This window comes from Umezawaea sp., from assembly GCF_036375055.1.
In the GTDB taxonomy this organism is placed as follows: domain Bacteria; phylum Actinomycetota; class Actinomycetes; order Mycobacteriales; family Pseudonocardiaceae; genus Umezawaea.
The window spans coordinates 1-57,671 of record NZ_DASUSQ010000123.1 but is presented as its reverse complement, the minus strand read 5'-3'; the positions used below and the strand labels follow the sequence as shown (position 1 = coordinate 57,671).

Here is a 57,671-nt window from a genome sequence, read left to right as displayed (position 1 = left end):
GGCGTTGTCGTCGGTCAGCCAGGACGAGGTGATGTCCGTGCCGGGGCCGAAGATGTCCAGGCAGGTGCCGATGTTGGAGTACGACGCGCGGGCGTCGGTCCGCTCGGTGGCGCCCACCGTGATGCCGTTGGGCGTGCGCGCGGGCGAGGTGTTGCACGCGTTCGCGCCGAAGCTGTTGCCCGCGGCGAGGCCGTAGGTCACGCCCGAGGCGATGGAGTTCGTGACGGCCAGGTCGACGGTGTCGTTGGCGCCGCCGCCGAGGCTCATGTTCGCGACCGCCGGGCCGGGGTTGGCGATGTGGTGCTGGGTGACCCAGTCGATGCCCGCGATGACGCCCTCGAACGTGCCGGAGCCCGCGCAGTTGAGGACTCGGACGCCCACCAGCTTGGCGGCCTTCGCGACGCCGTACTTCGTGCCGCCGACGGTGCCCGCGACGTGCGTGCCGTGGCCCGCGCAGTCGGTGGAGTCGTCGTCGTTGTCGACGGTGTCCCGGCCGGACACGGCCCGACCACCGGCGAACTCGCTGTGGGTGAAGCGGATGCCGGTGTCGATGATGTACGCCGTGACCCCTTCACCGCTGTTCGGGTAGGTGTAGGAGTTGTCCAGCGGGAGTGCGTGCTGGTCGATCCGGTCGATGCCCCACGACGGTGTGGGCGTCTGCGTCTCCGAGAGGCTGACCTCGGCGTCCTGCTCCACGTAGGCGACCGACGGGTCCGCGGCGAGCTTGCGGGCCTGCGCCTCGGTCATCGTCGCGGAGAAGCCGCGGACCGCGCTCTGGTAGGTGTGCTTGACCTTCGCGTCGTACTTCGCGCTCAGGCTCGCGGTCGTCGCGCTGACACCGGCGGAACCGGTGTCCTTCAGGACCACGATGTAGCTGTCCTTCAACGCCTTCGCGGCTCCGAAGCCGCGAATCTCGCCCTCCGGGGCCGCGCCGGCCGTGGCTCCGGTCAACGCCGCGGTGATCGCCACCGCGGCGCCGGTGGCCAGCCCGACGACGGCCACCCTCCTGGCCCAAGATGCCCGAACATCTCCCATATCTGGGTTCTCCCTCATCGCAGGGGTGCACGCAGCGTGTCCTGCCCGATCCGCTCCGTGCCCTACGGATGTGATAGTTCTTTCGCTACCCACAGCGCAAGAATTTCGCGGGATATGACTGCGGACAAATTGTCAACAGATTTGCCGCGCCTGTTAACGAATTGGTTCCCGAAGTCGATCGACACGGACATAAAATTGTGCCCCGGTCCTAATTGGTCCGGGGCACAAGTCTTTCCGAAGAATGGGAACGTCAGTCGCCTCGGCGCACGGCTCCCAGGATCTGGGTCTCGCCCGGCGTGGTCACCAGGCGCAGCGGACGCCACAGGTTCTGGCCCAGCGCGATCACCTGGTCGTCCTTCAGCGTCGTCAGCTGGTGCGCCATCTGCGGCGGCAGCCGCCAGATCTGGCTCGCCAGCTGCGCCTGGCCGACCGGCAGCCGCTGGACCAGCACCAGGTCCGCCGAGGACGCGGTGCTCGTCGCCTGCGGGTGCAGGTAGGGGAGCACGTACATGGTCGTCTGCCACGGCGACCGCGGCGGGAACAGCTCCTGCGGCACGTGGCCGCCGTCGTGCACGACCAGCAGCGGCGCGTCCTCCGACGGCCTCGGCAGCTCGACGGGGCTGAGCCTGCGCAACTGCGCCAGCGGTGACGGCCTGCCGTCCTGGCCGGTGCCCGCGGCCCGCATGACCGCCTGCCACGCGGCGGGCCTGCCGGTCGCGATGGTGATCCACGCGCCGGTCGCCATCGCCCTCAGGGCCACCTGGCGGGCCAGGTAGAGGCCACCGACGACGACCATCCTGGTCGGCGCCGACCGCAGCACGGAGATCGTGAGCGGCTCGCCGTTCATGCCGGAGCCGAGCACCATGCCGCCGCGGTCGCCGCTGGGGCTGACCACGTCCAGCATCCCCGGCGAGACCAGGAACTCCGGCGCGATGCCCTTGCCGCGGCTCTGCGCGTCCAACAGCCGTGAACTGCTCATGCCACGCCTCCCAGCGGGAGCGTCGCCGCGAGGCCCGCGACCTGGAGGCCGCGCAACGGGGTGAGGGTGATGTCCAGCTTGTCGCTCAACGTCTTCAGGCGGTCGTCGGCCTTGTCCAGCTCGGTGGGCGTCCTGGCGCTCACGCGCACCAGCCCGCGCAGCCCGACCTGGCCGTCCTCGCTGCTCGGCGAGATCGACATGGACAGCGTCGACGACAGCGCGCGGACACCGGTCAGCGAGTTCAGGTTGTCCCGCATGCCCTTCGAGGGCCAGCCGGTGATCGCGTAGCTGGCGTGACCAACGCCACCCACCGTCACGCCGGACCACTTCTCCCGCAGCGTCACGGGGTTCGTGCCCGCAGCGGCGGCCGACAGCTCGGCGGCCGAGATGCCCGCGCGGATCAGCTCGTCCGGGTCGAGCGGGCGGATCGTCACACCGGCCGACTCCAGGGCGTTGCGGACGCGGGACAGCGCACCGATCAGCGCGCGGTGCGCACCGACCACGCCGCCGCCGCGCTCCCGGATCGCCGCGGCGCAGCGGCGGGGGTCGAGGCGGACCGCGATCCACGTGGTGCGCCGGGCCACGGCGGGCAGCGGGCCGAGCACCTCCAGGTACGACGCCAGCGCCGGTGAACCGGGCGGCAGCGCCGCGCTGCCGGGGTAGCAGTGCCAGATCACCGAGATGGCGTCGAGCACCACACCGCGGTCTTCGAGGCACGGGGCGAGCGCGCCGAGCGGCAGGCTGGGCGCGCTGCCCACCGGCGAGATCAGGCCGGGCGCCGGGTCGACCAGCAGCACGGCCGTCCACGCGCCCTGGTGCCACGCGAGGCCCAGCGGCCTGCGCTCGTGGTCCTGGCCGTGCGCGACGACCAGGTCCGGCACGGCCAGGCGCAGCAGCGCGACGCGCGGGTCCTCCGGGCCGATGACCGAGGTCTCCTCCTCCGACGGGGGTTTCATCTCCGTCGGGGTGTCCCGCTTGGCGGTGCGGCTGTGCGAGCGGAACTTGTAGCGGGCCGTCAGGCCGATCCACTGGGTCAGCCAGCGCCCGCGCCTGCGCGCGAACGCGAGGACCAGCGCGACGAAGGCGATGCCGCCCGCGACGTACACCAGGCCGAGGTCGATCGCCAGCAGCACGAGACCGATCGCGATGCCGACCTCCAGCACCACCAGGTTGGCGACCGGCAGCGCGCCGAGGCTCGCGCCCGTCGCGCGGCGCCGTGCCCGACCGGCGGGACGGGCGGCGGCCGGAGGCCCAGCGGGCTTGCCCTGCTGCGGCGGTGGCGGCCCCGACGGGCGAGCCGTGCCGGGATTGGGCGGGCCCGGATGTGGAGTGGTCACGGACATCCGTTCTGGTCTCTTTCGCCTCGGTGTTCGGTGCGCCTCGGACTGCGAGGAAGATGTCCTCGGGAGGTGTTCGGGTCAGGTCTTGTCAACCGGCCCACGGAGCAACCCCCATCGGGATATCCTGCCGAACCGTACCGCGACTGGGAGAGCAGCGAGCCGAGAATGGCATCAACACCCACCACCAAGTCACAGGTCCAGGCATATCGCTTCGTGCTGCGCCGGATGCAGTCGGCCCTGGTGCGCAGAGACGCCGTCATGCTCCACGACCCGATGCGGAACCACTCCCGCGCCACGCTGGTGGGCGTGGTCCTCGCCGCCGTCGGCATGATCGGGTTCCTGATCTGGGGCCTGTTCTCGCCCGACCCCAAGCTCGACGACCAGACGCAGATCGTCATGAGCAAGGAGAGCGGCCAGATCTACGTGGTCCGCCAGGCGCCGCAGAAGCAGCTCATCCCGGTCTTCAACCTCGCGTCGGCGCGACTGCTCCTGCTCGGTGAGTCCAACCCGGACAAGGGGCAGATGGGGCAGGGCGGCGGGGACGCCGCCGCGACCCCGGCGTCGGTCGCGGGCGGCGAACTCAAGATCGTCAGCGAGAAGGCGCTCGCCAAGTACCCCAAGGGCAGGCTGACCGGGATCGTCGACGCCCCGGACATGCTGCCCGGCAGCACGGACCAGCGGATCGGCGCCGAGTGGTCGGTCTGCGACCAGACGACCCTCGACCGCTCCCAGAACGACCCCGAGGCCAACACCAAGTTCACGACCACCGTCCTCGCGGGGATCTCGGGCGGCGGCAAGAAGCTCGACGGCAACCGCGCGGTGCTGGTGACGACGGACAAGACCAGCAAGAAGGCGTTCCTGGTCTACAAGCGGCCCGACAACAGCAGCCTCACGTCGACCAGCACGGTGCGCGCCCCCGTCGACCTCTCGGACGTGAAGCTCGTCAACGCGCTGAACCTCCAGGGCAAGACGCCCCGCCCGATCAGCGCGGGTGTGCTCAACGCCATCCCGCAGGTCGGCGACCTCAAGGCCCCCGACATCCCCGACCAGGGCACGCCCGTGGAGTACGTCCAGGGCGGCGTCGTGGTGGGCGACATCCTCGCGGCGCACCGCACCGGCGAGAAGGACGTCTTCTACGTGGCCCTGAAGGAGGGCATGCAGGAGGTCCCGGTCGCCGTGGCCGACATGATCCGGTTCGCCATCCGGGGCGGTGACTCCAAGCCGAAGGAGATCGTCCTCTCCCAGGTGAACAAGGTCGTCTCGATCCTGAACCTGGAGAACTACCCGACCGAGATCCCGCAGGTCGTCGACCTGAACGAGGACAACGTCGTGATGTGCCTCGGCTGGCGCGCGGACAACGTGACCGCGGACAACAAGTCCGAGCACACCGAGGTCACCCTCGCCCCCACGCTGCCGGGCAACAGCAACCTGGTCCCGGTGCGGATCAACCAGGTCGGCGCCACCGGCGAGGTCGTCAGCCAGTTCGTCATGGCCGAGGGCAAGGTGGGTGTGGTGCGCAGCACGACGTCCATCGAGAACTTCGGCAGCGGCCCGATCCAGCTGATCACCGGTCGCGGGGTGAAGTACGGCATCCCGGACACCACCACCAGCGGCGGACTCGGTCTCGGCAAGGACGGCTTCATGCCCGCTCCCGCCAACATCGTCGGCCTGCTCCCGGACGGTCCTCAGCTCAACCGCAACGACGCCGCCCGCAGCTACGACTCCGTGCCCGCGCCGAAGGGCGTGCTGCCGGAGGACACGACCAAGCAGAACACCGAGGGCGGCTGACCCGGCGGGAACCGCGACGAGCCCGGCGGCGTCCGAGCGGGTGGTGCACGCTGGTCGCCGGGGAGGCACGCGATGAGTGACGTGGTACGACGGCTGGGCAGCGGCGGAGGCGCTCCGCCGAGCTCGGGCGGCATCTCGGTCGACGCGCGGTGGCTGGAGCTGTACGCCGAGCGCGTCGACGACGCCGCCGAGGAGCTGGCGAACGCCCGTGCGGAGCTGCGGGCCGATCCGCTGCGCCCGCAGAGCTTCGGCGAGATCGGCAGGACCCTGCGCAGCGCGGAGGCCTACGGCCGGGCGGCCGGGCTGCTCCAGCAGCAGCTCGACCGCGCCTGCGAGGTGCTGGCGGCCGCGGGCAAGGGCCTCCACGAGGTCGCGGGCCACTACGGCGGTGCCCAGGACGAAGCCGTGCAGCAGATCAAGAAGGCCGACCGCCGGTAGGGGAAGCACATGCGAGGCAAGGACGGACGGCAGATCGAGTCGGAGGTCGGGGCCGAACTCGACTACCTGTCGCAGATCAGCCGCCGCCTCGGCGTCGCGGACCTGGTCGAGGACTACTTCGCGCCCGTCGTCGGCGACTGGAACGACCTCCACGACGAGGCCGAGCGCTGGCGCGCGGCGGGCAAGGCCGCGGAGGCCGTGACGAAGGACCTGCTGAAACCGTTGGGGCGCTTGGATTCCGCGTGGCAGGGCGCGTCGGCGGACTCCTTCGTGGAGCACATGCGGAAGGTCGGGCTCGCCGGTCACGACATGACCGACGTGATGACCGCGATGGGCGACGCGCTCGACGAGACCGCCGAGGGCATCCGCGGGATCGTGCAGGACATGTCCCACGTGTTCCAGGACACCGCCGACGTGGTGTCCGGCGCGGCCGGGCTGCCGCTGGACGGCGACGCGCGGATCATCGGGCACCTGGACGAGCTGCGTGAACCGGCGAAGGAGATGTACGAGTCGGTCCGCGACGTCCTGGAGGCGTTCGGCAGGCTGTGCGAGGGCTTGAGCGGTGCCGACGCCGAGTTCGCCGGGCCGACGATGGACCACCGGTACCCGGAGGAGAACTGGGCGTTCGCCGAGCCGACGAGGCCCGTCGACACCCCGAGGACGACACCCGCGCCGTCCGGCGGTGGAGCCGAGGCGCCCGCTCCCGCAGCGGCCGGTGGCGGTTCGCTGAGCGGCACCCTGCCGACCGGTGGTGGCTCCGTGGGCGGCGGTTCGGTCGGTGGTGGCTCGGTGGGCGGTGGTTCGGTGGGCGGCGGCGTGGGGAGCGCCCCCGCTGCGGCCCAGCAGGGCCCCACGGAGTCCGGCGGGTACACGGCGGTGCAGGAACCCCGCCCCGTGGACTCCGGCGCCACCCGGCCCGCCGCGGCCGTCGCGGGAGGCGGGGGCGGTGCGGCCTCCGGCGGCCAGCCGGTGGGCGGCGCCATGATGGGCGGCGCCCCGATGGGCGCGGGCGGGCAGCAGGGCGGCGACAAGGAGCACAGGTCCAAGGTCCGGCTCGCCGGTTCCGCGGAGGACGTGCTCGGCAAGCCGAAGAAGACCGCGCCGCCCGTGCTGGGCACGGACTAGTCCACCTGGGACCGCTGCGGGACCGGACGGTGCTCGGGAGGCCGAGGAGGACCGTGCCGCGCGTGCTGGGGACGGACCAGTCCACCTGGGACCGCTGCGGGTGGGGGTGTCGGTGCTCGGCAGGCCGAGGAAGACCGCGCCGCCCGTGCTGGGGACGGACCAGTCCACCTGGGACCGGCGCGGGACCGGACGTCGGAAGGGGCGGTGCCCGGCGGGTCGAACCGCCGGGCACCGCCCCTTCACCGTCCTGGTGGGATCAGCCGCGGCGGACCGCGGACCGCGCCCGGTTCCGGCCCGTGGTGTGCACCACGAACAGGGTCAGCAGCAGCAGCCCGACGCCGATCCCCGTGCCGGACAGCGCGACCACGAGCCGCGTGTTGTCCTTGTGCAGCCCCGGACCGAGGTCGGTGATCAGCGGTGCGCTCTGCGGGACCACCGCGCCCTCCTTCTCGGCGGGCAGCTCCGACGTCAGCGCGGCGATCGGGTTGATCATCCCGGCGCCGACCTTGTGGTCGCGGCCGGTCGGGTTGCCGGGGTGCTGGGCGGTGGACGTGAGGCGGTCCATCACCTGCCGCGCGGTCAGGTTCGGGAACTTCTCGCGGACCAGCGCCGCGACGCCCGCCACGTACGGCGAGGCGAACGAGGTGCCCTGGATCGTCGTGAGCTTCCCCTGCTCGTCGGCGTTCGCGTTGGTCAGGCCGGTGCCCTTGGGGTCGATGGTGGTGATGTCCTCGCCGGGAGCGGCGATGCTCACCCACGGGCCCCACACGCTGAACGCCGAGGACTCGCCGTCCTTGTTGATCGACGCCACCGACAGCACGTCCTCGCTGTACCAGGGCGGGGACGCGATCACCTTCACGGTGTCCGGGTTCTGGTTGTCGTTCTGGTCCTTGCAGCCCGTCCCGTCGGTGCCGATGTTGCCCGCGGCGGTGACGATGACGACGTCCATCTGGTTCACGGCCCAGTCGATGGCCGCCTGGAGCTTCCGCTCGCCCGCGCTCGGGGCCTTGGGGGAGTCGCACGAGGTCAGCGAGATGTTGATGACCTTCGCGCCCTTGTCGACGGCCCGCACGATCGCCTGCGCCAGCGTCGTCACCTTGCCCGCGGACTTCCGCACGTCGGCACCGGTCGGGTCCTTGAACTCGTACCGGTCGCTGGTCTGCCGGATCGCCAGGACCTGCGCGTCGGGAGCGGCGCCGACGAAGCCGGTGTCCGGGTCCTTGCTGGCCGCCGCGACCCCGGCGACCTCGGTGCCGTGGCCGTCGCAGTCGGTCGTGCCGTTCTCCGCCGTCACGACGTAGTCGCCGCCCGCCTCCACGCGACCCTTCAGCCGGGGGTGCTCCTCGACCCCGGTGTCGATGATCGCGATCTTCACGCCCTTGCCGGTGGCGAACTCGTGCGCCTCCTCCAGCCGCAGCAGCATCTGCGCGCGCGGCTTGGGGATGACCGAGCGGTTGCCGGTGTTGGAGGCGATGCAGGCCTTGTTCGTCCGCGTGTAGGTCACGTCGGCCTTGGGCTCGGTCGGCCGGTCGAGCAGGCTCTTGTCGACCGGTGGCGGCACCGAGTTCGGTTCGGTCTGCGCGACCGCCGCTGGACCGGGCGCGAGCGGCCCGGTGGCGAGCAGCAACGCGACGGCCGTGGCGGCGGCTGCCTTCTTGACGGTCCGGGAAACACGCATGGTGTCGGCGTCCTCGCGGGTCAGGGCGCGATGAGTTGGCGCATCACGATGTAGAGGTCCATCACGGCGAGCGCGAGCGGCAGCACGGAGGCGATGAGGATCCCCTCCAGCACGTCCACCGTGCGGCGGAGCACCGGCGAGAACTTCTGGTTGGGGAAGATCACGCCGAGCACCAGCGCGCTCGCCGCGACGACGACCAGCGCGCCGAACACGTACAGCAGCCGGGTCGTCGGGGTGGCGTCCATCATCCAGCCGAGCAGCACGCCCGCGCCCGCGACCATGCCGCTGGCGAGCAGGGCGACGGCCTGGGCGCCGTTGGCGTAGGCCCGGCCGCGCAGCAGCAGCACGAGGGTCACGACGCCCGCGAGCAGCGGGCCCCAGACCGTGCCGTCGGAGGCGGCGATCACGGCGGCGACGGCCGTGACCACGCCGCTGCCGATGATCATGCCGGTCATGTACTCGTGCGCCGTGGCCGTGCGCCGCTCGATGACGGCGTACTCCGGGAAGCCGGTGTCCTCCTTGAGGTCCTCCGCGCTGCCCGGCACGACCGGCAGCGGCAGCTTCGCCAGCTGGATCGTGATCCTGGGCAGCACCGACAGCGCCGCGAGCGACACCGCGGCGGTCGCGGCGGCGATGCCCGGCGACGGGTGCGCGATCAGCGACGCGAAGAGGAAGGCGATGGCCCCGAGGCCCGCGGCCGTCGCGGCGGCCACGAACACCGTGATGCCCTGCCCGATGAGCAGGATCGCGGCCGACGCGAAGATCAGCACCAGCACGCTGCCCAGCAGCAGGTTCGGCCTGCCGAGCGCGCCCGGCACGATGTAGAGGCCGGACACGAACGACATCGGCAGCGCGCCCGCGGCGGCGATCAGCACGCCCGTGTCGACCGCGCTGTAGGAGCGGGCCACGACCGCGCCCGCGGCGAGCGCCGCGATGGCCGTGACACCGGCGGTGATGGCGACGGGGAGGCTGCTGCCGCCCGCCATGCTGCCCGCCATCAGCAGCGCCACCGCGGCGGCGATCATCGCGAGCGCGCCCGCGATGTGGCCGTAGCGGCGGGCGGTGTCCTTCGTCCACGGCCGGAAGCTGTCCGGGTTGGACTCCGCGATGGCGTCCACCACGTCGTCGAACAGCGGCGGCGGCGGGTTCTCGTTCCGCCTGCGCAGTTGGAGCAGGTCACCGTCGACGACGCCGAGCGAGGCCAGCGTGCGGCCGGGGTCGAGGGGGCTGTCGCCCAACCTCGCCAGGCACCAGCCGCCGTGCCGCACACCGCCGTCCGGAGTCGCCTCCTTGGCCATGTCCAGCAGCATCGGCAGCAGGTCGGCCACCGCCACGTCGGCAGGCAGCGCGACGTCGATGCGCGTTCGCGGCGCAACCACCGTCACCCGGCTGAACACCGTCGTACCGGTTGCCACCAGTACCTCCTGAGTTTCTGTTTCGCTCGTTGCGCCGAACGGACACACCGGTCCGGCGAGCGACCCTAGTATGGCCGCACCGGTCACGTGCGCACCGGCGGTTCGGGGGAACACGCGCGACCGGGTTTTCCGTCGACCCGATTCGGCTTCCCCGAGTGGTGCGCCATAGTGTCGGTCACGTGCTGGTGGCGCCCCCGTCGAGCGGAGCGGGAACGCGTCGAGGGGTTGTTCGACACACGACTTGAAGAGGTGCCTGTCCGGTGAGCACGCTGCAGTTCAAGCGAACGCCACGCCTCGCTGCCCCACGCCCGCCCGGCGGTGAGGTGCACCTCGAACCACCGCCCGAGGTGCCGAGGATCATCCCCGGCAACATCATGATGAAGGCGCTGCCGGCCGTCATGATCGTGTCGTCGCTCGGGATGATGGCGCTGATGTTCAGCACCGGGTCGAGGGCGCCCGCCGCCATGATCATGCCCGGCATGATGATGATCTCGACCATCGGCATGATGGCCGGCGGCATGGGCAGCGGCAAGGGCCAGAAGAAGGCCGAGATGAACGAGGACCGCAAGGACTACCTGCGGTACCTCGGCCAGATGCGGGACCGCGCCCGCGAGGCGGCCGACGAGCAGCGCGCGGAGCGCGAGTGGGTCCACCCCGACCCGCAGATGCTGTGGTCCCTCGCCACCACCCGCCGCATGTGGGAGCGCCGCCAGAACGACCCCGACTTCTGCCACCTGCGCGCGGGCCGCGGCTCGCAGCGGCTGGCCACCCGGCTCGTGCCGCCGCAGACCGGCCCCGTCGAGGAGCTGGAGCCGATCGCCACGCTGGCGCTGCGCCGCTTCGTGCGCGCCCACTCGCTCGTGCCCGAGCTGCCGATCTCCATCGCGCTGCGCGGGTTCGCCGCGGTCGGCCTGATCGGCGACACCGAGGTCAAGCGCGGCCTGGCCCGCGCGCTGCTGGCCCAGCTCGCCACGTTCCACTGCCCGGACGACCTGCTGATCGCCGTCGTCACCACCGGCCGCACCAAGGCCCAGTGGGAGTGGGCGAAGTGGCTGCCGCACGTGCAGCACCCGACGATCGTCGACGGCATCGGCCAGATGCGGATGATGGCGGGCTCGCTCGCCGAGGTCGAGCAGATGCTGGACGAGCAGCTCCGCGACCGCCAGCGGTTCACCCGCAACGCGCCGCCGCCCGCCGACCAGCCGCACGTCGTGATCGTGATCGACGACGGCGACGTGACCCGCGAGGAGCAGATCCTCCTCGAGGAGGGCCTCGTCGGCGTGACGCTGCTCGACCTGTCGGAGTCGCTGGGCAACCTGACCGCCCGCCGCGGCCTGCGCCTGGTGATCGAGGACGACAAGCTCGGCGCCCGCAGCGCCAGCGGCGTCGAGTGGTTCGGCCGCCCGGACTGGCTGTCCGTGGTCGAGGCCGAGGCGCTGGCCCGCCGCCTCTCGCCGTACCGGGTCGGCGGCGTCGACACCGGTGGCAGCGAGGAGGACCCGCTGTCGATGAGCAACAACCCGCCGCTGCTGGAGTTCCTCAACATCCCCGGCGACCCGATGACGTTCGACGTGCAGCAGGCGTGGCGGCCCCGGCCGGTGCGCGACCGCTACCGGGTGCCGTTCGGCATCGGCGAGTTCGGGCAGCAGGTCGAGCTGGACATCAAGGAATCCGCGATGGAGGGCATGGGTCCGCACGGCCTGTGCATCGGCGCGACCGGTTCCGGCAAGTCGGAGTTCCTGCGCACGCTCGTGCTGGGCATGCTGGCCACGCACTCGTCGACCTCGCTCAACATGATCCTCGTCGACTTCAAGGGTGGCGCGACCTTCCTCGGCCTGGACAAGGCGCCGCACGTCGCCGCGACCATCACCAACCTCGCGGGCGACCTGACGCTGGTCGACCGCATGAAGGACGCCATCGCGGGCGAGGTGTCCCGCCGCCAGGAGGTGCTGGCGAAGGGCAACTACAAGAACGTCTGGGACTACGAGAAGGCCCGTGAGAACGGCGCCGACCTCGACCCGCTGCCCGCGCTGTTCATCTGCATCGACGAGTTCTCCGAGATGCTGACGGCGAAGCCGGACTTCATCGACATCTTCCTCCAGATCGGGCGGGTCGGCCGCTCGCTCCAGATCCACATGCTGCTCGCCTCGCAGCGCCTCGAAGAGGGCAAGCTGCGCGGCCTGGACACGTTCCTGTCCTACCGGATCGGTCTGAAGACGTTCTCCGCGGCGGAGTCGCGCGCGGCGATCGGCGTGCCCGACGCGTACGAGCTGCCGCCCATCCCCGGCTCCGGCTACCTGGGCATCCAGGGGTCGCCGCTGGTCCGCTTCAAGGCCCTCTACGTGTCCGGCCCGTACCGGCCCGCCGGTCTCCAGGCCGCGGGCCCGACCTCCGCGGTCAGCGGTGACAAGCGCCCCCGCTACTTCGTGCCGGACTACATCGAGATCCCCAAGGAGCCGATCCGGCCCGTGCAGCCGGTCGTCGAGGAGAAGAAGGAGGACAGCAACGAGCCGAGCCAGCTCGAGGTCATCGTCAACAAGCTCGTCGGCCAGGGTCCTCCCGCGCACGAGGTGTGGCTGCCCCCGCTGAACGAGCCGCCGTCGCTGGACACGATGCTGCCCCCGTTGCAGCCCACCGAGGACCGCGGGCTCACCGCGCCCGGCTTCGTCACCAACGGCAAGCTCCAGGTCGCCATCGGCGTCGTGGACAAGCCGTTCGAACAGCGCCGCGACCTGCTGTGGGCGGACTTCTCCGGTGCCGCGGGCCACGGCGCGATCGTCGGCGGTCCGCAGTCGGGCAAGTCGATGATGCTGCGCACGTTCATCACGTCGATGGCGCTCACGCACACCCCGCAGGAGGTGCAGTTCTACTGCCTCGACCTCGGTGGTGGCACGCTCGCCGCGCTGGAGCGGATGCCGCACGTCGGTGGCTTCGCCAGCAGGCTCGACGTGGACAAGGCTCGCCGCATGGTCGCCGAGCTGTCCGGTCTGATCTCCGAGCGCGAGCAGCGGTTCCGCGCGCAGGGCATCGACTCCATGGTCGAGTTCCGCAACCGCAAGCGGCGCGGCGAGATCAAGGACGACGCCTTCGGCGACGCGTTCCTCGTCGTGGACGGCTGGATGAACTTCCGCCAGGAGTTCGAGACCCTCGAACCGCTGGTGCAGCAGCTCGCGGCGCAGGGCCTGTCCTACGGCGTGCACGTCGTCATCGCCGCCAACCGCTGGGCCGAGATCCGGCCCGCCATGAAGGACCTCCTCGGCACCAGGTTCGAGCTGCGGCTCGGTGACCCGTCGGAGTCCGACGTGGACCGCAAGGTCGCCGTGAACGTCCCGCCCGGCAGGCCCGGTCGTGGCCTGTCGCCGCAGAAGCTGCACTTCCTCACCGCGCTGCCCCGCATCGACGCCTCGTCGGACCCGACGAACGTCGCCGCGGGCATCGCGGACCTGATCGGCAAGGTCACGCAGGCCTGGCGCGGCCCGCACGCCCCTGCCGTCCGCCTGCTGCCCGACCTGCTGCCGTACCCGCAGCTCATCGCCCAGGCCGACCAGGTGAGGCCGAACCGCGGCCACATGGTCCCGATCGGCGTGGACGAGGACGAGCTGGCCCCGGTCTACCTCGACTTCGACAACGACCCGCACTTCATGTCGCTGGCCGACGGCGAGTCCGGCAAGACCGGCATGCTCCGCGCGATCGTGCGCGGCATCATGACGCAGTACACGTCGTCCGAGGCCCTGATCCTGCTGGTCGACTACCGCCGCACGATGCTCGGCTTCATCGACACCGACCACCTGCTCAGCTACGCCGTCTCGTCGGCGCAGCTGGTCGACCTGGTCAAGGACGTCCGCGGGTCGATGGTCGGCAGGCTCCCCGGCCCCGACGTCACGCAGGACCAGCTCCGCAACCGGTCGTGGTGGAAGGGCCCCGAGCTGTTCGTCGTGGTCGACGACTACGACCTCGTGGCCCCCCAGGGCGGCCAGAACCCGCTCCAGCCGCTCGCGGAGTTCATCCCCCAGGCCAAGGACGTCGGTCTCCACATCGTCGTCGTCCGCCGCATGGGTGGCGCCTCGCGCGCCATGTTCGACCCGATCATCGGCAAGCTGAAGGAGATCGCCTCGCCGTTCATGATCGGTAGCGGCTCCAAGGAGGAGGGCAACCTCGTGGGCAACCTCAAGGCCTCCCCCCAGCCCCCCGGCCGCGGCACGCTGGTCACCCGCAAGAACGGCCAGCAGCGCATCCAGTTCGCCTGGGTGGACCCGGAGTAGCCCGTCCCGCGCACGTCGGAGGGCCCGCGGCGCACGCCGCGGGCCCTCCGCCTTCGCCGACCGGTCGGACCCCGGCTTCCGGTGACCGGCGTTTCCGCCGGTGGCATCGCCGCCGAGGTGGGCGACCCCGTCCCCGCCAGGCCGCTCGCACCGCGGTCACGCGCCCCGCGGGGTGCGCATATGCTGGATTTTCGCGACCCCCGGAGGTGGCCCCGCGGTGTCGGGGAGGCCGTGGACCGTCCGGTCGCCGGGGCCGAACGACGGGTGCCACCGCGGTCGTGCGTTTCCGCGGGGGAGGTGCCGTGTTCGTCGGGTTCGAGGTCGTCCGCCGCGCCGGGCACCCCCTGAACGGCCGGGTTGTGCCACGTCGTCCGGCCGCATCGGGTATGCATGTGTCGCCCGGCTGTCCTGCCGGATGAGGGGATTCGGATGAGCTTGCACGTCGCGGTCGACTTCGGCACGTCCAGCACCTGCGTCGCGCTCTCGGTGCACGGGCGGGAGCCGCAGGTCGTCGTGTTCGACGGCCAGCCGCTGGTGCCGTCCGCCGTGTTCGCCGCCGCCGACGGGACGCTGTTCGTGGGGCACGAGGCGGAGCGGCAGGCCGCCGTGGACCCGTCTCGGTACGAGCCGAACCCGAAGCGGCGGATCGACGACGGCGAACTGCTGCTGGGCACGAGCGTGCTGCGGGTGTCCGACGTCGTTCGGGCCGTGCTGACCCGCGCGGTGGGCGAGGCGCGGCGGGTGGCGGGCGGGATGCCGGTCGACCTGCTCGTGCTCACCCACCCGGCCGACTGGGGGGCGGTGCGGACCCGCGTGCTGCTCCAGGCGGCGAACGGGCTCGCGGGCGAGGTGCGGCTGGTGCCCGAGCCGGTGGCCGCCGCGGTCTTCCACTCCGCGGGCCACGCCATGGCCGAGGGCTCGACGCTGGCCGTGCTCGACCTCGGGGCGGGCACGGTCGACGCGACGGTCATCAGCCGCCAGGGCGGCGCGTTCCGGGTGCTGGCCACCAAGGGCGACCAGAGCTTCGGCGGCGCGGACGTCGACCAGATGCTGCTCGAACACCTCGGCTCCCAGGTGCCGCCCGCCGACCGCGACGGGTGGCGGCAGCTCGTGGAGGGCCAGGCGCTGGCCGACCGGCGCCGCCGCCGGGTGCTCCGGCAGGACGTGCGCGGCGCCAAGGAGACGCTGTCCCGCCACGCCTACACCGACGTGCCCATGCCGCCGCCGTTCCCCGACGCTCACGTCACGCGCGGTGACCTGGAACGGCTGATCAGCGCGCCGCTCAACCGGGCCGTCGCGCTGGTGCTCGGCGCCGTGCGCAACACCGGCCTGAACCCCCGTCAGCTGGCCGGGATCTTCCTGGTGGGCGGGTCCAGCCGCATCCCGATGGTGGCCAGGCTGGTCATGGAGCAGTCCGGCGTGGTGCCGACGAGCATCGACCAGCCGGAGACCGTGGTCGCCCGCGGCGCGCTGCGGGCGGTGCACGTGGAGCAGGCCAAGCAGCAGGCGCCCGCGCCGCCGGAGGACAGCACCCGCAAGATCACCCGGCGGATCGGGGCGGCCGAGACGTACCGGGGCGCGTTTCCCCCGACGCCTGCTCCGGGATTTCCCCAACAACCGCAGTTCCCCGTGGTGAAGGTTCCGGCAAAACGCCGGTCGCGCGTTCCGCTGTTCATCGGATCGGCCGTTCTGCTCGTCGTGGCAATAGGCGCGTCCGTCGCATATGCGATCAACAGCGGTGGTACGCCGAATGCCGGGAATCCGAGCACCTCGTCGAGCGCACCCGCAGGCAAGCAGATAGCGATGTACGACTACAGCTTCACCGCCCCCGCGGAATGGGAGCAGAGCGGTGGCGATTCCACGGCGCGAAAGGTGCAGTTGCGCCCGGTCGGTGGTGATTCCACGAAGGAGGTCATCGCCGTTCAGGAGCAAAAACTCACCTACGACGCCTCGGCCGACCGCGACCGGGCCGTCGGTGAACTGCGGACCCAGTACGACAGCGCCAAGAACCTCGCCGATTTCACCCCGTCGACCCGCTTCGCCGACAAGGATGTCGTTTACTACCGGGAACGGCCGCAGGGCCTGACCATCGACTGGTACATCGTGCTGAAGGGTGACGCGCAGGTCAGCGTCGGCTGCCAGTACACGCCCTCGGGCGAGGAACGGGTGCGCGCGGCGTGCGAGCAGGTGGTCAGGACGATGGACGTGACCAGTTGACCCAGCAGGAGGGCTCGGCATGACCTCGGAAGCGTTTGCCAGGTTCCGCGCGGACCTCGCGGCGGCGGTCACGAGAGGTCGTCGGGCCGCGTCCGAGGCCGGGGTGCGCAACGGAGCCGCTCGCGGCCGCAACCGCGAACTGGCTGATCAGGCGAAGGCGAAGCAGGCGGCACCGGGCCAGCGGGCGACGTCCCCGGACGTGCGCCGGGTCGCGAACGGGTTCCGCGAGGAGCGCGGGCTGCCGGTCGAGCGGCTCCCGGACGAGGCCGAGCTGTTTGCTCCTGAAAAGACCGCGAACGCTAATGCAAATGTTTCCCCGATCACTCCGGGGCCCCGTCCGGCACCCGGTCCGAGGGGGCAACTTCCCCGTTCAGGTGACGATGACGAGGACTTTTCGCAAGGGCAAATCCTCTACTGACCGCGGCGGGTTCCCCCTGCGACCGTTCACTAGAGCAACTGTTTCCGGCGAAGTCGCGACAGGACGGAACCGGCATGGCACTGTGTCCGTCGTAGGGGCAGTACAAGCCGAGAACGTACAGCCCGGCACCATCTATCAAGGGGGCTTTTCCCAATGGCAGGTTTCTCTACTGGCAGCGAAGAACTCCTGACCGCGGGTCGGGACATCGTCAGCACTGGCGAAGAGATCGACGGCATTCTGAAGAACCTCAACGGCATCATCGACGCGATTGGTGGCACCTGGAAGGGTGCGGCCAAGGACGCCTTCGACATGCTGAACCAGCGGTTCGACGAGGACGCCATCAAGCTGAACCAGGCTCTGAAGGAGATCGCCGAGCAGGTGACCGGAACGGCCACCGCGTACCTCCAGTCGCAGGAGGACCAGGCGCAGGCGATCAGCCAGGTCACGTCGCGCCTCGGCGGCTGACGCTGCTTTCCGGCTCGCTTTCTTCTCGCTCGGTTCAGCTCGCTTCAGAATAGAATTTGGGGAAAACAGTGGACATCAAGATCGATTTCGGCAGCATGGACGCACTCGCCAGTGACATCGGGAACCAGGCGAGCACCCTCCAGAGCACCCTCGAGAACCTGAAGTCGCGCATCGACCCGGTCATCGCCCAGTGGGAGGGTTCCACCAGTGGCGCGTACCAGGCGTCGCAGAACAAGTGGAACCAGGCGGCCGAGGACCTCCAGCAGGTGCTCGCGCAGATCGGCACCGCCGTCCGCGCCGCGGGCGAGGCCTTCCAGCAGGGTGAGCAGCAGAACACGGCCCGCTGGGGCTAGGAACACCTGTCACCCAGCGTGACCTCGCGGGCCCCGGAACCCATGGGTTCCGGGGCCCGCGCACGTTCAGACCGCCGGTTGGCGGGGGCCGTTTTGACCCGGCCACGACCCAACCGGTATCTTCCTACGTTGTTGTGCGGTATCCGGTGCGACATTGCGCGCCGCGTGTGTTCTGGTCCACTTGCCCAGCTCGTTCTCGAGGGGCAATCCGGCCTGGAGCAGCCGCCGCAATGTCCACCAGACGCAAGTGACGACGAGGTAGATCCGTGCGCACGTACAGCCCGAAGGCCGGCGAGGTGACCCGCGCCTGGCATGTGATCGACGCCCAGGACGTGGTGCTCGGTCGGCTCGCCACCCAGGCCGCGACGCTGCTGCGCGGCAAGCACAAGCCGACTTACGCCCCGCATGTCGACACTGGCGACTTCGTCGTCATCATCAATGCTGACAAGGTTGCCCTCACCGGCAACAAGCGGGACCAGGAGTTCGTCTACCGCCACAGCGGTCACCCGGGCGGTCTGCGCAAGCAGTCGTTCGGTGAGGTGCTTGACACCCGCGCTGACCGGCTCGTCGAGAAGGCCATCAAGGGCATGCTGCCCAAGAACCGCCTCGGCAGCGTGATCGGCAGCAAGCTGAAGGTCTACAGCGGCCCTGAGCACCCCCACGCAGCGCAGCAGCCGCAGCCCTTCGAGATCACCAAGATCGCCCAGTGACCGGCGACGAGCACACCGAGGAAGTCACTGTGACCACCCCTGAGAACGAAGTCGAGGCCGTCGAGACCGACGCCGTCGACGCCGTTGAGGCCGACGACGCCACCGAGGTCGACGCCGTCGACACCGAGGTCGAGGCTGTCGAGACCGACGTCGACGAGGACGAGGACGAGGCCGCCGCGCCCGTCGTCAAGCACTCGCTGAACGGTGCCCACCACCTCGCGCAGACCGTTGGTCGGCGCAAGGAGGCCATCGTCCGCGTGCGGCTCGTGCCCGGCACCGGCAAGTTCACGCTCAACGGCAAGAGCCTGGAGCAGTACTTCCCCAACAAGGTGCACCAGCAGCTCATCCGTGAGCCCCTGGTCACCACGGAGAAGCCCGAGACGTTCGACGTGCTCGCCACCCTGCGCGGCGGCGGCACCACCGGCCAGGCCGGTGCGCTCCGCCTCGCCATCGCGCGTGCGCTGATCGCGATCGACATCGAGGACCGCCCGGTCCTCAAGAAGGCCGGCTTCCTCACCCGTGACCCGCGGGTCAAGGAGCGCAAGAAGTACGGTCTGAAGAAGGCCCGCAAGGCGCCCCAGTACAGCAAGCGCTGATCGAGCCTTCACCCAGCTTTACCCTGCGGGAGCAGCCAGTTCTTCACCGAACTGCTGCTCCCGCAGTGCTTTCCGGCCCCTTTTGCTGTGCGGTTGATCACGGAGGACCCTCGGATCATGGCTCGCCTGTTCGGCACCGACGGAGTACGCGGTCTCGCCAATGCGGACCTCACCCCCGAACTGGCACTGTCCGTGGCCGCGGCCGCGGCGCGGGTGCTCGCCGAGCACGATCGGAGCCACCGCCCGGTGGCCCTGGTCGGTCGTGATCCACGGGCGAGCGGCGAGATGCTGGAGGCCGCGGTCGTCGCTGGCCTCAGCTCCGCGGGCGCGGACGTGCTCCGCGTCGGCGTGCTGCCGACGCCCGCCGTCGCGTTCCTGGTCGCCGCGCTCGGCGCGGACGTCGGCGTGATGATCTCCGCGTCGCACAACGCCATGCCGGACAACGGGATCAAGCTGTTCGCCGCGGGCGGCCACAAGCTCCCGGACTCGGTCGAGGACGAGATCGAGCAGAAGATGCTCACCCACGACGGCCGCCCCACGGGTGCCGCCATCGGTCGGGTCCGCGACGTCGAGGACGCCGAGGTCCAGTACGTCGAGCACCTGCTCAAGATCACCCCGCACCGCCTCGAAGGCATCAAGGTCGTCGTGGACTGCGCGAACGGGGCCGCCTCGATCGCCGCGCCGGACGCCTACCGCCGCGCGGGGGCCGAGGTCGTGGAGATCAACTCCACTCCGGACGGTCTGAACATCAACGACAACTGCGGTTCGACGCACCTCGACGTGGTGCGCGCCGCGGTCCTCGAACACGGTGCCGACCTGGGCATCGCCCACGACGGCGACGCCGACCGCTGCCTCGCCGTGGACGCCCAGGGCAACGAGGTCGACGGCGACCAGATCATGGCCGTCATCGCCGTCGCGATGCGCGACGCGGGCGAGCTGACCGACAACACGCTGGTGGCGACGGTGATGAGCAACCTCGGGCTGCACATCGCCATGCGGGAGCAGGGCATCGCGCTCCGCACGACCGGGGTGGGCGACCGGTACGTGCTGGAGGAGCTGCGGGCCGGTGGCTTCGCCCTCGGCGGCGAGCAGTCCGGCCACGTCGTGCTCCCGGCGCACGCCACCACCGGCGACGGCCTGCTGACCGCGCTGCGCCTGATGGCGCGGATGGCGGAGACCGGCAGGTCGCTGGCCGAGCTGGCGGGCGTGATGAGCAGGCTCCCGCAGGTGCTGATCAACGTCCGGGTGTCGGACAAGGCCGTGGTGGCGAAGGACACGTCGGTCAACGACGCCGTCGCCGAGGTGACCGCCGAACTGGGCGACGCGGGCCGCGTGCTGCTGCGCCCGTCGGGCACCGAGCAGCTCGTCCGGGTGATGGTCGAGGCCACCAGCCACGAAGCCGCCGAGTCCGCTGCGCGCAGGCTCGCCGGTGTGGTTTCCTCGGTCCACTGATCCGGAGTCGGGGGCGCGGGCATGGTCAATCTGGTCTTGGGTTTCATCGTCGGTCTCGCCGTGGGTGGGGGTGGCGTCTTCGCCATCACCAAGGCCAAGGCCAAGCAGGGGTTCACCCCGAACCAGGGCTACCCGCCCCCCACCCAGGGCTACCCGCCGAACCAGGGCTTCCCGCAGGGCCCGCCTCCTCCCGCGGGCCAGTTCCCGCCCCAGCAGCAACAGCAGCAGCGGCCGCCCCAGCAGTGGTGACCCGCTGCGCACCGCGCGTGGCGGCTGTTTACTAAGGCAACCGACTGGTCCAACCGGCCTCTCCCGGGCTGGTGGCCTGGGAGTCTTGTGCGGAACCCGGAGGGGCATGGCCGCGTCTCACCGGGGACTTCAGGGGAGGCAGGAGCACATGGCGGGTTTTCAGGCCAACGCGGGCGAGATGATGTCGTCGGCGACCACGATCCAGGGTGTGGCGTCCGACGTCGAGGAGTACAAGGCGAAGGTCACGGCCAGTGCGGTCGGGCCCAGCGACTTCGGCAGGGCGCACACGGCGGGCGGGTCCCGCTACCTCGCCGGGCTGCCCAAGGTCGCCGAGGCCGTCGCCGCCCACTCCGCCGCCCTGAAGGGCCTCGCCGACAAGCTCCGCAACTCCGCCAACGGCTACGACTGGTCCGACACGGCGAACGCGCAGAACCTCGCCAACACCGGGGGCAAGTGATGGCCACCCCGTCCTGGGACGACGTCAAGTCCGTCGTCGACAACCCCGCGGTGTCCTACGAGGACAAGAAGGCGCTCCTCGAGGCCTACTACGCGAACGACGTCAAGACCGACATCACCGGCACCCACAACGACGAGCTCGAGGAGTACCTCGACGACTACGACATCTCGTGGGGCGACGGGCAGTGGCAGGCCACCAAGGACTCCATGCCGTGGGCGGACAGCTCGGAAGACCGGCTGAACAACGCCTACGACAAGGGCAAGAAGGCCGCCGACGCGGGTGACGCGCGCAACGCCCAGCACGAGAAGGACAAGAAGGCCGGGCAGGACGCGCTGGACGCGTCGAACCAGCGCGCGTCCGACGGCGGTGCCGGTGTCGCCAACTCGAACGAGCTGCTGGACGCGGGCGCGCCGGGCCTCAAGTACTTCGAGAACTTCCTGCCGGTCTACGAGTACGCGAAGAAGATCATCGACGGCGGCAAGGTCAACACCGACGTCGGCAAGATGCGCGAGCGCTACGACGAGCAGCGCGACATCAACTTCCACAAGATCGACATCGACATCGTCGAGCTGCGCCAGGTCGCCCAGGACTCCCGCGACCGCCAGGGCGACGCCGAGAAGTCGATGAGCAAGCTCTGGTCCGGTTGGGACGGCAAGGCCGCCGACGCCTCCCGCGCGTTCGTGACGGGCATGTCGCAGAAGGCCGCCACCCACGCCGACGCCATCGACCACATCTCCGAGGTCACCAGGGCCGCGTGCCACACCGTGTCCGGTCTGGTGAACGCCAAGGCCAGGACGGTCCTCGAAGGCGTGCGCAACGTCAACGACATCGCGGGCCTGAGCCCCGACCAGATCAAGGAGGTCGTGGACGGCTGCACCGCCGAGGACGAGGCGAAGCTGCGCCGCGTCGCCGGGTTCGTGAACTACACGATCGACGACAGCTGCGGCGACGGCGACGAGTGGAAGCGACTCGTCCGCGACGAGGCGAACAAGTGGATCCGCAGCACGTTCAAGGCCGATGTGGACGGCAAGTGGCAGGTGTTCGACACCATCTGCACGACCACGAAGGACTCCGTCGACAAGGCCTGGGAAGAGCTGGGCAAGCAGATCGACGCGTTCAACACCAAGCCGTTCGACCCGCCGAAGCAGGAGACCCCGGCGGAGAAGCCGGGCGAGAACGGCAACGGCAACAACGGGAACTCGGGCAACACCGGGAACACCGGCACGGGCAGCACGGGCAGCGGCAGCACCGGCACGGGAAGCAGTGGCACGGGCGGCAGCGGGACCGGCGGCAGCGGCACCGGGTCGCCCCCGCCGACGCCCGCCGTCCCGGAGATGCCGAAGCCGGAGAACCCGCTCGACAAGGACGGCGACGGCAAGCCCGACGACGCCAACGGCGACGGGAAGCCGGACGACGCGAACGGTGACGGGAAGCCGGACGACGCGAACGGTGACGGCAAGCCGGACACCCCGGGGGGCGAGGGCGGCAAGCCGGGCGAGGAGAAGAACCCGGAGAGCGTCACGATCACCAGTGGCGCCAACGAGATCAAGGTCACCGAGCCGGACGCCCGCGGGCACGTGAAGGTGACCGTCGACACGCCGAACGCGCCGCCGAAGACCTACGACCTCGACTTCAGCAAGAACCCGGACGCCGCCAAGGCCCTGATGGGCCAGAACGGCGCCGCGGGCCTCGCGCAGGCCCTCTCGGGCCAGGGCGGCGGCACGGGCCAGGCCGGTGCGGGCCCCGTGCCCGGCTCGGGCCTGACGCCCGGCAGCGCACCCGCTCCTGGCGGTGGGGCGATCCCGATCGAGGCGGGTGCCGACGGCAAGGCCGTGATCGAGGCGGACGGCCTGTCCATCACCGCCGAGGTCGACCCGCTGACCGGTGAGATCAGCCTCACCGTCGACGACGGCGAGGGCGAGCCGCAGCAGTACGGCGTCGAGTTCGGCGAGGACGAGCCCGAGGGCGGCGGCCTCGCGGGTGGCGGACCGGCCGACGGGGGCAGGCCCGACGTCAGCGCGATGCCCGCCTTCACCGACGGCGAGCAGGGCTTCAGCACCATGCCCGCGTTCGCCGACGGCGGCCAGGGCGGGGGCACCGACGCGGCGTTCGGCCGGGACCTCGGTGGCCAGGGCTTCGCGGAGCCCGCGTTCGCGGACGCGGGTGGCCAGGGCCTCGGCGGGCAGGGGTTCACGGAGCCGGGGTTCGCGCCTGCTCCCGGTGAGCCGGGCCTCGGTGGGCAGGGCTTCACCGAGCCGGGGTTCGCGCCGGGTCTCGGTGACCAGGGCTTCAGCGGGCAGGGCTTCACGGAGCCGGGGCTCGCGCAGGGCTTCTCCGGGCAGGGCTTCACCGAGCCCAGCTTCAGCGACCAGGGCTTCGCCCAGCAGGGTTTCGCGCAGCAGGGCTTCACCGAACCGCAGGCGGCGCAGCCCGCCGGGTTCTCCGCGCCCGGCTTCGCCCAGCCGGGAGCCGACCCGGTGTTCCGGGAGCCGTCCCAGGACGGCACCACGTCCACGTCGGGTGCCTCGGCCCTGGGCGGTGGCGGTTTCGACCGCGCCGACTCGGTGCTCGGTCCGCAGGCCCCGACGTCCACGCCGGACCCCGCGATCGGCCCGCAGATCCCCGGCGCCTCGGCCGACCCCATGTGGGGTCCGCCCGCGCCGACCGGTGAGGCGGGTCTCGCCGACACGAGGGCGTCCCAGGCGGGCGAGCCCGGTTCGGCCTCCCTGCCGTCCATGCAGGACGGTGCGCACCCCGGCCAGACCGGCGGCGGCATGATGGGCGGCGGGATGATGGGCGGCGCACCCATGGGCGGTGGCGGCCAGCAGCAGGGCGGCGGCGACACGGAACGGGGTGCGAGCCAGTGGCGCACGACCGGTTCGCTGTTCGACGACGACGCCACCCTCGGCCGCGTGCAGGGCGCGCTCGGGGAGGAGAACGCACGATGACCGGGGTGAGGGCCGATGGCTGAGTTCGAGTCGTTGGAGAGCGTCAAGCGGAAGTTCGAGGGGATCAGGTCCGAGCACTCGGCGCGGATGGAGCTGGCGAGCCGCAAGTTCGAGGAGACGGACAAGGCCACCGCCCAGAGCCACAAGGAGTTCGTCGACAAGTCGAAGCGACTCGTCGACCGCTTGCGCGAGATGGCGAAGGCCCAGCGGGAGAACGCGGCCAAGAAGAAGCCGAGCGAACTCGCCTTCGGCATCGAGGACGACGAGCAGGGGCCGGACGAGTTCGCCGACCAGCTCGCCGCCGCGGAGCGCGCCAGGCTGGCCGCCGCGTCCCAGACGGCGGAGGGCTCGTTCCTCCAGGGCGCGCCGCCCGCGGCCCCGAGCCGGTGGGGCAGGGAGCAGCAGCCCGCCCCCGAACCGGTCGCCCAGGCCCCGGTGCGGCCACCGCTGCCGCCGCCGACCCGGCGGCCCGCGCAGCGTCCCGCCTCCGACGACGATGACGACTTCGGCAACGCGAGCTACCTCACGTGACGAGAAGGCCTCCCCGCCGCGGCGGGGAGGCCTTCTCCGTGCTCAGCGGTGCGGAGGTCCGGGAGGCGGACCGTAGCCGGGCGCCGGGGGTCCGTGACCGGTGGGCGGCTGTCCCGGTCCCTGCTGCTGTCCCGGTCCCTGCGGCGGACCCCACGCCCCCTGGCCCTGCTGCCCGTAGCCCTGGGGCGGTCCGTAGCCGGGCTGCTGGGGGCCGGGCGGCCCGTACCCCGGCGCTCCGGCGGGGCGGGGCGCACCCCGCAGCGCGCCCATCGCGGGCGGCAGCACGGTCAGGAGCGAGGCGAGGACGCCGAGGACGACGGCGGTCAGCTGGGAGCCGTCCACGCTGACCCCGGTGAAGCCGAAGTAGTTCTTGTAGACGATCTCCAGCACCAGCGGCGCGACGGCGAGGAGCGCACCCGCCCAGATCAGCGGCACGGCCGCCACCTTGCGCGCCACCAGCAGCACGGCGGCGAAGCCGAAGAGCAGCACGGGCAGGAACTGGGTCCACTCGGCGGCGGTGCTGAGCAGCGCCAGCGTGTCGGGGTCGCCGCCGGTGGCCTTCATCTGCACGTCGACGAGCTGGGGGTTGGTGTCGACCTCGTCGGCGTGCAGCACGCTGATCAGACCGAGCACGGCCCACAGGAGCGCCACTCCGGCCGCGGCGACCGCGCCGATCACGACGAAGGCCATGTTCCCGGCGCGCGGCGGTGGTCCGTGGCCCGGTGGGGGTTGTTGCTGTCCTGGCATCACGGCTCGACGGTAGCGGGTCGTCCGACCGACCACCCCCGGCTTCGCGCAGGTCTACCTGGTCAGTGCCGGGCGCGGGCCAGCGCGGCGCGCTGGTAGGTCAGGGCGGCGCCCTTGACGTCGTTGTCCAGCAGCGCGTCGTAGGTCTTGTCGCCGGTCAGCGTCCGCAGCAGGAACGCGGTGGTGAACGCCTTCGCGAGCTTGTTCGCGGCGCGTTCCCCCTTGCCGTCCAGCATGAGCTCGCTCCAGTGCCTGCCCTCGGCGAACCCGAGGTGGCCCACCTTCGGCAGGGTGCGCACCTGCACCGGCCCGAGCCAGGCCTCCGCGATGGCCTCGGAGTGGCCGACGGGCGGGGCGATGCGGTCCTCGCCCGCGGCGAGGTGCAGCCCCGGCACGGTGACGCGGCGCGCGGCGTCCAGGGCGGACGGTCGGGTCTCGGTGGCGGCCAACGTGATCACCGCGCGGACGCGCTCGTCGTCGGCGGCGGCCAGCACGGCGGCGCCACCGCCGAGCGAGTGGCCCGCGACGGCGAGCTTGGCCGGGTCGACGCTGATGTCGCCGTCGCCGAGCCGGACGCCCGAGCAGATGTCCAGGGTCGTGCGGAGGTTCGCGGCGTGCAGCCGCGCGGACAGCAGAGGGCCGCGCTGGGTGTTCGGCGCGGCGGCGACGATGCCCCACGACGCGAGGTGGCGGAGCAGGCCGACGTAGCGGCCGACGGGTTGGAGCCAGCCGTGGCCGAACGCCACGGCGGGCAGCCCGAGGCCGGACGCGGGCGTGAACACCGCCCCTGGCAGCCCGACGAGTGCCAGCTCGCCCCGCAGCACCTCGTGCTTTCCGGGCTTGCTGAGCTGGTCCAACGCCTGCTTCGCCGAGTAGCCGCTCACCCCTGGAACCGTAGTGGATGGCGGTCGTTCCCGAGACTCGCGCCACACGGCCGGATTGGTCTACACCAAATTGACCTGTGACCTGCGCAAACCCCGACCGGTGACACTTTCGGGTTACGGCCGTGGTCTAGCTACTCTGTCCGGGTGTGCGGAATCGTGGGATACGTGGGTCACCGGGCGGCGCTCGACGTCGTGCTCGACGGACTGAGGCGGATGGAGTACCGGGGGTACGACTCCGCGGGCGTCGCAGTCCTGGACGGGGAGGGCGGTCTGACCGTCGAACGCAAGGCGGGCAGGCTGGCCAACCTGGAGGCTCGGCTCGACGAGGTCGGGCGCGGGTCCTTCGGCGGGACGGCGGGCATGGGCCACACCCGGTGGGCGACGCACGGCGCGCCCGTCGACCGGAACTCGCACCCGCACCGGGACTCGACCGGGCGGGTCGCGGTCGTCCACAACGGCATCATCGAGAACTTCATCGCGCTGCGGACCGAGCTGGAGTCGGCAGGCGTCGAGATGACCAGCGACACCGACTCCGAGACCGCCGCGCACCTCGTCGCGCGGGCGTACGCCGAGGGCGAGACCGCGGGTGACCTGACCGAGAGCGTCCGCTCCGTGGTCCGCCGCCTGGAGGGCGCGTTCACGCTGGTCGTGACGCACGCCGACGTGCCGGACCAGGTCGTCGCGGCCCGCCGCTCCTCGCCGCTCGTGGTCGGCGTCGGCGACGGCGAGCACTTCGTCGCCTCGGACGTGTCGGCGTTCATCGAGCACACCCGCCAGGCCGTCGAACTGGGCCAGGACCAGGTCGTCGTGATCACCGCGGGCGGCTACGAGGTCACCGACTTCCACGGCGAGCCCGCCACCGCGAAGCCGTTCACCGTGGACTGGGACCTGTCGGCCGCCGAGAAGGGCGGCCACGACTACTTCATGCTCAAGGAGATCGAGGAGCAGCCGGAAGCCCTCGCGAACACGCTGCGCGGGCACTTCGACGGCGGCCGGATCGTCCTGGACGAGCAGCGCCTGTCCGACCAGGACCTGCGCGACGTCGACAAGGTGTTCGTCGTGGCCTGCGGCTCGGCCTACCACTCCGGCCTGGTCGCGAAGTACGCCATCGAGCACTGGACCCGCCTCCCCGTGGAGGTCGAGCTGGCCAGCGAGTTCCGCTACCGCGACCCGGTGCTCGACCGCGACACGCTCGTCGTCGCCGTCTCGCAGTCCGGTGAGACGGCGGACACCCTGGAGGCCGTGCGGCACGCCCGCGAGCAGAAGGCCCGCGTGCTGGCCGTGTGCAACACCAACGGCGCCCAGATCCCGCGCGAGTCCGACGCGGTGCTCTACACCCACGCGGGCCCGGAGATCGGGGTCGCGTCCACCAAGGCGTTCCTCGCCCAGATCGCGGCGAACTACCTGGTCGGCCTGGCCCTGGCGCAGGCCCGCGGCACCAAGTACCCGGACGAGGTCGCCCGCGAGTTCCGCGAGCTGGAGGCCATGCCCGACGCGGTGGCCAAGGTGCTCGGCACGACCGAGCAGGTCCGCGCGCTCGGCCGCGAGCTGGCCGACTCGAAGGCGGTGCTGTTCCTGGGTCGCCACGTCGGCTACCCGGTGGCCCTCGAAGGCGCGCTCAAGCTCAAGGAACTGGCGTACATGCACGCCGAGGGCTTCGCGGCCGGTGAGCTGAAGCACGGTCCGATCGCGCTGATCGAGGAGGGCCTGCCGGTCGTCGTGGTCATGCCGTCGCCGAAGGGCCGCGCGGTGCTGCACTCGAAGATGGTGTCCAACATCAGCGAGATCCAGGCCCGCGGCGCGCGCACGATCGTGATCGCCGAGGAGGGCGACGAGACGGTCCGGCCGTTCGCCGACCACCTCATCGAGATCCCGGCCGTGCCGACGCTGCTCCAGCCGCTCATCTCGACGGTGCCGCTCCAGGTGCTGGCCGCCGAGATCGCCCGCAGCCGCGGCTACGACGTCGACAAGCCCCGCAACCTCGCCAAGTCCGTCACGGTCGAGTAGGTCGCCCTAGGCTTGATCCATGCGCGGTTTCTGGAACACCGAACACGTCAAGGCGGCCGAGGACCGGCTGCTGGCCAGGACCCCGGACGGCGCGCTGATGCGGCGCGCCGCCTTCGGCGTGGCCGTGGTCGCCCTGGAGCTGCTGGCGGGGCGCAGGCGGGTTGGCCTGCTCGTCGGGGCGGGCGGCAACGGCGGCGACGCCCTGTGGGCCGGGTACTTCCTCCGGCGCCGGGGCGTGGCCGTGACCGCGGTCCTGCTCACCCCCGACCGCGCGCACCCGGCGGGCCTGGCCGCGTTCCGCAGGGCGGGCGGCCGGGTCGCCACCGAGCTGCCCGAGGTGGACCTGGTCGTCGACGGGATCGTGGGCCTCTCGGCCCGCGGCCCGCTCCGGCCGGACGCCGCCGAGCACGTCGCCAAGGTCACCGCGCCGATCCTCGCCGTGGACCTGCCCAGCGGAGTCGACCCCGACACCGGCGTGACCAGCGGTCCGTTCGTCGAGGCGCACACCACCGCCACGTTCGGCTGCCACAAGCCGGTGCACGCGCTGGCCGACTGCGGCGACGTGCGGCTGGTCGACATCGGCCTCGGGCCCGAGCTGCACGGCCCGGACCTGATGGAGCTGGAGCACGCCGACGTGGCGCTGGCCTGGCCCGTGCCCGGCATCGGCGACGACAAGTACACCCAGGGCGTCACGGGCATCGCCGCCGGATCGGCCACCTACCCCGGCGCCGCCGTGCTCTCCACCGGCGCCTCGGTCCTGGCCACGTCGGGCATGGTCCGCTACGCGGGTCAGGCGGCCGACGCCGTCCGAGCCCGCTGGCCCGAGTCGATCTGCACCGGCTCCATCACCGACGCGGGCCGCGTCCAGGCGTGGTCCGTCGGACCGGGCCTCGGCACCGGGCTGAGCGCCGAGAACGTCCTCCGCCACGTGCTGGAGGCCGGTGTCCCGGTCTGCGCGGACGCCGACGCCATCACGATGTTCGCCAACAACCCGGACCTGTGGGACGCCCGCGACCCGGACACCACCGTCGTCCTCACCCCGCACGACCGCGAGTACGCGCGGCTGATGGGGGAGGAGGTCGGCACCGACCGGGTGGCCGCGGCGAAGCGGGCCGCCGAGCGGTTCAACGCCGTGCTGCTGCTCAAGGGGAACACCACGATCATCGCCGACCCCGGCGGCGCGGTCGCCGTGAACCGGTCCCGGTCGGCCTGGCCCGCGACGGCCGGTTCCGGTGACGTGCTGTCCGGCGTGCTCGGCTCGCTGCTCGCCGCGGGCGTCCACCCGCCGCTCGCGGCGGCCTGCGCCGCGCACGTGCACTCCCTCGCGGGCGAGATCGCCGCCGACGGCGCCCCGATCCCGGCGTCGTCGCTGATGGCCGCCATCCCGGACGCGATTCGTTCCGTGCGGGCTGTGACACCATGATTGGCGTCATGGCTGCCTCCACCCCCCGCGCCGAGGTCGTGGTCGACCTCGCCGCCTTCCGCCGCAACGTCGCCGTGCTGTCCGGCCTGGCCGACCGCACCGGCGCGGCGACCATGGTCGTGGTCAAGGCCGACGGCTACGGCCACGGTGCCGTGGACGTGGCCCGTGCCGCCCTCACCGCGGGCGCGACGTGGCTGGGCTCCTGCTCGCTGGCCGAGGCGCTGGCCCTGCGCGCGGCGGGCATCACCGCGCGCGTGCTGTCCTGGCTCGACCTGCCCGGCGAGGACTTCGCCGCGGGCGTGGCGGCCGACGTGGACATCTCGGTGGCGTCGACCCGGATGCTGCGCACCGTCGCGGAGGCCGCTCGGGCCGCGGGCGGGCGGGCCCGGATCCACCTCAAGATCGACACCGGTCTCTCCCGCAACGGCTGCCAGCCCGCGGACTGGCCCGCGCTGGTGGCGGAGGCCGCGGCCACCCCGGCCGTCGAGGTCGTGGCCGTCTGGTCCCACCTGGCCTGCGCGGACGAGATCGGCCACCCGTCGATCAGCCTCCAGGCCGAGCGCTTCGACACCGCCTACCGGCAGGCGCTGGCCGCCGGGCTCCGGCCGCTGCGCCACCTCGCCAACTCGGCGGCCCTGATCACCCGCCCCGACCTGCACTTCGACCTGGTCCGGCCGGGTATCGCCGCGTACGGCCTGAACCCGGTCCGCGTGCCGGTGGACCTGCGTCCGGTGATGACGTTCCGCGCGGGCGTGGCCCTCACCAAGCGCGTCCCGGCCGGGGAGTCGGTGTCGTACGGCCTCACCTGGACGACCCCGAGGGACACCACCCTCGCGCTGGTGCCCGCGGGCTACGCCGACGGCGTCCCCCGCAGCCTGTCCGGACGGATGGAGGTCCTGCTGGGGGGCCGACGGCTCCCGGTCGTGGGCCGCGTCTGCATGGACCAGGTCGTGGTGGACTGCGGCGCCCTCGACGTGGCCGAGGGCGACGAGGTCGTCCTCTTCGGCCCCGGCGACCGCGGTGAACCCACCGCGCGGGAGTGGGCGGACGCGATCGGCACGATCGACTACGAGATCGTCACCGGTATGCACCGCCCGAGGCTGCGCCGCACCTACGTGGGCGTCCCGGAGCTGGTCGAGACGTGAACTCCCTCTGGAAAACCCTGGGCCTGGCCACCGGTGTCCTCGGCGCCGCCGCGACCGGCGCGGTCGTGGGCGCGGCGGCCCACCGCAAGAAGGTCTCCGAGGAGCGCAAGGCCAGGGACCCGCTGGCCGACGAGCCGCTGGGCGAGCTGCCCGCGGACCGGGAGTCGACCGTCGCGGCGGACGACGGCGTCCCGCTGTCCGTGGAGGAGGTCCTCCCGGCCGACGGCGGCGACCCCGAGCTGAACGTGGTCCTCGTGCACGGTTTCGCGCTCGACCGCCGCTGCTGGCACTTCCAGCGCCGCGACCTGGCGGCGCTGGTCGAGCCGCGGGTCCGCCAGGTCCTCTACGACCAGCGCAGCCACGGCCGGTCGGGCCGGTCCACGCCCGAGGGCAGCACCATCGAGCAGCTGGCCCACGACCTGGACGCGGTGATCCGCGCGGTCGTCCCGGACGGTCCGCTGGTGCTCGTCGGCCACTCGATGGGCGGCATGACGATCATGGCGCTGGCCGAGCAGCGGCCGGAGCTGTTCGCCGACCGCGTGCGCGGCGTGGCCCTGGTCGGCACGGCGGCCGGGGCCGTCGGCGGCGCGGGCCTGTCGAAGTCGGTGCTGTCCCGCTACAACCCCGTCACCCTCGGCGTCGGCAGGCTGGCGGGCATCCAGCCGGGGTTCGTCGAGTGGGCGCGGCGGCGGGCGGACAAGGTCACCTGGGGCGGCATCAGGGTCCTGGCGTTCGGCGACCGCAAGGTCAGCCCGCTGCTGGTGGACCTGATGGAGAAGATGATCAACCAGACCAGCGTCAAGGTCCTCACGGAGTTCCTGGAGACCCTGGGAACCCACAACCGCTACCGCGCCCTGGCCGGACTCCGCCACTGCGAGGTCCTGGTCGTCAGCGGTGACGCGGACCGGCTCACGCCGTTCTCCCACGCGGAGCGCATGGCGGAGGAGATGCCGGACGGCGAACTGGTGCGCGCGCCCGGCGCGGGCCACATGGTCATGCTGGAACAACCGGAACTGGTCACCGGGCACCTGATCGGTTTGATTCGGCGGTCCGCCGTCGAGCAGGACGAAAGTCGACGGCGATGGTGGCGACGAGCGTGAGCAAGACCCTGGAACTGCCCCGTGTGGAGGACACCGAGGCGTTCGGCGAACGGCTGGGGAAGGTCCTGCGGGGCGGTGACCTGCTGCTGCTGGCGGGACCGCTGGGCGCGGGCAAGACGGCGCTGGTGCGGGGCCTGGCGGTGGGGCTGGGCGTCACCGGCCGGGTCAGCTCGCCCACGTTCGTCATCGCGCGGCTCCACGAGCCCGCCGAGGGCGGTCGGGGCATCGCGCTGGTCCACGTCGACGCCTACCGGCTCGGCGGCGACCTGGAGGAGCTGGACGACCTCGACCTCGACACCGACCTGGTCGACTCGGTCGTGGCGGTCGAGTGGGGCGAGGGCGCGGCCGAGCGCCTCTCCGAGGACCACCTGCTGATCCGCCTGGAGCGGCGGGACGACGACGTGCGGCTGGCCCACCTGCTCCCGCACGGCTCGTGGGTGGACCGCGAACTGCCCTAGGGGCCGGCGACCCCCCTGACCACGCCCAGTTCCACGAGGTCCTGCGGGCGCAGCTTCAGCTGGTCCGCCGTGGCCTTCACCTGCGACGGGTCGCGCTTCAGGATCGCGGCGGCCAGTTCGGGGGCGATCACCGAGAAGTAGGCGTCCGGGGCGATCCACGTCTGGTCCGGTGACGCCAGGGCCAGCGCCCCGCCGGAGCCGCCCTCGCCGACGACCAGCGTCGTGACGGGCACCCGTGCGGCGGCCAGCGCGCCGAACAGCTCGGCGATGGCCGGTCCGACTCCCGCGCGTTCGGCGGCGGCGTCGTTGGCGGCCCCCGGCGTGTCCACCAGCGTCAGCACCGGCAGCCCGAGCCGTTCGGCGAGCCGGACGACCCGGCTGGCGGTCCGGAACCCCGCGGGTGTGTTGGCGGTCCCGGTCTGCGCCGCGTAGACGACGGACCGGCCCTCGTGCAGCCCGATCCCGCAGAGCATCCCCGGATCGACCCCGCCCGCCCGGTCGCCGCTGAACGGGATCCGCGCCGAGAAGTAGTCGTCAAGGTAGGCCTGCGCGCGGGGTCGTTCGGGGGCGCGCGCCCGTTCCACGGCCGCCCACCCGTCGGCGGGCAGGTCCGTCGCGCCCAGCGCGCGGGGCACCGACGCGGGCCGCAGGTCGCCGCCCATCAGCAGCGGCAGCAGCGCTCCCAGGACACCGCCCAGCTCGGCGGGCTCCACGACGAGGTCCACCGCGCCCGCCGCGAACTGGCCCTCGCTGGTGTAGGCGGGGTCGTCCAGGTCGGCGGCGGGCCGCACCCGTGACCCGGCGAAGCCCACCTGCGCGCCGGGCACGGCCAGCACCACGTCGGCACCCGCCCCCAGCGAGGCCCAGATGCCACCGGTGGTCGGGTCGCACAGCACGGACACGTGCGGCAGGCCCGCCTCGGCGTGCCGCGCGCACAGGCCGGAGATCCGCTGCAACTGGCGCAGCGACGCCATGCCCTCCTGCATCCGGCTGCCGCCGGTGGCGATGACCGACACCACCGGCAGGCCCTCCGCGCCCGCCTCGGTGAACGCCTCCTCGATCAGGTCCCCGGTGGCCGTGCCGACGGAGCCGCCGAGGAACCGGAAGTCGAACGAGATCGCCACGGCGTCGCCGCGCCGTTCCCACGACACCGACTCGTCGCCGCCGGTCTTGGACCGGGCCCGCCCCAGCTGGGCACCGTAACCCGCCCAACCGAGGGGGTTCATGCGCCGAGGGAACGCTTGAGGACCTTGCCCATGTCGTTGCGCGGCAGCGCTTCCAGGAACCGCACCACCCGCGGCCTCTTGTGCGGCGACAGCAGCCCGGCCACGTGGTCGGCCAGCTCGGCCTCGCTCGGGAACTCCCCGGTGGCGGGCACGACCCACGCCACGATCCGCTCGCCGAGGTCGTCGTCCGGCTCGCCGGTCACGGCCGCCTCGGCCACGCCGGGGTGCTCCAGCAGGGCGTTCTCGATCTCACCCGCACCGATCTTGTACCCGCCGCTCTTGATCAGGTCGGTGGCCCGCCGCCCGACGATCCGCACGTACCCGTCCGGGTCGAGCACGGCCATGTCACCGGTCCGGAACCAGCCGTCCACGAACGCGGCGGCCGTGGCGTCGGGCCGGTTCAGGTACTCCAGGAACAGGTTCGGCCCGCGCACCTCGATCTCGCCGATCCCGGTGTCGATCTCCCGGATCGCGTCGGCCGCGCCCTCCTCCCCGGCCAGACGGACCTCCACGCCGTCCAGGGGAAGACCGACGGTCCCCGGCCTGCGGTCGCCGGACGCGCGGACGCTGGTGTTCATCAGCGTCTCGCTCATCCCGTACCGCTCGACGACCCGCTGCCCGGTGGCCGCCGCGATCCGCTCGTGCACCGTCGCGGGCAGCGCGGCGGACCCGGACACCAGCAGCCGCGCGGCGGAGAACCCGGCGGCCAGGGACGGGTCGGCCTCCACCTCGGCGGCGATCCGCGAGTACATCGTCGGCACGCCGAACATCACGCCACCGCCCGCCAACGCCTCCGAGGCGGCGGCGACGGAGAACTTCCCGAGGTGCTTCGCGGTCCCGCCGCGCCGCAGCGGGCCGAGCACGCCGAGGCCGAGGCCGTGCACGTGGAACAGCGGCAGCGCGTGCACGACGACGTCGGCGGCCGTCCACTCCCACGCGGTGGCCAGCGAGTCCAGGTTGCTGCTCAGCGCCCGGTGGGGGAGCACCACGCCCTTCGGCGGGCCGGTGGTCCCCGACGTGTAGATGATCAGCGCGGGCGTCTCAGGGTCGAGCGACCGCACCTCGACCGGCGGCCCGGACGGCAGCGTCCCGTCCAGCACCAGGTCCGGCGAGCTGTCGGACATGATGTGCGCCAGCTCGCGCTCGCCGATCTTCGGGTTGATCGGCACCACGGGCACCCCGGCGAGCAGCGCGCCGACGATCGCCACGACCGCCTCGACGGTCGAGTGCGCCCACACCGCGACCCGCGACACCCCGGCCAGCCCGCCCGCGACCGACCGGGCCTCCTCGGCCAGCTCCCGGTAGGTCATGGTCCGACCGGGGAAGTCGAGCGCGATGTCGTCCGAGGGGGAGGCGAGCGCGGGGATCAACATCTGCGCAACGATGCCGGCCCCCGCGCCCGTCGTGCATCACAAGTGTGGTTCGAGCCACGCCACCAGGTGCGACTTCGGCTTCGCCCCCACCGCCCTGGCCACCAGTTCGCCGTCCTTGTACAGGTGCAGCGTGGGCGCGGCCATCACCGCGAGGTCCCGCGCGGTGCGCGGGTTGGCGTCGATGTCGAGCTTCGCGACGGTCAGCGCGCCCCCCTGTTCCGCCGCGATCTGCTCCAGCACCGGCTCGACCATCCGGCACGGCCCGCACCACACGGCGCTGAACTCGACCAGCACGGTCCCGGTGCCCACCACGTCGGCGAACGTCTCATCAGTCAGCGTCCTCAAGCTCGCTCCCACCACTCGTCGCGCACACAGGTGTGGAGAAGGGCACCCCGGCCAGCGCCAGCTGGTCCCGCAGCCGGTCGCGCACCGCCGTCATCCGGTCGATCAGGTCGTCGACCTCGGCGAGCTTGCGCCGGTAGACCGCGACCGACGCCGGGCACGAGTCGCCCGTCGGGTGCCCGTCCCTCAGGCACTCCACGAACGGCCGCGTCTCCTCCAGGGCGAACCCGATGCCGGTCAACGACCGGATCTCGGCGACCAGCCGCAGGTCGGAACGGTCGTAGGTCCGGTAGCCCCTGCCGTCCCGCCGAGCGGGCAGCAGGCCCTGCGCCTCGTAGTAGCGCAGGGCCCTGGTCGTCGTCCCGGCCAGCTCGGCCAGTTCCCCGATGCGCATGGCGACCTCCTCCGCGGGCGATGCTCCACCTTGACGCCGACGTCAAGGCAAGGGCGAGTGGCGAACACCCGTACCCTTGACAACCGTGCTCGTCCTCGCCATCGATACCGCCACACCCGCGGTCACCGCCGGTGTCGTCGACCTGACGGCTGATTCGCCGCCCCGACTGCTCGCCGAGCGGGTGACGCTCAACGCGAAGGCCCACGGCGAGCTGCTCACACCGCACCTCCAGGACGCCCTCGCGGAGGCGGGGAAGACGTTCGCCGACGTCGACGCGATCGTCGTCGGGGCGGGCCCCGGCCCGTTCACCGGCCTGCGGGTCGGCCTGGTCACGGCCGCCGCGCTCGGCCAGGCGCTCGGCCGCCCGGTGTACCCCGTGCCGACGCCGGACGCCGTCGCGCTCGCCGCGGCGACGGGCGAGCCGCTGCTGGTCGCCACCGACGCCCGGCGCAAGGAGGTCTACTGGGCCGTCTACGACGCCACCGGTCGCCGGGTCGAGGGGCCGGGGGTCGACCGGCCCGCCGACCTGGCCGACCGCGGCCTCGACGTGCGCGCGGCCGTGGGGGAGGGTGCCGCGCTCTACGCCGACGTCCTCGGCCTGCCGGTCGTCGCACCGCACCACCCGACCCCGCTGGCCCTCGTCGGGGTGGCCGCCGCCGAGCTGCTGGCGGGCGCCGAGCCCGGCCCGCTGACCCCGCTCTACCTGCGCAGGCCGGACGCCGTCGAGCCCGTCGGCCGCAAGAGGGTGACACGGGCATGAGCCGCGCCAGTCTGGTGTCGATCTCGCCGCTGCGCCGCGAGGACGTGCCGCGCTGCGTGGAGATCGAGCACGAGCTGTTCCCCGGCGACGACCCGTGGAGCGCGACCTCGTTCCTGTCCGAGATGGCGGTGGGCAACCACTACCTCGGCGCGTACCTGGCCGACGGCACGCTCATCGGCTACGGCGGACTCGCCGTCACGGGCCGCGCCCCGGACTTCGAGGCGAGCGTCCACACCCTCGCCGTCGACCTCGGCCACCAGCACCTCGGCATCGGCAAGCGCCTGCTCCGCGCCCTCCTGGAGCGCGCGGACGAGGTCCACGCGCCGGTGTTCCTGGAGGTCCGCACGGACAACGTGCCCGCCATCAGCCTCTACGTCGCGCACGGCTTCGAGAAGATCGGCCTGCGCCGCCGCTACTACATGCCATCCGGTGCCGACGCGTACACGATGGCCCGCCCCGCCGTTGTGAGGGAAAACCCGTGACCGACAGGCTCATCCTCGGCATCGAGAGCTCGTGCGACGAGACCGGTGTCGGCATCGTCCGCCTCAGCCCGAACGGCGAGGTGGAGCTGCTGTCGGACGAGGTCGCCTCCAGCGTCGAGCAGCACGCCAGGTTCGGCGGCGTCGTCCCCGAGGTCGCCAGCCGCGCCCACCTGGAGGCCATGGTCCCGACCATGCGCCGCTCGCTGGAGATCGCGGGCGTCGGCCTGTCCGACATCCACTCCATCGCCGTCACCGCCGGTCCCGGCCTCGCGGGCGCCCTGCTGGTCGGCGTCTCCGCCGCCAAGGCCTACGCCGCCGCGCTGGACAAGCCCCTCTACGGCGTCAACCACCTGGCGGGCCACGTCGCCGCCGACACGCTGGAGCACGGCCCGCTCCCCGAGCGCTGCCTCGCGCTGCTGGTCTCCGGCGGCCACTCCCAGCTCCTGCTGGTCGAGGGCCTCGCCCACAAGATCACCGAACTGGGCTCCACCGTCGACGACGCCGCGGGCGAGGCCTACGACAAGGTCGCCAGGCTGCTCGACCTCCCGTACCCCGGCGGCCCGCCGATCGACAAGCTCGCCAAGACGGGCAACGGCTGCGCCATCGCGTTCCCGCGCGGCCTCACCGGCCCCCGCGACGCCCGGTACGACTTCTCCTTCTCCGGCCTGAAGACCTCCGTGGCCCGCTGGGTCGAGAAGGCCGAGCGGGCGGGCGAGGAGATCCCGCTCGCCGACGTGGCCGCGTCGTTCCAGGAGGCCGTCGCCGACGTGCTGACCATGAAGGCCATCAGGGCCTGCAAGGACCTGGACGTCGACACGCTCGTCATCGCGGGCGGCGTCGCGGCGAACTCCCGCATCTCCGGTCTGGCCGCCGAGCGCTGCGCCGAGGCGGGCATCGACCTCCGCGTCCCGCGCCCGAAGCTGTGCGGCGACAACGGGGCGATGATCGCCGCCATCGGCGCCCACCTGGTGGCCGCGGGGGCCAAGCCGTCCCCGATCGACCTCTCCACCACCCCCGGCCTGCCCGTGAGCACGATCCAGGTGTGGTGAGGAGCCTGGTCCCGAGGCGTCCCGACCGCGAATCCACGCCCGCGCCGAACTGTCGGCCGCCCCTCCGTTGAGCGTTGGCACTCAAGTGGGTAGAGTGCTAATCACACGGCGCCAGTACCGCCCCGACCCCCGCGACGGCGGGGTGGCAGGTGCCGTAACCACCTGCCAACGCTTTCAATGACCGTGGAGGTCAGCCCGGTGAGCGTGAACATCAAGCCGCTCGAGGACAAGATCGTCGTCCAGGCCAGCGAGGCCGAGACCACGACCGCTTCCGGCCTCGTGATCCCGGACACCGCGAAGGAGAAGCCCCAGGAGGGCAAGGTCATCGCGGTCGGCCTGGGCCGAATCGACGACAAGGGCAACCGCGTCCCCGTGGACGTGGCTGTCGGCGACGTCGTCATCTACTCGAAGTACGGCGGCACCGAGGTCAAGTACAACGGCGAGGAGTACCTCATCCTCTCTGCCCGCGACGTGCTGGCCGTCATCAACTAGTCGTTCGGCTGACACGCAAGCGCCCCGGCGACCCCAGATCCGGGGCTACCGGGGCGTTTCGCACAAGAGAGGCTAGGCAATGCCCAAGCAGATCAGCTTCGACGAGGACGCTCGTCGGGCACTCGAGCGCGGCGTGAACAAGCTGGCCGACACGGTCAAGGTCACCCTTGGTCCGGCAGGCCGCCACGTCGTCCTCGACAAGAAGTTCGGTGGCCCGACGGTCACCAACGACGGTGTCACCATCGCTCGCGAGATCGAGCTGGAAGACGCCTTCGAGAACCTGGGCGCGCAGCTGGCGAAGGCCGTCGCGACCAAGACCAACGACGTCGCCGGTGACGGCACGACCACCGCCACGGTGCTCGCGCAGGCCATGGTGCGCGTCGGTCTCCGCAACGTCGCCGCGGGTGCGAACCCGACCGCGCTCGGCCTCGGCATCCAGGCCGCCGCCGACGCCGTCGTGGACGCGCTCAAGGCGAAGGCCACCCCGGTGAAGGGCCGCGACAACATCGCGCAGGTCGGCACCGTGTCCTCGCGCGACGAGTCCATCGGCGCCCTCCTCGGTGAGGCCATCGAGAAGGTCGGCGAGGACGGCGTGATCACCGTCGAGGAGTCCTCGACGATGCTCACCGAGCTCCAGATCACCGAGGGTGTCCAGTTCGACAAGGGCTACATCTCGGCGCACTTCGCCACGGACCTCGAGGCCCAGGAAGCGGTCTTCGAGGACGCCCTCATCCTGCTGCACCGCGAGAAGATCTCGGCCCTGGCCGACTTCCTGCCGCTGCTGGAGAAGGTCGCCGAGTCCGGCAAGTCCCTCGTCGTGATCGCCGAGGACGTCGAGGGCGAGGCGCTGTCCACCCTGGTGGTCAACGCCCTGCGCAAGACCCTCCGCGTCGTGGCCGTGAAGGCGCCGTTCTTCGGCGACCGCCGCAAGGCGTTCCTGGACGACCTCGCGGTCGTCACCGGCGGCCAGGTCATCGCCGCCGAGGTGGGCCTCAAGCTGTCCGAGGTCGGCCTCGACGTGCTGGGCTCCGCCCGTCGCATCGTGGTGTCCAAGGACAACACGACCATCGTCGACGGCGGTGGCTCGAAGGCCGACATCGCCGGTCGCGCGGAGCTGCTGCGCCGCGAGATCGAGGCGACCGACTCCGACTGGGACCGCGAGAAGCTCCAGGAGCGGCTCGCGAAGCTCTCCGGCGGCATCGCCGTGATCAAGGTCGGCGCCGCCACCGAGACCGAGCTCAAGGAGCGGAAGCACCGCATCGAGGACGCGGTCGCCGCCACCAAGGCAGCGGTCGAGGAGGGCATCGTGCCCGGCGGCGGTTCCGCCCTCGTGCACGCCGCCAAGGTGCTCGACGGCGGTCTGGACCGCACGGGCGACGAGGCGACCGGTGTCGCCATCGTCCGCGAGGCCCTGAGCTCGGCGCTGTTCTGGATCGCCACGAACGCGGGCCTCGAAGGCGCCGTCGTGGTGAACAAGGTCCGCGAAGGCGACTGGGGCTTCGGCTTCAACGCCGCCACGCTGGTCTACGGCGACCTGCTCGACTGGGGCATCATCGACCCGGTCAAGGTCACCCGCAGCGCGGTCACCAACGCCGCCTCGATCGCCCGCATGGTGCTCACCACGGAGAGCGCCATCGTGGAGAAGAAGGAGCCGGAGCCCGCTGCCGCGGGTGCGGGCCACGGCCACGGGCACGGCCACTAGTTCGACAGCTCGCGACGAGGGGCGGCACCAGATCCTGGTGCCGCCCCTTTCGCGTCCCCGCGCTCGGGCGCGGACGCGAAGGGCGGCCCCTCCGCGGAGGGACCGCCCGTCACGCACCACGACGACGGCAGGCACCCCGGTCAGTCGGCTCCCTCGACAAGCCGGCCGAACCCGAGGGTGAACCGCCCCCGGTCAGGTGGTCAGCGCCAACTGCCGCTTCCTCGATTTGATGATGCTGTCCCGCTCCGACTCAGACAAACCTCCCCAGATCCCGTACGGCTCCTGCACCGCCAGCGCGTGGCGCCTGCACATCTCCAGCACCGGACAGGCGAGGCACACCGCCTTGGCCCGTGCTTCCCTCCGGGCCCGTGCCGGGCCTCGCTCCCCGTCCGGGTGGAAGAAGAACGCGCTGTCCATTCCGCGACAAGACCCGGTCATCTGCCAGTCCCACACATCGGCGTTGGGTCCGGGGAGCCTTCGGGTGTCCGCCATGTCGAGACCGCCTCCTTGGCCCACTGCTGTGGACTGCTCCATTCGGCTTAATGTTGATCCACCGTAGAACCGCGCCAAAACTTGTTCAAGGGCTCTGGCACGAGAAAGCTCGTTATTCAACCGATGGGTGATCAGCTCGTGCTCGGGCGTTCACCCGCCGGAGTTGCCGCGAGGGCGTCGCAACCGGACGATGACCGCGTGACGACGCATCCGGAGCACCCGGCCGCCCCGGCGGGCGGTGGGCGGGAAACCGGCGCGGCGGAAGAGGATCCGGCCGCCCAACTCGTGCTGTCGGTGGCGGCCGTCGCCCGTCGGCTCGGTGTCGCGCCCGCCACCCTGCGCACGTGGGACCGCCGTTACGGGCTCGGACCCAGCGATCACACGACCGGGCGACACCGCCGGTACGCGCCGGGCGACATCGCCCGCCTGGAATTGATGCAGCGGGCACTGCTGCGGGGCGCGTCGTCGGCGGAGGCCGCGAAGTACGCGCTGGCGTCGAGGGTGCCCACGCCCCGGACCGCCCGGATCGTGGCGCCCGCACCGGTCCCGCTGCTCACCGGCGGCGAGGTCGGGGCGAGGGCGGGTGGGCGCGGGCTGCGGATGCCGGGGGCGAGCCGCCGGGCGCGCGGGCTCGGCCGGGCGGTCCTCGCGATGGACTCGGCCTCCGCGCAGCAGATCCTGGCCGACTCCCTCGGCGAGGACGGGGTGGTCGCGACGTGGGACGAGGTGGTCCGCCCGCTGATGGGCGCGATGGCCGCGCGGTGGGAGCACTCGGGCGCCGGGGTCGAGGTCTCGCACCTGCTGAACGAGTGCGTGCTGGCCGCGATGATCCGCGTGACGCCCGTGGTGACCACTCCCCGCAACCACCGCCCGGTGCTGCTGGCGTGCATGCCCGACGAGCGCCACAACATCCCGCTCTACCCGCTCGCGGCGGTCCTGTCGCAGCGCGGCGTGGGGATTCGTCAGCTCGGGGCGGCGCTGCCCGCGGAGGCGCTGCGGTCGGCCGTGCTCAGGGTCGCGCCCGCCGCCGTGGTGCTCTGGGCGCAGCTCCCGCGCTACGCCGATCCGGGGGCGCTCGCGGTGGTGCCGCGGACGAGGCAGCGGGTGCGCCTGTTCGTGGGCGGTCCCGGCTGGGAGCGCGGTGTCGTCCCCTCCACGGCCGAGCGGATCGATGACCTGGGCACGGCCGCCACCGCGGTCGAGCGGGCCGTCTGCTGATGACGTCGTCGGAACCCGGCACGATGTGACCGTGGAAGACCAGTTGAGACGTGCGGCGTTCGGCGACCGCCCGGAGACACCCGTCTGGAGCACCCTCGCGAACGGGTCGGCGCGGGAGCGCTGGCTGGCCGCGGTGGTGCTCGGCGGGCAGGGGCACTACGCGGCCGCGGCCACCGCCCTGGGCGCCCTGCTGCACGACCGGGACCGCCTGGTGGCCTCGCTGGCCGCCTCCACGCTGGCGTCGCACCGGCGCCAGCTGGGCGGCCACGCGGTCGCTCGGGGCCTCGACGCCCGCGCGCTGGCGACCGCCCCGGCCGGTGGCACCGCCGACCGGGACGGCGTCGACGGGGCGGGAGCGCGCGCCGACGCGCTGCTCGGGCTGGCGGCCGACGCCATCGGCGCAGGTAGGACGGGCGAGGCGCGGCGGCTGCTCGCCGAGGTCGAGCCGGGCTGCTGGCGGACCGCCGTGCGCCGGGGGTGGGTGGCCGCCGAGGTCGAGCTGGCCGAGGGGCGCGCGGAGGCGGCCGTCGCGCCCGCGGAGGCCGCCGCGGTGACCGCGCGTGAGGCCGGGGCGGTCCGCCACGCGCTCAAGTCGGACGTCGTCCTCGGGACCTCGTTGGTGGTGTGGGGGACCGTCGGGGGTGTCGCTCGCGGCGTTGAGCTACTAGAGTGTGACCTAAATCACATTACCAAACGAGACCTGTGGTCGTTGATCTGGCCGACGGCTCTGGTGCTCTCCGACCATGACCCATCTGCGGCGGGTAATCCTCCCGTACGGGCTACCGAGGCTCTGAGCTGCGTGTTACGCAGGGCTGACCCGATCGGTCGACGGCTGGCGCGGGACTCCCCCTGGGTGCCGACCGCGCTGCTCCGTTCCGGGGAACCCCCGAACGCAGACCCCCTGTCGAAGTTCTTGACGGATTAAGCACCGGATCGTGTCAAGGTTGGGCCTCCAGCGTCCGATAGGGGAGATGAAACGTCACTCGGCTGCAGGAAGGAGTCCCCGTGACTACGGTCCTTATTTGCGACGACCGGCGCAGCGTGCGGGAGGGCCTCACCCGTGTCATGTCGGCCGTCCCCGGGGTTAGTCGCATTGACTGCGTAGCGCACGGTGACGAGTTGTTGGCTCGCTTTTCACGGCAGCCAGTCGACGTCGTGCTGGTAGGTACCCAGCGCGCCGTCCCGACCGGTGTTGAAGCAACCCGGCGACTCGTCTCGGCCAACCCGCAGGCCAACGTCATCGTGTTCGGTGCCCCGGACGACGCGGGCAGCATCGCCGCCGCGATCGCGGGTGGCGCCCGTGGTTACCTCCGCTGGGACGCCTCGCGTCCCGAGCTGGTGGCCGCGCTGGCCCACACCCTCGCGAGCACGTCGGTGCCTGCACCCCGTCAGCCCTCGGACCCCGGCGTCCAGCTCACGGAGCGCGAGCTCCAGGTGCTGCGCGGCATGAGCCAGGGCAAGAGCAACGGTCAGATCGGGCGCGAGCTCTACCTGTCCGAGGACACCGTGAAGACCCACGCGCGGAGGCTGTTCCGCAAGCTGGGTGTCCGCGACCGCGCTCAGGCGGTCGCCCACGGCTTCCGCCGCGGCCTCGTGTCCTAGATCACGACCGCGGGTATCCTCATCCAGCCCGGCGCTTCGTCGCCGGGCTGGATTCGGTTTGTGCGGTGGCAGGTCAGAGGGGTCTCCGTGGCCCCTCCCGCCGCCGTTTGCCCACCTGGCCGGTACCGTGTGCGTCACTAGTACGAGTGACGTCGATCGTCTTGTGCTGTTCGTTGTCGAGACGCCAAGGCGTAACACCGGGGCTGCTGTCTGCGATGACCAACTTGGGGGACGGACTGGACGCCGAAGTAGGCGCGGCCGTCGAAGGTGACAGGGCCGCCATCGAGCGCCTGTTGGCTTCGATCCGTCCCCTGGTGGTGCGGTACTGCCGCGCCCGAGTCGGAAGGCAGGAGAGGTCTTTCGCTTCGGCGGACGACGTGGCCCAGGAGGTGTGTCTCGCGGTGTTGACGGCCTTGCCCAGCTACCGCGATCAAGGTCGGCCGTTCCTCGCGTTCGTGTACGGCATCGCCGCGCACAAGGTGGCCGACTCCCACAGGTCCTCGTCGAGGAACCGCTCCGAACCGGTGGCCGAGGTCCCGGACGGTCCCGAGACCGACGCCGGTCCGGAACAGCGGGCCATGCAGGGCGAACTCACCGGTCAGATGGCCCAGCTCCTGCGGGTGCTGCCCGAGAAGCAGCGGGAGATCCTGCTGCTGCGCGTGGTGGTCGGGCTGTCGGCCGAGGAGACCGCCGCCGCGGTCGGGTCGACCGCCGGAGCCGTCCGGGTGGCGCAGCACCGCGCGCTGTCCAGGCTCCGCAAGACGTTGGCAGCCGAGGAGGTGGTCTGAGTGGCCGACCAGCACGAGCACGAGAAGGACAACGGAGAAGTCGTGCGCGGACAGCAAGGGAGAGCACCTCTCCCCTCGGACGATCGGTCGACGGACACCGCCGACCAGTTCCCCGACGACCTGACGGGCATCCAGGCCGACGACGCGCTGCTCGACGCGCTGGGCGGCAAGGACCCCGACCGCGTCGGCGACCTGGTCCAGGACGACCTCAACGCGCTGCTGCTCGCGTGGCGGCACGACGTCGACAGCCAGGCCATCTCCGACCTGGTCGACACGGACACCGCCGTGGCCACGATCGCGGCCGCGCGGCCGAAGGCGCCGTCCCGGCACCGCTTCCTGATCCCGCTGGCCAGCGCGGCGGCCATCCTCGCCATCGCGTTCACCGGCGTCAGCCTGGTGGCCCGCGACGCGCACCCCGGCGACCCGCTGTGGGGCCTCACCCGCGTGCTGTACTCCGACCACGCGCAGTCGGTCGAGGCCGCCGTGGCCGTGAACACCGACCTGGAGGCCGCCCGCGCCGCACTGCGCGAGGGCAGGGTCAACGAGGCCAAGAACGCGCTGGAGAAGGCGGGCGTCGCCCTCCCGATGGTGTCGGCCGACGACGGTCACGTGGACCTGTCGCAGGAGCACACGAAGCTGCTGGACGAGCTGGTGAGCACCACGGCGACCACCGTGAACACGGGGACCACGCCGTCGGGCACCACGTCGGTGCCGGACCCCACCGGCACGTCGTCGAGCACGTCGCCCACGACGGAGCCGACCACGACGTCGGAGTCGCCGACCGCCTCGGCGTCCAACACGTCGGAGCCGACGACGAGCACGACCAGCGAGCCCGCTCCTCCGCCGCCCCCGCCCCCGCCGCCGCCGGACGACACCGATCCGACCGGCGAGGTCACTCCGCAGTCCGGCGACACCACGCCGACCTCGTAGCTCCCTCCGCAGGTGTGACGAAGCCCGCCCCGGTTTCCGGGGCGGGCTTCGTCACACCGTCAGCGGGCGTCCTCGGTGGCGGTGACGCCGTCGGCGTACCCGCGGCAGTACTCCCACGTCACGTACGACGCCGGGTCCGGGTCGTACGCGGGCTCGTGCGGGCGCATCCGGCCGTCGTTCAGGAGCTGTTCGAGGCTGGCCCGCAGCAGCGCCCAGTCGTGGAAGTGCGGCTCCTCGCACTCGCCGCAGTCCACGACGATCCCCCGCACACCACTGGGTTCCAGCAGGGCTTGGTACACCGCTAGGTCGCTGAGGTCACCCACGAGTTCGGCGCGTTCCTCGTCGCCCATCTCGGGGTGCTCGTGGTCTTCTTCTGGCTCGGCCATGGCCTTCGCGGGATCTTCCGGATCCTCGGCGAAGGGGTCTGGCGGCAAGGCGTCGTGCGGCACGACCCCGCACGGTACCGGGCGGAGGCCGGTGACCGCCCAGATACCATGACGTGAACGCCCCGGACCTGTCCGCAGGGACGAGAATCAGATGCTGCCCCCAAGCGGAACCCCGATCCGCTCGCGGTGGGTCCGCAGCACGACGGAAGGCTTGTCACCCGCTATGACCAGCGAGCTCAACGTTGACGGAGTCCCGAGCAAGTTCGCGATGCTGGGACTGACCTTCGATGACGTCCTGTTGCAGCCTGCGGAATCAGACGTCGTGCCCAGCAACGTCGACACCAGCACCAGGATCTCCCGCAACATCACGCTGCGCATCCCGCTGGCCTCCGCCGCGATGGACACCGTGACCGAGGCGCGCATGGCCATCTCGATGGCCCGCCAGGGCGGGATCGGCGTGCTGCACCGCAACCTGTCGATCGAGGACCAGGCCAGCCAGGCGGAGACGGTCAAGCGCTCCGAGGCAGGCATGGTGACCGATCCGGTGACCTGCACGCCAGAGGACACGATCGCGCACGTGGACGACCTGTGCGCCCGCTACCGGATCTCCGGCGTCCCCGTGACGGACCCGTCCGGCAAGCTCGTCGGCATCATCACCAACCGCGACATGCGCTTCGAGGTGGACCACAAGCGCAAGGTCAGCGAGGTCATGACGAAGGGCCCGCTGGTCACCGCGCAGGTCGGCGTGTCGGCCGAGGCCGCGCTGGGCCTGCTGCGCCGCCACAAGATCGAGAAGCTGCCCATCGTGGACGGCGACGGCAAGCTCCGCGGCCTGATCACGGTCAAGGACTTCGTCAAGACCGAGCAGTACCCGCTGGCCAGCAAGGACCCCGACGGCAGGCTGCTGTGCGCCGCCGCGGTGGGCGTCGGCGACGACGCGTTCGCGCGTTCGATGGCGCTGGCCGACGCGGGCATCGACGTCCTCATGGTCGACACCGCCCACGGCCACTCGCGCGGCGTGCTGGAGATGGTCGCGAAGCTCAAGAAGGAGCTGGGCGACACCGTCGACGTCGTCGGCGGCAACATCGCGACCCGGCTCGGCGCGCAGGCGCTGGTCGACGCGGGCGCGGACGGCGTGAAGGTCGGCGTCGGACCCGGTTCGATCTGCACGACCCGCGTGGTCGCGGGCGTCGGCGTCCCGCAGATCACCGCGATCCACGAGGCGTACCTCGCGTGCCGCCCGGCCGGTGTGCCGGTGATCGGCGACGGTGGCATCCAGTACTCCGGCGACATCGCCAAGGCCATCGCCGCGGGCGCCAGCGCCGTCATGGTCGGCAGCCTGGTCGCGGGCACGGCCGAGGCCCCCGGCGACCTGATCCTGGTCAACGGCAAGCAGTTCAAGACCTACCGCGGCATGGGTTCCCTCGCCGCGATGTCCGGTCGGGGCGACACCAAGTCGTACTCGAAGGACCGCTACTTCCAGGACGACGTGCTGTCCGAGGACAAGCTCGTGCCGGAGGGCATCGAGGGCCGCACGCCGTTCCGCGGTCCGCTCGCGCAGGTGGCGTACCAGCTCGTCGGCGGTCTCCGCATGGCGATGGGCTACACCGGTTCCCGCACGATCCCGGAGCTGCAGAACGCGCAGCTCGTGCGGATCACCGCGGCGGGCCTGAAGGAAAGCCACCCGCACGACATCACGATGACCGTCGAAGCCCCCAACTACACCACCCGCTGAGAGGATCAAAAGTGCGCGATCTGGTCGAGATCGGCATGGGCCGGACCGCGAGGCGGGCCTACGAGCTGGACGACATCGAGATCATCCCCTCTCGGCGGACTCGTTCGTCGAAGGACGTCTCGACGGCGTGGCAGATCGATGCCTACCGCTTCGACATCCCGCTCATCACCCACCCGACCGACGCCATCGTGTCGCCGGGCACGGCCGTGGCGGTCGGTGAGCTGGGCGGTCTCGGGGTGCTCAACGCGGAAGGCCTGTGGGCCCGGCACGCCAACGTCGAGGAGGCCCTGTTCCGCCTGGTCGAGGCGACCGAGGACACGGACGACCCCGGCGCGCCCGTCCGGGTGCTCCAGGAGCTGCACTCGGCTCCCGTCCGCATCGACCTGGTCGCGGCGGCCATCAAGGAGGTCCGCGACTCCGGTGTCACCGTCGCGGTCCGCGTCAGCCCCCAGCGCGCGGCCGAGCTGACCCCCGACCTGCTGGCCGCGGGTGTGGAGATCCTGGTCGTGCAGGGCACGATCATCTCCGCCGAGCACGTGCTGCGCGACGGCGAGCCGCTCAACCTCAAGTCGTTCATCGCCGACCTGGAGGTCCCGGTCATCGCGGGCGGTGTCGGTGACTACCGCACCGCCATGCACCTGATGCGCACGGGCGCGGCGGGCGTCATCGTCGGCTACGGCTACACGCCGGGCGTCACGACGACGGACTCCGTCCTCGGCATCGGCGTCCCGATGGCCACGGCCATCGCCGACGCCGCGGCCGCCCGCCGCGACTACCTGGACGAGACCGGTGGCCGGTACGTCCACGTCATCGCCGACGGCGGTGCCCAGACCAGCGGTGACATCGCGAAGTCCATCGCCTGCGGCGCGGACGCCGTGATGCTCGGCGAGCCGCTGGCCTCCGCCACCGAAGCGCCCGGCCAGGGCCTGTACTGGACGGCGGCGAGCGCCCACCCGTCCGTGCCGCGCAGCTTCGTCTCGCCCGGCGTCGACCAGGAGGTGGACCTCCGCACGCTGCTCTTCGGCCCGTCCGTCGACCCGCGCGGCGTCACCAACCTGTTCGGTTCGCTGCGCAGGGCGATGGCCAAGTCCGGCTACTCGGACCTGAAGGAGTTCCAGAAGGTCGGCCTCACGATCCGCGGCTGATCCACGCTCCACCACGATGGGCGCTTCCCACTGGGGGCGCCCATCGCTGCGTCCGCACGCCACCCGCCCGCTGCGCCGGGACGTTCGCACGCCACCTGCTCGCTGCGCCGGGACGTTCGCACGCCACCTGCCCGCTGCGCCGGGACGTCCGCACGCCACCTGCCCGCTGCGCCGGGACGTCCCCACGCCTCGCACGTCCCCGCGGACCGGCTCCTCTCCCCGGAGCCATCCCGCACCACTCACCCCGCACCACCGCGCCCCGCGGACCTCCGCCCTGCCGCACCCCGCGCCTTCGCACTCACGCCCTGCCGCCTCCGCGCCTCCGCCCTCCCCGAAACCCACCTCCCGACCGGGGGACCCGTGCCCCGGCCTGCTCAGCCGATCCGCCACACCCAGCCGCGGCTCCCGTTCGACGCCACCGGGTAGGTGGAGGCGACCGCCGTCGCGGCCTCGGCCACCTGCACCTCCACGGTCCCGCTGTACCGCGAGTGGGGCAGGATCGTGTCCGAGAGCCGCTCCTCCCGGTCTGTGCACGTGCCCGGCCGCGCCTCCTGCACGGACCCGTCGTCGGCGATGCCGTTGAGCGAGAACGGGTTGAAGATCGACGGTGCCGACCGGGCCCCCTCCTCGCTGAGGTCGCCGGTCGTCATCGAGACGTGCAGCAGCAGCGTCTTCCGCCCCGCGGCGTGGGGTGCGCCGTACTGGTGGCACTGCGGGTTGACCTCGATCTTGTCGACGCTGAACGTGATCGCGCACGTGTCCAGGTCGTTGGCGCAGTCGAAGCCCGCCACCTGGCCGACGTCCTTGGCGATGAACCCCTGCGGCGTGAGTTCGCGGGTCGTCGGTGTCGCGCTCGTCGCGACCGGACTCGGCGTCGGGTTCGTCGCCGGGCCGCCCGCGCTCCTGCTCGCGCCGCAGCCCGCGGTGGTCAGCGCCAGCCCGACGGTGACGACCGCGGTGGATCGGGCGGCGACGGGCGTGAGCCGGTGCATCGTCGGTCCTCCTGCGGGCTCGGCTGGCGAAGTGGTTCTCCCGTGTCCACATCGAGCGCCCGACGACACCGTTACCCACTTCACTCGTTGGAGTGAAATCACGATTCTCGTTCGCCCCCAACGCCTTTCCACCCCGGCAGGACTGTCAGACCCCGCCGGTGCCGTGCACGTCGGGGGGCCCTCACGGCAGGGGGACCACCGCGTCGCCGCGCCCGCTACCAGACCCGGCCCCCACCCCCGGCAGCCGATAGATGATCTTCCGACCCGTCTCCCTCGGTAGAGTGAAGCGGCGGGGACGTGGACCAAAAGCGAGGAAGGGCTACGTGGACAACCTGGTCGAGCTTGGACTGGCCGATGACGACGACACCGACGCCGCCGCGGCCGTCGAGGAGCCCGCGGACAGCCGTGCGGGCTTCGCGGGCTCGGTGGTCGTGCTGGTCGTCGCGGCCGTGGCGGGCGTCGCGCTGCTGGCCTGGCTGCTGCTCTTCTGGCTGGCCCCGCCGTTGATGGCGTGGCTGGAGGGCTACGGCCTCTGAACCGGTTCGGATCTAGGCGTTACCGGAAGTAACCCCTACTCTCGGGTACATGCGTGAACTCGCCGGTAACAACGTGGACTTCGACGTCGTCGTGGTCGGCTCGGGGTTCGGCGGCAGCGTCGCGGCGCTGCGGCTGACCGAGAAGGGCTACCGGGTCGCGGTCGTCGAGGCCGGGCGGCGGTTCGCCGACGACGAGTTCGCCGAAACGTCGTGGGACCTGCGCAAGTACCTGTGGGCGCCGAAGCTCGGCTGCTTCGGGATCCAGCGCATCCACCTGCTCCGCAACGTCATGGTGCTCGCGGGCGCGGGGGTCGGCGGCGGGTCGCTGGTGTACGCGAACACGCTGTACCGGCCGCTCAAGCCGTTCTTCGCCGACCGGCAGTGGGCGCACATCACCGACTGGGAGGCCGAGCTCTCGCCGTTCTACGACCAGGCGAGCCGGATGCTGGGCGTGGTCACGAACCCGACCACGACACCCGCCGACGTGGTGATGCGGCAGGTCGCGAGCGACATGGGCGTGGCCGACACCTACCGCCCGACCCCGGTCGGCGTGTACTTCGGCGAACCGGGCGAGAAGGCCGCCGACCCGTACTTCGGGGGCGTGGGACCGGAGCGCACGGGCTGCACGGAGTGCGGCGGCTGCATGTCGGGCTGCCGGGTCGGCGCGAAGAACACGCTGGTCAAGAACTACCTCTACCTGGCCGAGCGTGCGGGCGCGAAGGTCCTGCCGATGACCACCGTGACCGGTCTCGACCAGGTCGGCGACACGTGGGAGGTCCACACCCGGCGCACCGGGGCGACCCTGCGCCGGGGTGGGCGCACGATCACGGCGGGCCGGGTCGTGCTCGCCGCGGGCACGTGGGGCACCCAGCAGCTCCTGCACCGGCTGCGCGCCGACGGGACGCTGCCCGCCCTGTCGCCGAAGCTGGGGGAGCTGACCCGGACGAACTCGGAGTCGATCGTCGGAGCCGCCCGCCAGACCGTCGACCCGGACCGCGACTTCACCAGCGGCGTGGCGATCACGTCGTCGTTCCACCCGGACGCGATCACCCACATCGAGCCGTGCCGCTACGGCAAGGGCAGCAACGCGATGGGCCTGCTCCAGACGCTCGCCACGGACGGCGGGTCCAGCACGCCGCGCTTCCTCCAGTTCCTCGGCCAGGCCGTCCGCCACCCGCGCCGCCTGGTGCGGTTGCTGTCGGTGAAGCGGTGGAGCGAGCGGTCGCTGATCCTGCTGGTCATGCAGAGCCTCGACAACTCGATCACCACGTTCGCGAAGCGCGGCCTGTTCGGGCGGCACCGGCTCAGCTCCCGCCAGGGCCACGGCGAGCCGAACCCGACGTTCATCCCGGCGGGCCACCGCGCGAACGTGCTGACCGCCGAGCACATCGGCGGCGTCCCCGGCGGCACCTGGGGTGAGCTGGTCGGCATCCCGCTGACCGCGCACTTCATCGGCGGCTGCCCGATCGGCGAGGACGCCGAGCACGGCGTCATCGACCCGTACCACCGCGTGCACAACTACCCCGGCCTGTCCGTGGTCGACGGTGCCGCCATCTCGGCGAACCTGGGCGTCAACCCGTCGCTGACCATCACGGCCCAGGCAGAGCGCGCGTTCTCGCTGTGGCCCAACAAGGGCGAGGTCGACCAGCGTCCCGAGCAGGGTGCGGGCTACCGGCGGCTGGCGCCGGTCGCGCCGCACAACCCCGTCGTGCCCGCGTCCGCACCCGGTGCGCTGAGGTTGCCCGTCGTGGAGATCAGGACTCGCTAGCCTGGCCCCATGGGTTCGAAGCCGTTCGCGTCCAGCACCGACCTGGCGCCGAAGGTGGAGGAGTTCGTCACCCTCGCCGACGGCGTCCACGCGCTCACCGCCGAGGGCGACCCGAACGTCGGGGCGGTCGAGGCCGAGGACTTCCTCGTCTGCTTCGAGGCGAGGGCGACCCCGGCCGCCGCCCGGCTGTGGCTGGACCGGTTGCGGGAGCGCACCGACAAGCCCGTGCGCTACCTGGTGCTCAGCCACTACCACGCCGTTCGCACGCTGGGGGCGAGCGCGTTCGACGCGGACGTGGTCGTCGCCCACGAGCGCACCCGCGCGCTCATCGCCGAACGCGGGGAGCAGGACTGGGACAGCGAGCTGGGCCGCATGCCCAGGCTGTTCCTCGAACCGGACACGATCCCCGGCCTGACCTGGCCGACCATGACGTTCTCCGACCGCCTCACCATCCCGCTGGGCGGTGACCGGGGTGATCTGGAGCTGAGGTACCTCGGCCGCGGCCACACCGCGGGTGACGTCGTCGGGTGGCTCCCGCAGCAGCGGATCCTGTTCGCGGGTGACCTGGTCGAGTCGCGCGCGGCGCTCTACACCGGCGACGCGTTCCACGACGAGTGGGCGACGTCCACGCTGGACAACGTGGCCGCGCTGGGCGCCGAGGTGCTGGTGGGCGGCCGGGGCGCGGTGGCGCGCGGCAGGGCCGAGGTGGACGCGGCCATCGCGCAGAGCAGGCACTTCCTGGACGAGCTGCGGCGCACCGTGGGCACGGTCCACGGCCGGGGCGGCACCCCGCGGGAGGCGTTCGAGGCGGCGCGCGCCGCGCTCGCGCCGCGCTTCGGCGGCTGGCCGATCTTCGAGCACTGCCTCCCGTTCGACGTGCAGCGCTACTGGGACGAGTGCGACGGCGTCGACTGGCCGAAGATCTGGACGGCCCGACGTGATCGCGAGGTCTGGGCGGCCCTCCAGTGACCCCGGTGGTCGTGGTCGGCGCGGGCCCGGTGGGCCTCACGGCGGCGCTGCTGCTGGCCAGGGCGGGCGTGCCGAGCGTGGTCCTGGAGGCGGCCGACGAGCGCGCCGCGGTGGGCAGCCGGTCGATCTGCGTGCAGCGCGACGTCCTGGACGTCCTCGAACGCGTGGGCGTCGGGCGGGCGGTGGTGGCGGCCGGTGTCACCTGGTACCGCGGTCGCACGTTCCACCGCGGCGAGGAGGTGCTCACCACCGAGTTCCCCGAGTCGGTGGACGACGACTTCCCGCCGTTCGTGAACACCCCGCAGACCGTGGTCGAGGAGCTGCTGGAACGGCGGGTCCGCGAGTCGCCGCTGGTGGACCTGCGCTGCGGGTCGGCGGTGACGGGGCTGGTGCAGGACGAGCACGGCGTCCACGTGTCCACCGCGACCGGGACCGTCGACGGGACCCACTGCGTGGCGGCGGACGGCGCCCGTTCCACCGTGCGGCACCTGCTCGGCATCAGCTTCGACGGCTGCTCGTTCGACGACCGGTTCCTCATCGCCGACATCGCGGTCGACCTGCACGACGGTCCGCCGGAGCGGCACTTCCACTTCGACCCGCCGTGGAACCCCGGCCGCCAGGTCCTGCTGCACCCGCAGCCCGGCGGGGTCTGGCGGGTCGACTGGCAGGTGGCCGAGGGGGTCGAGCTGACCGAGGACCACGTGCGGGCGGTCGTCGGCGACCGGCCGTTCGAGGTCGTCTGGCACTCCACGTACCGCTTCCACCAGCGCAGGGCGGGCACGCTGCTGCGGGGCCGGGTCCTGCTGGCGGGCGACGCGGCCCACGTCATGAGCCCGTTCGGCGCGCGCGGCCTCAACTCCGGGATCTGCGACGCCGACAACGCGGCGTGGAAGATCGCCTTCGACCGCGCGGGCCAGGCGGGGCCCCGGCTGCTGGCCTCCTACGACCTGGAACGCGGTGCGGCGGCGGACGAGAACCTCCGCGTGACCGGCGAGACGATGCGCTTCCTGGTCCCGAGGACGCCGGAGGAGCGCGCTCGCCGCGAGACCGCGCTGGCCACGCGCCGGAACATCGACTCGGGCAGGCTCTTCACGCCGTTCGCCTACGCCGGGTCGCCGCTGACCACACCGGGCTGCGACGGGGGGCTCCAGCCGAACAGCCGCTGGTGCGGGCCGGACTTCTCCGCCCTGCCGGACGGCACGCTGCTCCGCCCGGACGGCCACCGGGCCGCCCGGACCGGCACCCCGGCGGCGCACCGGCGCGCCACCGGCTGGCCCTGACGCCGGGCTAGAGCTGGATGCCCGTCAGCACCATGGTCCGCTCCTCGGTGAAGTCCTCCATCGCCGACCGCACCCCCTCGCGCCCGGTCCCGGAGCCCTTCACCCCTCCGTAGGGCATCTGGTCCGCCCGGTAGGAGGGCACGTCGCCGATGATGACGCCACCGACCTCCAGTTCGGCCGCGGCGTCGAAGGCCACCTTCACGTCACGGGTGAAGACGCCTGCCTGCAACCCGTACTCGGTCGCGTTGGCCGAGGCGAAGGCCTCCTCGACCCCGTCCACCACGGACACCGCCAGCACCGGCCCGAACACCTCCTGGTGCCACAGCGACGCCTCGGCGGGCACGCCCTCGACCACGGTGGGTTCGACGGAGGTCCCGCTCCGCCCGCCGCCGACGTGCAGCTTCGCCCCGAGCGAGACGGCCTCGTCGATCCACTCCTGCACCCGCTCGGCGTTGGCCTCGTCGATCAGGGGCCCGACCTCGACCTCGGGGTCGTGCGGGTCGCCGGTCTTCAACGCCGCCACGGCCGCCACCAGCCGGGGCACGAAGTCGTCGGCCACGGCCCGGTCCACGATCACCCGCTGCACGGCGATGCAGGACTGCCCGCCCTGGTAGTTCCCGAACAGCGCGATCCGCGCGGCCGCGTGGTCCAGGTCGTCCCAGTCGGCGCAGACGATCGCCGCGCTGTTGCTGCCCAGCTCCATCACCACGTGCTTGCGGGGCGCGGAGTCCATCAGCGACCACCCGACCCCGGTGGACCCGGTGAACGAGATGACCGGCAGCCGGGGGTCCTTCACCAGCGACTCCATGTCGCCGCCCGCGACGGGCAGCACCGAGAACACGCCGTCCGGCAGGTCCGTCTCGGCCAGCAGCTCGCCCAGCAGCAGCGCCGACAGCGGGGTGGCGGAGGCGGGCTTGACGATCACCGGGGCGCCGACGGCCAGCGCGGGCGCGACCTTGTGCGCGACCAGGTTCAGCGGGAAGTTGAACGGCGCCACCGCCAGGACGGGCCCGCGGGGCACCCGGCGGACCAGGGCCATCCGGCCCGCGCCGTTCGCGTCGGTGTCCAGCCGCTGGAGCTCCCCACCGCCGCGCCTCGCCTCCTCGGCGGCGAACTTGAACACGCTGACCGCGCGCCGGACCTCGATCTCGGCCCACTTCAGCGGCTTGCCGTTCTCGGCGGTGATCGTCTCGGCGATCTCCTCGATCCGCTCGGCCAGCGCCTTCGACACGTGCTCCAGCGCGGCGGCGCGGACGTGCGCGGGCGTGCGCCGGAACTCCTTCGCCACGGCGGCGGCCGCGGCGACGGCCCGCTCGACCTGCTCGGGACCGGGCACGGCGACCGTCGCCACCTCCGTCCCGTCGTACGGGTGGTGCACGGTGATCTCCCGCACGCCCTGTTCGGGGCGGCCGGCGATCCAGCAGGGCCGGGGTTGAGGAGTGATCGCGTCCATGGGTCAACGGTATGCCAGCGCGGCCAGACCGGCGCGCACGTGCTCCGCGTGCGAGAGGTAGTGCTCGTCGTGCCGCTCCACCCGCTGCACGTGGAACGCCGGGTCCTCCCTGATGGTCCGCACCATGTGCGCCAACCGTTCCAGGACCTGTTCGGCCAGCCCGTCGCTGGGGCAGCCGTACTCCGCGCAGAACAGCTCGGCCCGGCGCCACCGGGAGGCGGGTGTGCCCCACTCGGGTGAGAACGGCGCCAGGCAGTAGACCGCGTAGGCGACGTCCCACCACCGCGGCGCGGGGTGGGCGGTGTCCCAGTCGATCACGCCGACGGGTTCCCCGGAGGAGAACACGACGTTGTACGGCGCCAGGTCGCCGTGGCAGACGACCTCGGCGGGCTCGCGCGGCGGGAACTGCCAGCCCGACGTGCCCACCAGGTCGACCGAGGCGTCGTGCAGCCGCCGCACCATCCGCGCGTAGGCGACCAGCGTCGCGTCGCCCCTCAGCGCCTCGGGCAGCGGCGGGTGGCCAACCTCACCCGGCAGGTACGACAGGACCTCGCGCCCGGCCGGGTCGACGCCGTGCACCTCCGGCACGAACCCCACCGGGGCCAAGCGCCGCAACAGCTCGTGCACCCGCGGGGTCCACGGACCGGTGGGCCGCCGCACCGTGCCGCCCACCCTGACGACCTCGTTCAGACCACCGCCGGTCAGGAGTTCCTCGTCCACGTCTGACATCCTTGCGCGGTGTCCGAAACCAGCAACCGGCCGGTACTCGTCGTCGACTTCGGGGCGCAGTACGCGCAGTTGATCGCCCGTCGAGTGCGCGAGGCCCAGGTCTACTCCGAGGTCGTGCCGCACACCGCGAGCGTGGCGGAACTGCTCGAACGCGACCCGCTCGCGATCGTCCTGTCCGGCGGCCCCTCCAGCATCTACGAGGAGGGTGCTCCGCAGGTCGACCCGACGCTGTTCGACGCTGGCGTGCCCGTGTTCGGCATCTGCTACGGCTTCCAGGCGATGGCCGTGGCGCTGGGCGGCACCGCCGAGCACACCGGCACCCGCGAGTACGGCCGCACCGAGCTGGGCGTGACCGAGGGCGGCGGCAGGCTGCACGACGACCTGCCCGGCCACCACCCGGTGTGGATGAGCCACGGCGACTGCGTGACCAAGGCGCCCGAGGGCTTCACCGTCACGGCCACCAGCGACGGCGCCCCCGTCGCCGCGTTCGAGGACACGACCCGCCGGTTCGCGGGCGTCCAGTACCACCCGGAGGTCGGCCACTCGCCGCACGGCCAGGAGGTGCTGCGCCGGTTCCTGCACGAGATCGCGGGCGTGAAGCCGCAGTGGACGACCTCGTCGATCGTGGACGAGCAGGTCGAGCGGATCCGCGAGCAGATCGGCGACGGCAAGGCCATCTGCGGCCTGTCCGGCGGCGTGGACTCGGCGGTCGCGGCGGCGATGGTGCAGCGCGCCATCGGTGACCGGCTGACCTGCGTGTTCGTCGACCACGGTCTGCTGCGCGCGGGCGAGCGCACCCAGGTGGAGCGCGACTTCGTGGCGGCGACCGGCGTGAAGCTGGTGACCGTCGACGAGCGCGAGCGGTTCCTGGAGGCGCTGGCGGGCGTCACGGAACCCGAGCAGAAGCGCAAGGTCATCGGCCGCGAGTTCATCCGCGCGTTCGAGCAGGCGGCGCGGGACCTCCAGGCCGACGGCGAGTACGACTTCCTGGTGCAGGGCACGCTCTACCCGGACGTCGTGGAGTCCGGCGGCGGCACCGGCGCGGCGAACATCAAGAGCCACCACAACGTCGGCGGCCTGCCGGACGACCTCCAGTTCAAGCTCGTGGAGCCGTTGCGCGCGCTGTTCAAGGACGAGGTCCGCCGGGTCGGCACGGAGCTGGGCCTGCCCGAGGTCATCGTGCAGCGCCAGCCGTTCCCCGGCCCCGGCCTGGGCATCCGGATCGTGGGCGGCGAGGTCACGAAGGAGCGGCTCGAGATCCTGCGCGACGCCGACTTCATCCTCCAGGACGAGATCCGCAAGGCCGGCCTCTACCGCGAGCTCTGGCAGTCCTTCTGCGTCCTGCCAGACATCCGCACCGTCGGCGTCCAGGGCGACGAGCGCACCTACGGCTACGTCGTGGCGATCCGGGCGGTGACCTCCGACGACGCGATGACCGCGGACTGGGCCCGCCTGCCCTACGACCTGCTCGAGCAGATCGCGTCGCGGATGATCGGCGAGATCCGCGAGGTCAACCGCGTCGTGCTGGACATCACGTCCAAGCCGCCCGGCACGATCGAGTGGGAGTAGCCACGCCGTAGGATCGCGTCGTGCCCGAGGGGTCGGACG

General features: G+C 72.1%; 53 protein-coding genes (1 of these 53 running past the window's edge). 37 read left to right on the top strand and 16 right to left on the bottom strand.

From position 1 onward, the window contains the following. From VFZ92_RS30690 to eccE, 3 genes are all read right to left on the bottom strand, one after another. Positions 1-1,035, bottom strand: the 5' portion of a protein-coding gene (locus tag VFZ92_RS30690; protein WP_330879564.1) for a S8 family peptidase. Its footprint begins 561 nt before the window's first position; 1,035 of the gene's 1,596 nt are visible here — the first part of the coding sequence; its start codon is at positions 1,033-1,035; its stop codon lies beyond the left edge, outside the window. 250 nt (positions 1,036-1,285) lie between these two features. Continuing rightward, a complete protein-coding gene (locus VFZ92_RS30685) occupies positions 1,286-2,014 on the bottom strand; it encodes a hypothetical protein (protein ID WP_330879563.1) in 729 nt (242 codons plus the stop codon). Further along, the gene (gene eccE / locus VFZ92_RS30680; RefSeq protein ID WP_330879562.1) at positions 2,011-3,357 is read right to left on the bottom strand and encodes a type VII secretion protein EccE; all 1,347 of its coding nucleotides are present in this window, start codon (positions 3,355-3,357) and stop codon (positions 2,011-2,013) included. The genes VFZ92_RS30685 and eccE overlap by 4 nt, the downstream gene beginning before the upstream one ends. A 162-nt stretch (positions 3,358-3,519) precedes the next feature. On the opposite strand from eccE, the gene eccB reads away from it, so the two are divergent. The 3 genes from eccB (at position 3,520) to VFZ92_RS30665 (ending at position 6,705) form a co-directional block, all read left to right on the top strand. Then, the gene (gene eccB, locus VFZ92_RS30675; RefSeq protein ID WP_330879561.1) at positions 3,520-5,142 is read left to right on the top strand and encodes a type VII secretion protein EccB; all 1,623 of its coding nucleotides are present in this window, start codon (positions 3,520-3,522) and stop codon (positions 5,140-5,142) included. Positions 5,143-5,214: 72 nt separating this feature from the next. After that, on the top strand, positions 5,215-5,580 hold the full coding sequence (locus VFZ92_RS30670; RefSeq protein ID WP_330879560.1) for a hypothetical protein: 366 nt from the start codon (positions 5,215-5,217) through the stop codon (positions 5,578-5,580). A gap of 9 nt (positions 5,581-5,589) precedes the next feature. Continuing rightward, entirely contained in the window at positions 5,590-6,705 is a 1,116-nt protein-coding gene (locus tag VFZ92_RS30665) for a hypothetical protein (RefSeq protein WP_330879559.1), read from the top strand. Between the two features lie 256 nt (positions 6,706-6,961). On the opposite strand, the gene mycP is transcribed toward VFZ92_RS30665, so the two are convergent. Together mycP and eccD are read right to left on the bottom strand one after the other, a co-directional pair. After that, positions 6,962-8,383: a type VII secretion-associated serine protease mycosin gene (gene mycP, locus VFZ92_RS30660; protein ID WP_330879558.1), complete on the bottom strand. Its 1,422-nt coding sequence runs from the start codon at positions 8,381-8,383 to the stop codon at positions 6,962-6,964. Between the two features lie 20 nt (positions 8,384-8,403). Continuing rightward, positions 8,404-9,798: a type VII secretion integral membrane protein EccD gene (gene eccD, locus VFZ92_RS30655; RefSeq protein WP_330879557.1), complete on the bottom strand. Its 1,395-nt coding sequence runs from the start codon at positions 9,796-9,798 to the stop codon at positions 8,404-8,406. 260 nt (positions 9,799-10,058) lie between these two features. On the opposite strand from eccD, the gene eccCa reads away from it, so the two are divergent. From eccCa to VFZ92_RS30595, 12 genes are all read left to right on the top strand, one after another. Further along, the gene (eccCa, locus tag VFZ92_RS30650) at positions 10,059-14,060 is read left to right on the top strand and encodes a type VII secretion protein EccCa (protein WP_330879556.1); all 4,002 of its coding nucleotides are present in this window, start codon (positions 10,059-10,061) and stop codon (positions 14,058-14,060) included. A 429-nt stretch (positions 14,061-14,489) separates the two neighbouring features. Beyond that, positions 14,490-16,277: a type VII secretion-associated protein gene (locus VFZ92_RS30645; RefSeq protein ID WP_330879555.1), complete on the top strand. Its 1,788-nt coding sequence runs from the start codon at positions 14,490-14,492 to the stop codon at positions 16,275-16,277. Between the two features lie 19 nt (positions 16,278-16,296). After that, on the top strand, positions 16,297-16,695 hold the full coding sequence (locus VFZ92_RS30640) for a hypothetical protein (protein WP_330879554.1): 399 nt from the start codon (positions 16,297-16,299) through the stop codon (positions 16,693-16,695). A gap of 153 nt (positions 16,696-16,848) precedes the next feature. Further along, positions 16,849-17,160, top strand: coding sequence for a WXG100 family type VII secretion target (locus VFZ92_RS30635; RefSeq protein ID WP_330879553.1), 312 nt, complete (start codon positions 16,849-16,851; stop codon positions 17,158-17,160). A 68-nt stretch (positions 17,161-17,228) separates the two neighbouring features. Then, complete coding sequence (locus VFZ92_RS30630) at positions 17,229-17,513, top strand: WXG100 family type VII secretion target (protein ID WP_330879552.1); 285 nt, start codon at positions 17,229-17,231, stop codon at positions 17,511-17,513. Positions 17,514-17,779: 266 nt separating this feature from the next. Further along, positions 17,780-18,223, top strand: a complete 444-nt coding sequence (gene rplM, locus VFZ92_RS30625; RefSeq protein ID WP_259627787.1) for a 50S ribosomal protein L13 — start codon at positions 17,780-17,782, stop codon at positions 18,221-18,223. A 29-nt stretch (positions 18,224-18,252) separates the two neighbouring features. Next, the gene (gene rpsI / locus VFZ92_RS30620) at positions 18,253-18,819 is read left to right on the top strand and encodes a 30S ribosomal protein S9 (RefSeq protein WP_330879551.1); all 567 of its coding nucleotides are present in this window, start codon (positions 18,253-18,255) and stop codon (positions 18,817-18,819) included. A 117-nt stretch (positions 18,820-18,936) separates the two neighbouring features. After that, positions 18,937-20,271, top strand: coding sequence for a phosphoglucosamine mutase (gene glmM / locus VFZ92_RS30615; protein WP_330879550.1), 1,335 nt, complete (start codon positions 18,937-18,939; stop codon positions 20,269-20,271). A gap of 21 nt (positions 20,272-20,292) precedes the next feature. Beyond that, complete coding sequence (locus tag VFZ92_RS30610) at positions 20,293-20,520, top strand: hypothetical protein (protein ID WP_330879549.1); 228 nt, start codon at positions 20,293-20,295, stop codon at positions 20,518-20,520. Between the two features lie 148 nt (positions 20,521-20,668). After that, on the top strand, positions 20,669-20,977 hold the full coding sequence (locus VFZ92_RS30605) for a type VII secretion target (RefSeq protein ID WP_330879548.1): 309 nt from the start codon (positions 20,669-20,671) through the stop codon (positions 20,975-20,977). Then, positions 20,977-23,925, top strand: a complete 2,949-nt coding sequence (locus tag VFZ92_RS30600; RefSeq protein ID WP_330879547.1) for a hypothetical protein — start codon at positions 20,977-20,979, stop codon at positions 23,923-23,925. Before VFZ92_RS30605 ends, VFZ92_RS30600 begins: the two co-directional genes overlap by 1 nt. 15 nt (positions 23,926-23,940) lie before the next feature. After that, positions 23,941-24,456 (top strand): hypothetical protein, encoded by a 516-nt coding sequence (locus tag VFZ92_RS30595; RefSeq protein WP_330879546.1) that lies wholly within the window; start codon positions 23,941-23,943, stop codon positions 24,454-24,456. A gap of 42 nt (positions 24,457-24,498) precedes the next feature. Here the strand turns inward: VFZ92_RS30595 and VFZ92_RS30590 are convergent, their stop codons facing one another. Next, a complete protein-coding gene (locus VFZ92_RS30590) occupies positions 24,499-25,206 on the bottom strand; it encodes a hypothetical protein (protein ID WP_330879545.1) in 708 nt (235 codons plus the stop codon). Between the two features lie 59 nt (positions 25,207-25,265). After that, positions 25,266-26,087 carry a dienelactone hydrolase family protein gene (locus VFZ92_RS30585; protein WP_330879544.1) on the bottom strand — a complete coding sequence of 274 codons (822 nt, stop codon included), beginning with the start codon at positions 26,085-26,087 and terminating at the stop codon, positions 25,266-25,268. Positions 26,088-26,231: 144 nt separating this feature from the next. On the opposite strand from VFZ92_RS30585, the gene glmS reads away from it, so the two are divergent. From glmS to tsaE, 5 genes are read left to right on the top strand one after another with little or no spacing between them, the layout of a single operon-like run. Continuing rightward, entirely contained in the window at positions 26,232-28,094 is a 1,863-nt protein-coding gene (gene glmS / locus VFZ92_RS30580) for a glutamine--fructose-6-phosphate transaminase (isomerizing) (protein WP_330879543.1), read from the top strand. A gap of 19 nt (positions 28,095-28,113) precedes the next feature. Then, the gene (locus VFZ92_RS30575) at positions 28,114-29,517 is read left to right on the top strand and encodes an NAD(P)H-hydrate dehydratase (protein ID WP_330879542.1); all 1,404 of its coding nucleotides are present in this window, start codon (positions 28,114-28,116) and stop codon (positions 29,515-29,517) included. Positions 29,518-29,525: 8 nt separating this feature from the next. Continuing rightward, positions 29,526-30,662 (top strand): alanine racemase, encoded by a 1,137-nt coding sequence (gene alr / locus VFZ92_RS30570; protein ID WP_330879541.1) that lies wholly within the window; start codon positions 29,526-29,528, stop codon positions 30,660-30,662. Next, complete coding sequence (locus VFZ92_RS30565; RefSeq protein ID WP_330879540.1) at positions 30,659-31,762, top strand: alpha/beta hydrolase; 1,104 nt, start codon at positions 30,659-30,661, stop codon at positions 31,760-31,762. The genes alr and VFZ92_RS30565 overlap by 4 nt, the downstream gene beginning before the upstream one ends. Next, entirely contained in the window at positions 31,744-32,220 is a 477-nt protein-coding gene (gene tsaE, locus VFZ92_RS30560; RefSeq protein WP_330879539.1) for a tRNA (adenosine(37)-N6)-threonylcarbamoyltransferase complex ATPase subunit type 1 TsaE, read from the top strand. Before VFZ92_RS30565 ends, tsaE begins: the two co-directional genes overlap by 19 nt. Here the strand turns inward: tsaE and VFZ92_RS30555 are convergent. From VFZ92_RS30555 to VFZ92_RS30540, 4 genes are read right to left on the bottom strand one after another with little or no spacing between them, the layout of a single operon-like run. Further along, positions 32,217-33,446: a carboxyl transferase domain-containing protein gene (locus VFZ92_RS30555; protein WP_330879538.1), complete on the bottom strand. Its 1,230-nt coding sequence runs from the start codon at positions 33,444-33,446 to the stop codon at positions 32,217-32,219. The genes tsaE and VFZ92_RS30555 overlap by 4 nt on opposite strands. Beyond that, entirely contained in the window at positions 33,443-34,819 is a 1,377-nt protein-coding gene (locus VFZ92_RS30550) for an acyl-CoA synthetase (RefSeq protein ID WP_330879537.1), read from the bottom strand. The genes VFZ92_RS30555 and VFZ92_RS30550 overlap by 4 nt, the downstream gene beginning before the upstream one ends. Positions 34,820-34,855: 36 nt before the next feature. Next, complete coding sequence (locus VFZ92_RS30545; RefSeq protein WP_330879536.1) at positions 34,856-35,164, bottom strand: thioredoxin family protein; 309 nt, start codon at positions 35,162-35,164, stop codon at positions 34,856-34,858. Next, complete coding sequence (locus VFZ92_RS30540) at positions 35,148-35,555, bottom strand: MerR family transcriptional regulator (protein WP_330879535.1); 408 nt, start codon at positions 35,553-35,555, stop codon at positions 35,148-35,150. The genes VFZ92_RS30545 and VFZ92_RS30540 overlap by 17 nt, the downstream gene beginning before the upstream one ends. An 85-nt stretch (positions 35,556-35,640) precedes the next feature. On the opposite strand from VFZ92_RS30540, the gene tsaB reads away from it, so the two are divergent. From tsaB to groL, 5 genes are all read left to right on the top strand, one after another. Continuing rightward, a complete protein-coding gene (gene tsaB / locus VFZ92_RS30535) occupies positions 35,641-36,315 on the top strand; it encodes a tRNA (adenosine(37)-N6)-threonylcarbamoyltransferase complex dimerization subunit type 1 TsaB (protein WP_330879534.1) in 675 nt (224 codons plus the stop codon). Next, positions 36,312-36,797 carry a ribosomal protein S18-alanine N-acetyltransferase gene (rimI, locus tag VFZ92_RS30530; RefSeq protein WP_414720063.1) on the top strand — a complete coding sequence of 162 codons (486 nt, stop codon included), beginning with the start codon at positions 36,312-36,314 and terminating at the stop codon, positions 36,795-36,797. Before tsaB ends, rimI begins: the two co-directional genes overlap by 4 nt. After that, entirely contained in the window at positions 36,794-37,846 is a 1,053-nt protein-coding gene (tsaD, locus tag VFZ92_RS30525; protein ID WP_330879533.1) for a tRNA (adenosine(37)-N6)-threonylcarbamoyltransferase complex transferase subunit TsaD, read from the top strand. The genes rimI and tsaD overlap by 4 nt, the downstream gene beginning before the upstream one ends. Before the next feature lie 177 nt (positions 37,847-38,023). Beyond that, on the top strand, positions 38,024-38,338 hold the full coding sequence (gene groES / locus VFZ92_RS30520) for a co-chaperone GroES (RefSeq protein WP_245886307.1): 315 nt from the start codon (positions 38,024-38,026) through the stop codon (positions 38,336-38,338). Positions 38,339-38,417: 79 nt separating this feature from the next. Continuing rightward, positions 38,418-40,040 (top strand): chaperonin GroEL, encoded by a 1,623-nt coding sequence (groL, locus tag VFZ92_RS30515; protein WP_330879532.1) that lies wholly within the window; start codon positions 38,418-38,420, stop codon positions 40,038-40,040. Between the two features lie 192 nt (positions 40,041-40,232). Here groL and VFZ92_RS30510 read toward each other — a convergent pair whose 3' ends face one another. Beyond that, entirely contained in the window at positions 40,233-40,532 is a 300-nt protein-coding gene (locus VFZ92_RS30510) for a WhiB family transcriptional regulator (RefSeq protein WP_330879531.1), read from the bottom strand. Positions 40,533-40,730: 198 nt separating this feature from the next. Here VFZ92_RS30510 and VFZ92_RS30505 point away from each other — a divergent pair, with 198 nt between their 5' ends. The 5 genes from VFZ92_RS30505 (at position 40,731) to VFZ92_RS30485 (ending at position 45,070) form a co-directional block, all read left to right on the top strand. After that, positions 40,731-41,750: a MerR family transcriptional regulator gene (locus tag VFZ92_RS30505; RefSeq protein ID WP_330879530.1), complete on the top strand. Its 1,020-nt coding sequence runs from the start codon at positions 40,731-40,733 to the stop codon at positions 41,748-41,750. A gap of 31 nt (positions 41,751-41,781) precedes the next feature. Further along, on the top strand, positions 41,782-42,675 hold the full coding sequence (locus VFZ92_RS30500; RefSeq protein ID WP_330879529.1) for a hypothetical protein: 894 nt from the start codon (positions 41,782-41,784) through the stop codon (positions 42,673-42,675). Between the two features lie 80 nt (positions 42,676-42,755). Beyond that, positions 42,756-43,352, top strand: coding sequence for a response regulator transcription factor (locus tag VFZ92_RS30495; protein WP_015805222.1), 597 nt, complete (start codon positions 42,756-42,758; stop codon positions 43,350-43,352). A gap of 215 nt (positions 43,353-43,567) precedes the next feature. Further along, entirely contained in the window at positions 43,568-44,140 is a 573-nt protein-coding gene (locus tag VFZ92_RS30490; protein WP_330879528.1) for a sigma-70 family RNA polymerase sigma factor, read from the top strand. Further along, positions 44,141-45,070 (top strand): anti-sigma-D factor RsdA, encoded by a 930-nt coding sequence (locus VFZ92_RS30485; protein ID WP_330879527.1) that lies wholly within the window; start codon positions 44,141-44,143, stop codon positions 45,068-45,070. A 59-nt stretch (positions 45,071-45,129) separates the two neighbouring features. Here the strand turns inward: VFZ92_RS30485 and VFZ92_RS30480 are convergent, their stop codons facing one another. After that, complete coding sequence (locus VFZ92_RS30480; RefSeq protein ID WP_330879526.1) at positions 45,130-45,519, bottom strand: DUF5319 domain-containing protein; 390 nt, start codon at positions 45,517-45,519, stop codon at positions 45,130-45,132. Positions 45,520-45,679: 160 nt separating this feature from the next. Here VFZ92_RS30480 and guaB point away from each other — a divergent pair, with 160 nt between their 5' ends. After that, entirely contained in the window at positions 45,680-47,191 is a 1,512-nt protein-coding gene (gene guaB / locus VFZ92_RS30475) for an IMP dehydrogenase (protein ID WP_330879525.1), read from the top strand. A gap of 11 nt (positions 47,192-47,202) precedes the next feature. Beyond that, entirely contained in the window at positions 47,203-48,336 is a 1,134-nt protein-coding gene (locus VFZ92_RS30470) for a GuaB3 family IMP dehydrogenase-related protein (RefSeq protein WP_330879524.1), read from the top strand. A gap of 374 nt (positions 48,337-48,710) precedes the next feature. Here VFZ92_RS30470 and VFZ92_RS30465 read toward each other — a convergent pair whose 3' ends face one another. Further along, positions 48,711-49,328: a hypothetical protein gene (locus VFZ92_RS30465; protein WP_330879523.1), complete on the bottom strand. Its 618-nt coding sequence runs from the start codon at positions 49,326-49,328 to the stop codon at positions 48,711-48,713. Positions 49,329-49,651: 323 nt separating this feature from the next. On the opposite strand from VFZ92_RS30465, the gene VFZ92_RS30460 reads away from it, so the two are divergent. From VFZ92_RS30460 to VFZ92_RS30445, 4 genes are read left to right on the top strand one after another with little or no spacing between them, the layout of a single operon-like run. Beyond that, positions 49,652-49,864 (top strand): hypothetical protein, encoded by a 213-nt coding sequence (locus tag VFZ92_RS30460; protein ID WP_330879522.1) that lies wholly within the window; start codon positions 49,652-49,654, stop codon positions 49,862-49,864. 49 nt (positions 49,865-49,913) lie between these two features. Continuing rightward, positions 49,914-51,632: a GMC family oxidoreductase gene (locus VFZ92_RS30455; protein ID WP_330879521.1), complete on the top strand. Its 1,719-nt coding sequence runs from the start codon at positions 49,914-49,916 to the stop codon at positions 51,630-51,632. 9 nt (positions 51,633-51,641) lie between these two features. Continuing rightward, a complete protein-coding gene (locus VFZ92_RS30450; RefSeq protein ID WP_330879520.1) occupies positions 51,642-52,601 on the top strand; it encodes an MBL fold metallo-hydrolase in 960 nt (319 codons plus the stop codon). After that, positions 52,598-53,881 carry an FAD-dependent monooxygenase gene (locus VFZ92_RS30445; RefSeq protein ID WP_330879519.1) on the top strand — a complete coding sequence of 428 codons (1,284 nt, stop codon included), beginning with the start codon at positions 52,598-52,600 and terminating at the stop codon, positions 53,879-53,881. The genes VFZ92_RS30450 and VFZ92_RS30445 overlap by 4 nt, the downstream gene beginning before the upstream one ends. Before the next feature lie 7 nt (positions 53,882-53,888). On the opposite strand, the gene VFZ92_RS30440 is transcribed toward VFZ92_RS30445, so the two are convergent. Then, on the bottom strand, positions 53,889-55,334 hold the full coding sequence (locus VFZ92_RS30440) for an aldehyde dehydrogenase family protein (RefSeq protein ID WP_330879518.1): 1,446 nt from the start codon (positions 55,332-55,334) through the stop codon (positions 53,889-53,891). Positions 55,335-55,337: 3 nt separating this feature from the next. Next, positions 55,338-56,054, bottom strand: coding sequence for an aminoglycoside phosphotransferase family protein (locus tag VFZ92_RS30435; RefSeq protein WP_330879517.1), 717 nt, complete (start codon positions 56,052-56,054; stop codon positions 55,338-55,340). Between the two features lie 18 nt (positions 56,055-56,072). Between VFZ92_RS30435 and guaA the strand changes: the two genes are divergently transcribed. Further along, positions 56,073-57,632 (top strand): glutamine-hydrolyzing GMP synthase, encoded by a 1,560-nt coding sequence (gene guaA, locus VFZ92_RS30430; protein WP_330879516.1) that lies wholly within the window; start codon positions 56,073-56,075, stop codon positions 57,630-57,632. Positions 57,633-57,671 lie beyond the last annotated feature (39 nt).

Bases quoted from the DNA above. Each gene is read 5' to 3' on its own strand.
- tsaE (WP_330879539.1), top strand. From the start codon at position 31,744: ATGGTGGCGACGAGCGTGAGCAAGACCCTGGAACTGCCCCGTGTGGAG.
- VFZ92_RS30665 (WP_330879559.1), top strand. From the start codon at position 5,590: ATGCGAGGCAAGGACGGACGGCAGATCGAGTCGGAGGTCGGGGCCGAA.
- rimI (WP_414720063.1), top strand. From the start codon at position 36,312: ATGAGCCGCGCCAGTCTGGTGTCGATCTCGCCGCTGCGCCGCGAGGAC.
- VFZ92_RS30575 (WP_330879542.1), top strand. From the start codon at position 28,114: ATGCGCGGTTTCTGGAACACCGAACACGTCAAGGCGGCCGAGGACCGG.
- VFZ92_RS30610 (WP_330879549.1), top strand. From the start codon at position 20,293: ATGGTCAATCTGGTCTTGGGTTTCATCGTCGGTCTCGCCGTGGGTGGG.
- VFZ92_RS30670 (WP_330879560.1), top strand. From the start codon at position 5,215: ATGAGTGACGTGGTACGACGGCTGGGCAGCGGCGGAGGCGCTCCGCCG.
- VFZ92_RS30450 (WP_330879520.1), top strand. From the start codon at position 51,642: ATGGGTTCGAAGCCGTTCGCGTCCAGCACCGACCTGGCGCCGAAGGTG.
- VFZ92_RS30595 (WP_330879546.1), top strand. From the start codon at position 23,941: ATGGCTGAGTTCGAGTCGTTGGAGAGCGTCAAGCGGAAGTTCGAGGGG.
- VFZ92_RS30645 (WP_330879555.1), top strand. From the start codon at position 14,490: ATGAGCTTGCACGTCGCGGTCGACTTCGGCACGTCCAGCACCTGCGTC.
- VFZ92_RS30600 (WP_330879547.1), top strand. From the start codon at position 20,977: ATGGCCACCCCGTCCTGGGACGACGTCAAGTCCGTCGTCGACAACCCC.
- groL (WP_330879532.1), top strand. From the start codon at position 38,418: ATGCCCAAGCAGATCAGCTTCGACGAGGACGCTCGTCGGGCACTCGAG.
- eccE (WP_330879562.1), bottom strand. From the start codon at position 3,357: ATGTCCGTGACCACTCCACATCCGGGCCCGCCCAATCCCGGCACGGCT.
- eccB (WP_330879561.1), top strand. From the start codon at position 3,520: ATGGCATCAACACCCACCACCAAGTCACAGGTCCAGGCATATCGCTTC.
- VFZ92_RS30555 (WP_330879538.1), bottom strand. From the start codon at position 33,446: ATGAACCCCCTCGGTTGGGCGGGTTACGGTGCCCAGCTGGGGCGGGCC.
- VFZ92_RS30540 (WP_330879535.1), bottom strand. From the start codon at position 35,555: ATGCGCATCGGGGAACTGGCCGAGCTGGCCGGGACGACGACCAGGGCC.
- alr (WP_330879541.1), top strand. From the start codon at position 29,526: ATGGCTGCCTCCACCCCCCGCGCCGAGGTCGTGGTCGACCTCGCCGCC.
- VFZ92_RS30635 (WP_330879553.1), top strand. From the start codon at position 16,849: ATGGCAGGTTTCTCTACTGGCAGCGAAGAACTCCTGACCGCGGGTCGG.
- groES (WP_245886307.1), top strand. From the start codon at position 38,024: ATGACCGTGGAGGTCAGCCCGGTGAGCGTGAACATCAAGCCGCTCGAG.
- VFZ92_RS30685 (WP_330879563.1), bottom strand. From the start codon at position 2,014: ATGAGCAGTTCACGGCTGTTGGACGCGCAGAGCCGCGGCAAGGGCATC.
- glmM (WP_330879550.1), top strand. From the start codon at position 18,937: ATGGCTCGCCTGTTCGGCACCGACGGAGTACGCGGTCTCGCCAATGCG.
- VFZ92_RS30550 (WP_330879537.1), bottom strand. From the start codon at position 34,819: ATGTTGATCCCCGCGCTCGCCTCCCCCTCGGACGACATCGCGCTCGAC.
- VFZ92_RS30490 (WP_330879528.1), top strand. From the start codon at position 43,568: ATGACCAACTTGGGGGACGGACTGGACGCCGAAGTAGGCGCGGCCGTC.
- guaB (WP_330879525.1), top strand. From the start codon at position 45,680: ATGACCAGCGAGCTCAACGTTGACGGAGTCCCGAGCAAGTTCGCGATG.
- VFZ92_RS30640 (WP_330879554.1), top strand. From the start codon at position 16,297: ATGACCTCGGAAGCGTTTGCCAGGTTCCGCGCGGACCTCGCGGCGGCG.
- mycP (WP_330879558.1), bottom strand. From the start codon at position 8,383: ATGCGTGTTTCCCGGACCGTCAAGAAGGCAGCCGCCGCCACGGCCGTC.
- VFZ92_RS30510 (WP_330879531.1), bottom strand. From the start codon at position 40,532: ATGGCGGACACCCGAAGGCTCCCCGGACCCAACGCCGATGTGTGGGAC.
- VFZ92_RS30605 (WP_330879548.1), top strand. From the start codon at position 20,669: ATGGCGGGTTTTCAGGCCAACGCGGGCGAGATGATGTCGTCGGCGACC.
- VFZ92_RS30440 (WP_330879518.1), bottom strand. From the start codon at position 55,334: ATGGACGCGATCACTCCTCAACCCCGGCCCTGCTGGATCGCCGGCCGC.
- VFZ92_RS30455 (WP_330879521.1), top strand. From the start codon at position 49,914: ATGCGTGAACTCGCCGGTAACAACGTGGACTTCGACGTCGTCGTGGTC.
- VFZ92_RS30465 (WP_330879523.1), bottom strand. From the start codon at position 49,328: ATGCACCGGCTCACGCCCGTCGCCGCCCGATCCACCGCGGTCGTCACC.